Consider the following 57,671-nt stretch of genomic DNA (forward strand, 5'->3'; position numbering starts at 1 on the left):
CTCGGAAGAATACACACGGTCCACGGTACTGTCGACACGCCCGCATTCATGCCGGTAGCGACGCAGGCTGCGGTGAAGGCGCTCGGCCCTGATGAGGTCGAGTCGCTCGGCTTCGGAATGGTCATAGTGAATGCCTACCACCTCTACCTCCGCCCCGGAGTCGGGACGATAGAAAAATTGGGAGGGCTCCACAGGTTTATGTCGTGGCCCCGCCCGATCACGAGCGACAGCGGCGGTTTTCAGGTCCTGAGCCTGTCCAAAACCCGGAAAATTAAGGAAGAGGGCATAGTATTCCAGTCCCATCTCGACGGCAGCCGGCACGTGCTCACGCCTGAAAAATGCATCGGGATACAGGAGTCTCTCGGTGTCGATATAATGATGTGTCTCGACGAATGCCCGCCATTTCCCTCGACGCGCGAGTACATGAAAAAATCGGTCGGACTGACCTCCCGCTGGGCGAGGCTCTGCAAGGACGCGAAAAAAAGACATGATAACGGCCTTTTCGGCATAGTTCAGGGGGGTGTCTACCCGGAGCTCAGGCGCGAATCTGCGGAGGGGCTTACGGAAATAGGGTTCGACGGTTACTCCCTCGGGGGGCTCGGGATAGGCGAGGATTCCGCCGAAACCTATGAAATCGCGGAATCGACCCTGGCGCACCTGCCCGCTGAAAAACCGCGTTACCTTATGGGCCTCGGCAAGCCCGGAGATATAACCGTAGCCGTTTCCATGGGTGTCGATCTCTTCGACTGCGTCATTCCCACGCGCAACGCGCGGAACGGCACTCTCTTTACAAGTAACGGAAAACTGGTTATAAAAAATGCCCGGTATGCGGAGGATGAAGGTCCGATCGACGGTAATTGCGGGTGCTATACGTGCAGGAATTTTTCGAGGGCTTATCTGAGACACCTCTACGTGTCGAAGGAAATACTGGTACTGCGGCTTCTCACACTTCATAACCTCAGTTACTACGGAAAATTGATGAGCGATATCAGAAAGAGCATAGCCCGCGGCGAATACCCTGCCCTGTTGAATCGGGTAAAATCCATTGGAGGTACTGAATAGTGTATAAAAATCTGATAGCGGTAATATCCATAGCCTTCCTGGCTATGGGAGGCTGCCAGGCCCCCGGAGGCGAAGGCGGAGCCGGAAGTTCTCCGCTCGCTTTCCTGCCCTTCGTCCTTATATTCGTTCTCTTTTATTTTCTGATTCTCCGGCCGCAGCAGAAGCAGAGCAAGAAGAAGGAAGAGATGCTCAAGAGCTTGAAGCGCGGGGACAACGTCATCACGGCGGGCGGCATCTACGGCAGGATAATGAACATTTCGGAAGACGACATAGTGACGCTCGAGATATCGAAGGGCGTGAATATACGTATCGCACGCTCAGGTATCGCAGGACTCGAGGGCCAGGGGAAGGAAGAGCCAAAGGATAAGGAGGATAAGTCCAAGAAATGAGAGCTTCCAGAGGATGGATTATCACGATTCTCGTCTTTGCCCTGCTTTCGGCGCTTCTCCTTATCCCTACGGTCGCGGGCGACGCTCTTCCGGGCTGGTGGGGAAAGGTTTTTCCAGACAGGGGTATCAGGCTCGGCCTCGACCTCCGGGGCGGCATATTCCTCTTGATCGGCGTCGATACGGAGAAGGCGGTAGATCATGAGCTTAACGGGATCGACGATTTTATGACCCAGGAATTGAAGAGTGAAAAAATACTCATTAAAGGTTCTGAAATTAAAGGCGATAACCTCACACTGCAATTCTTCACAAAAGAAGACCTCGACAAAGGGCTGAAGGTCGCCGAGGAGAACTTCAGCGACAGGGCCGATATTAATGAATCCGACCTGTCTCTCAGCTTCGCTCTCAAGGGCTCATACCTGGACGACATCCAGGTCAGGGCCATCGATCAGGTAAAGCAGGTAATAGAGAACCGCGTTCAGGAGCTCGGTCTCGTCGAGCCGTCGATACAGAAAGCCGGAGCCGACAGGATTTTGATTCAGGTGCCGGGTGCGTCCGAAAAGGACAGGCAGAGGATAATCGATATTATCAAACGCTCGGCGGTGCTCGAGTTCAAGATTGTCAGGGACACGGGGGCTGACCAGGACGTCCTCATGGCGAAGTACGGCGTCAAATCGCCCGATGAGCTCAAATCCCAGGGCCTGATGCTCGTCCCGGGGGATACGGGCACCGAGAACGAGAAATTTTTTATAGCGACCTCTGATTCGCCTGTTACCGGCGAGTCTCTCTCGGACGCCAGGCTTATATTCGACGAATACGGCAGGCCCGCCGTGGGTTTCAGCTTTAAAGGCGAGGGTGCGAGCAAATTCGGAGCGCTTACGGAAAAGAATATCGGGCAGAGGCTCGCCATTGTGCTCGACGGCACTATTAAATCGGCGCCTACTATTCAGGAAAGAATAACGTCCCAGGGCAGGATCACGGGTACATTTACGACGGAAGAGGCGAAGGACCTTGCGCTCGTGCTGCGTTCGGGCGCCCTTCCCGTACCTGTTACCGTCGAACAGGAACGGACGGTCGGCCCGTCTCTGGGTAAGGATTCTATCGAGAGCGGCATGCTCTCTATGGCTGTGGGCGGCGTGCTCGTCATAATTTTCATGATCTTCTTTTACAGGCTGCAGGGTGTGGTCGCCGACCTCGCCCTTGCGCTGAACATGCTCTTTATCCTGGGATTCCTCTCCGCGTTCGGCATAACGCTGACTCTTCCTGGTATAGCGGGACTCGTCCTCACGATGGGCATGGCGGTCGACGGCAACATTATTATTCTGGAGAGGATCAAAGAGGAGCTGAGGCTGGGGAAATCTCCGGTCGCCGCAATAGACGCGGGTTACGCAAGGTCTCTCTGGACGGTTCTCGACGCGAACATAACTACGCTCATAACGGCCCTCATTCTCTTCTGGTTCGGGACGGGCCCGATAAAGGGTTTCGCAGCGACTGTCTCGATCGGTATCATATCGACCGTATTCAGCAACGTTATCGTCGCACGCGTTATAACCAATTTGATTTATCAGGACAGGAAAGTCCCTGTATTAAGCATCTGAAGGACGACTCGGGAGGATATCGCAACTTGGATTTAATTAAACCTGGCACTCATATAGATTTCGTTGGCAAGATGGGCAAGGCGGTTCTATTGTCGATCGTGCTGATTCTCATTTCAATAGGCTCGCTCATATACCATAAAGGTCCCAACTGGGGCGTGGAGTTCACGGGCGGATCGGAAATTCAGATAAAGCTTGCGAAGGACGTAGGTACCGAACAGATAAAAAGCACGCTCGATAAAGCGGGCTACCCGCCTCAGGAGGTGCAGCGTATAGGGCTTCAGGGGGATAACGAGTATTTGATCAGGTTTTCAGCCGACCTGGTTAAATTTGACCAGATACAGTCTTTCCAGAAAAAACTCGAAGGCATTATGAGCGGAAATGACGATTTCAAGGGCGGCTCGATCCTAAGGGTGGATTATATAGGGCCCAAAGTCGGCGCCGAGCTGATCGAAAAAGCGATAATCTCGATCCTTCTCGGATGCGTGGGGATACTCATCTACGTCATGCTGAGGTTCGAATTCGCTTTCGCCCTTGGTGCGGTGATCGCGCTCGTGCACGATACGGTCATCACACTCGGGGCGATTTCCGTCACGGACAAGGAATTCACGCTGACGATCATCGCCGCGCTCCTGACCATAATCGGTTATTCGGTGAACGATACGATAATCATATTCGACAGGATAAGGGAGAATATGAAAAAGGGCGGCAGGGCTACGTTCGATGAGATAGTGAACGATTCCGTTAACCAGACCCTCTCGAGGACGATCCTGACGAGTTCGACTGTTTTCATCGTTCTGTTAGCCCTTTTCTTTTTGGGAGGGTCGGTTATACACGACTTCGCTTTCGCACTGATCGTAGGAGTTCTGGTGGGAACTTTCTCCTCGGTCTTCGTGGCGAGCGCGATAGTCATCTTCTGGAGAAAGAAAAAGGGGATGACCGTTTAGGAATCGCCTGCGCTCTTTTCGATCTCCGTATAAAGCTCTTCGGCGGCGGGCACTTTACCCTTTCCGACAACTTTCCCGTTCACGATGACGGCGGGCACAGGATACCAGAGAAATAACGTCCTGATTGAGGGAACAAACGGCACTCGGTGCTTCAGTATGTCTTTAATCACCCTTGGCATTACGTATACATAGTCTTTAGGCTCTATCTGTATTATCTCGACTTCGTCTTCCCCGTACCTCTCCCGAATCTCCCTGTGCAGCCTCCCGCATTCCCCCGCCGATTCCCTTATCTCGCGGTATGAGGGTTCCTTTTTGGCATGCTCCCCCATCCCGCCTGAGCAGCAGACGCATCCGCTCCCCGTATCGCTCTCCCTCACTATGATAACGGTCGATTCGCTAATCGTGAGCCGCCTCCTTTTTGGAGACCGGCGCCTCATTCTTCTCTGCGGGAAGCGCCTTGGTCCATAACCTTATCGAATCAATGATTATTATTACCGCGCATATCATCATGACGGCCGTGAATATGATATTCACGTACCCCTGGACGGCGGAGCCTTCTTTCCTCGTGAGGGGCAGGAAATTTTTCGTGATGTTGAGCCACGCGGCGGTGAGAGTAGTCGCCATTACGAAGGCCATCGGCACGAGCGTTACCCACATGTATTTCGCCCTTCCGAGCTTGATGATGAACGTCGTCCCCACGCAGAGCGCTATACCGGCAAGGAGCTGGTTGGCCGTCCCGAACATGGGCCAGATGGTGCTTATGCTCCCCGTGAGCACGAAATACCCCCACGCGGCGGAAATAAGCGCGCTCGATATGACGGCCGACGGCAGGTGGTCGACCCTCTCGAAGGGCTTGTAAAACCTCCCGCCGAATTCCTGTATCATGAACCTCGCCACCCTCGTTCCCGTGTCGATAGTCGTCAGTATGAACAGCGCCTCGAACATTATCGCGAAATGGTACCAGTAGTCCATCAGGTGGCTCATTCCCGGAAGCGCTGTGAATATCTGCGCCATGCCGACGGCTAACGAAACCGCCCCTCCAGTCCTTCCGTTGAGTGTCTCCCCGACTTGAGCCGAGAGGTGGTCGAGGTTGACCGTGCTGAGCCCGAGCGTTTCGAACAGGGGCCCGGGGACGTTTATGGCGAAGTAATCGCCCGGGAAAAGGGCGGTTGCGGCGATGAGGGCCAGGATCGCTATGAAACCCTCTATGAGCATCGCGACGAACCCGATCGTCTTTATGTCCGATTCCTTCGAGACCATCTTCGGCGAGGTGCCTGAGGCGACCAGCGCGTGGAACCCCGATATAGCGCCGCAGGCGATAGTGATAAATGTGAACGGGAACAATGCACCCGGTATTATCGGCCCGCCGCCCTTTATAAACTCCGTCACTGCGGGCATCTTTAGCTCGGGGTTGACTATTATTATCCCCGCGGCGAGGAACACGATTGTCCCTATCTTCATGAACGAGCTCAGGTAATCCCTCGGACACAGAAGCAGCCATACGGGCAGTATCGACGCGACGAAGCCGTAGATGAGTATGAATAACGTGATCTTGGTCTTGGGTAGCGTGAAGTAAGGCGCGAGGGAGGAGTGGGCAATGTCCTTACCAAAATAAACGGCCAGTATCAGGAGAACGACACCGATGGCTGTGGCCTCGACTATCCTCCCTTTCCTGAACCTGTACATGTAGAGGCCCATGAAGAACGCGATAGGGACGGTGCACCCGATCGTGAACACCCCCCACGAGCTCTCGGCGAGCGCGTTCACCACTGCGAGCCCGAGTCCCGCCAGCGCGACTACGAGTATGAACAGCACGGCGATCGAGGCGATGATCCCGGAAAGAGGGCTTATCTCCGTTTTCGCTATCTCCGCGAGGGACTTCCCGCCGTGCCTTACCGAGGCGACAAATATAATGAAATCGTGCACGGCCCCCGCCAGCACCACGCCTATGAGAATCCAGAGATACCCAGGGAGCACGCCGAACTGGGCGGCGAGGACGGGTCCTATGAGCGGCCCCGCTCCCGTGATAGCGGCGAAGTGATGTCCGAAGAGGACCCATTTGTTCGTCGGGAAATAGTTCTGGCCGTCATACATGGTGTAAGCTGGGGTTTTTCTCGAATCGTCGAGCACTGCTACCTTCGCGGCGATGAACCCGTGATAGTATCTGTAGAAGATAACCATGACGCAGAGCGCTCCCACGACTAAAGGCATGGCATGAATGGTCATAGTGTCGACCTCATATCTCTACTGAAATAGTCATATGCTATTATCATAGCTGAATGTTGCCGTGCGACGAGTTTTTTCATGCCGGTGAGCTGCCGTTGCTTGTTAAAAAGCGAGCGGCAGGGTAACAAGATACAGCAAATCAATTATAAACTCAAAATATCTGCCTGATCATGGCCCGCGGGTATCTATTTAACGGCTTCCCCGCATTTTCCTTGACTTTATTGCGCATTCTGATATGTTTTCCGCATCTTTGGGAGGAATGAGGTTATAAATTGCTTCGATTGAGGTACGGAAACATCGGTATGAGTACCTGCCGGGAATCTGTGTCCCGCCCATTTTTATTTTTAAATTCAGGCAGTTCCGGCATGGCTGGAAAAACCCCCGGTTTTCTCTCCCGCTCCAGCAGAAAATGATCTGAAAATTATAAAATGTTATCAATAAAACAAAGGAGATTTTGATATGGAGATAAGCAGCCACACATTAATTTTGCTTGTTTTGGCCATAAGCGTGCTTTCTCTGGCGTTCGCGGGTTACCTTGCGAAGTACGTGCTCGATTCCGATATGGGCACATCCGCGATGCAGGAGATAAGCAACGCGATCAAGGAAGGGGCGGAGGCGTTCCTCAAGAGACAGTACTCGACGATCATCATGATGAGTCTCGCACTCGCTGCCCTGATGTTCCTCGTTTACTGGTTCCTGGCAGGCGATAAGGACACAGCCTGGCGTACTACCGTAGCGTTCCTTTTCGGAGCGGGCTGCTCGGCTCTTGCAGGATATATAGGCATGTGGATATCGATAAGGACGAACATCCGTACCGCGAGCGCCGTGAGGTCGAGCCTCGACCGGGCGCTCAGGATCTCTTTCAGGGGCGGCGCCGTATCGGGCATAACGATCGTCGCAATGAGCCTCCTCGGCGTGGGTATTCTCTTCGTGCTCTACGGCGGATACAGCGCGGATGCCGAAGAGCTGAAGAGGGTCCCATACCTCATAGTCGGTTACGGATTCGGAGCGAGCTTCGTCGCGCTGTTCGCTCAGCTCGGCGGCGGTATTTACACCAAGGCTGCCGACGTGGGAGCGGACCTCGTGGGTAAGGTCGAGGCCGGTATACCCGAAGACGACCCCCGGAACCCCGCCGTTATTGCGGACCTGGTCGGCGACAACGTCGGCGACTGCGCAGGCCGCGGAGCCGACCTCTTCGAGTCGACCGCTGCTGAGAATATAGGCGCTATGATTCTGGGAGTCGCTCTCTTCCCCCACTTCGGGATAAAGGGGATACTCTTCCCGCTCGTGGCCCGCGCGTTCGGGCTCATAGCGAGCATGGTCGGCATAGGCATGGTCAGGCTGAAGAACGATAACGAAGACCCCATGGGGGCGCTCAACCGGGGATACTACATCACATGCCTGCTTGCGGCCGCGGGATTCTTCCTGGCGACGTATCTCCTCCTCAACAACAACCTCTGGCTCTTCCTCGCGGGCGTGATCGGTATCGCGACCAGTATCGCTTTCGTTTACATCACGCAGTACTACACCGAATACAGGTACCGTCCGGTGAAATTCATAGCCGAAGCGTCCCAGACGGGTCCGGCGACGAACATCATAGCCGGTCTCGCGGTGGGCCTCGAGTGTACCGCCCTCCCCGTGCTCGCGATTTCGGCCGCGCTTGTAAGCGCGTATTACTGCGGGATTTACGGGCTCCAGGAATTCACCGACATATCCCGGAACGCCGCGGGTCTCTACGGTACGGCGATCGCCACCATGGGTATGCTCGGCACGGCGGCATACATACTGGCGATGGACACGTTCGGGCCTATCACCGACAACGCGGGCGGCATAGTAGAGATGAGCAAGCAGCCTGAAGAGATAAGGAACAAGACTGACAGGCTCGATGCCGTCGGAAATACTACCAAAGCCCTGACGAAGGGATACGCGATCGGCTCGGCTGCGCTTGCGGCTTTCCTTCTCTTCTCCGCATACATGGACGAAGTGACTCACCTTACGGGTAAGCTCTTCGATACGGTCGACATCGCGCAGGTGCAGGTCTTCGTGGGCGGTCTTTTGGGCGCGATGCTCGTCTTCCTGTTCAGCGCGCTTGCGATCAGGGCGGTCGCGAGAGCGGCTTATTACGTCATTAGCGACGTGCGCGCCCAGTTCAAGGAAAACCCCGGCATCCTCCAGGGCACTTCCAAGCCTAACTACGCAAGGTGCGTCGATATCGTTACGAAGGGCGCACTTAAAGAGATGATACCTCCCGGCCTCCTCGCGGTCTGCATGCCTATAGCCGTAGGGCTCATATTCAAGCAGTTCGGTCTCGGCGCGGAGACGGTGGCCGCGTTCCTTATGGTCGGGACCATAGGCGGCATCCTGCTCGCGACGCTCATGAATAACGGCGGCGGCGCGTGGGACAACGCGAAGAAATTCGTCGAGCTCGGGAATTACGGCGGCAAGAAATCGGAGACGCATAAAGCTACGGTAGTCGGAGACACGGTCGGCGATCCGTTCAAGGACACGGCGGGCCCGTCAATCCACGTGCTCATTAAGCTTCTCTCGACGATTACGCTCGTGCTTGCTCCGTTGTTTATCTAATTTTTAGAGAGTATTATTCAGGAGGCTCCCTCGATGCTGAAGCAGCTCCTGAAACGAAAAAATATAAGCCAGATAACCCTTGAAGCGGACGACGAGCACCACGGTCTCAGACGTGTGCTCGGTCCGCTCGATCTGGTGAGCCTCGGCATCGGGATCATAATCGGCGCCGGCATCTTTGTCGTAACGGGCCAGGCTGCGGCGCAGTACGCAGGGCCCGCGATATCGATCTCGTTCGTTCTTTCGGGATTCGGCTGCGTACTGGCGGGCTTGTGCTACGCCGAAATGGCCTCGATGATCCCCGTCTCCGGAAGCGCATATACCTATGCGTATGCAACGCTTGGGCAGTTTATTGCGTGGGTGATCGGATGGGACCTGGTCCTCGAATACCTCTTCGCCAGCTCGACCGTATCCGTAGGCTGGTCGGGATATGTTGTCAGCTTCCTCAACGACTTCGGCATAATGATTCCCGAGATTCTGTCGAAAGCGCCGCTGGCGCATGACCCTCGCGCCGGATGGGCCCTCACCGGCGCCGTAATCAATCTGCCTGCGATCATCATAGTGCTAGCAATGATGACGCTCCTCATTATAGGCATAAGGGAATCAGCCGCGGCCAACAGTATAATCGTAATAATCAAGCTCACCGTACTCCTTGTGTTTATCGGCATAGGTTTTTTTTATATAAACCGTGAGAACTGGCAGCCCTTCATACCGCCCAACGACGGAGCGTTCGGTCATTTCGGCTGGAGCGGGGTGTTGAGAGGGGCGGGCGTTATTTTCTTCGCGTACATCGGCTTCGACGCCGTTTCGACGGCGGCGCAGGAGACGCGCAACCCCCAGCGAAGCATTCCCATCGGCATACTCGGGTCTCTCATTGTCGCGACGGTTTTATATATACTGGTATCGCTGGTTCTGACAGGCGTCGTGAAGTACACGAACCTGAACGTGCCTGACCCGATTGCGGTTGCGGTCAACATGATGGGCGAAAAGCTCTACTGGCTCCGTCCTTTGATCAAAATAGGCGCGATCGCGGGTCTCACATCCGTGATCCTCGTTCTCCTATTCGGACAGACGAGAATATTCTATTCAATGGCGAGGGACAGGATGCTGCCGGGACGCTTTGCCGCGATACATCCTATATTCAGGACGCCGGTGTTCACGACGGTACTTACGGGCATAGCCGCTTCATTTTTCGCGGGGATATTTCCCCTGAGTGTTTTAGGAGAGCTCGTCTCGATAGGAACGCTGTTCGCCTTTGTTATAGTCTGCACAGGGGTGCTCGTCCTACGGTATGCCGATCCTGAACTGCCGAGGCCGTTCAAGGTGCCTTTCTTTCCCGTTATCCCGGCGCTTGGCGCGGCCGTGAGCTTCCTTCAGATGGCGGCCCTTCCCATGGATACGTGGCTGAGGCTCATTATCTGGATGGCGATCGGTCTACTGATCTATTTCCTGTACTCCCGTAAGCGGGCTCAAGTCTGACATTTCTGTAAATGTTAAATAACTCAGGGCTGGAATTTTTCTGGATAACGTGTAATGAAGGGGGTTTGTATTTCCCGACATTCACAGAATCCGGCGGCGGGTGAGCACCCGCGGGCATACGGTCCTATTCACCGACTCTGCTCAACCATACCCGTTCGCCCTGAGCCTGTCGAAGGGTTGAACGGGTATAACTCCCGTAGGTCTGGGGGGGAATTGATAGATTTTAGCCGTAATAAGATATTTTAGCCAGGATTCTGTGCGCGTGAGCACCCGCAGGCAAATGATCTTAACCACCGCTTCCGCTCAATTTTACGATTGTTAGATTTGCGCCTGCAGCCACATAACAATCGTAAGACACACTACGTGTGTGCTTCTTTTCATCAAGGAAAAGAAGAGAAATATATCGCTTTCTTATGTATTCCGATGGGACTACTTTTGTCCACGAATTACTTGAGATCTACAATTACCCCTGGCGATTAAACTACGGTTGGAAAATAGAGTTTCGCGGGTAAACCTATAAAGTAATGGATTACGTGATTTTCGCATTATACCTTCTCGTCTCTCTCGCCGGTCTCGTATCTCTCATATTCGGTTTCCCCGGCACTTTCATAATACTGGGCGGATCAGTGCTCTACGGGTGGTACGGCGGTTTTCAGGAGGTAACGGTCAGGATAATCGTAATTTTGGTAGTCCTCGCCCTGGCCGGGGAGCTTATCGAGTTCCTCCTGGGCATACTGGGTTCGAAGAAGTACGAATCGAGCAACAGGGCCATCGTGGGATCTATAGTCTTCGGCATCATAGGCGCTATAATGGGCGCCCCTTTCTTTTTCGGCATAGGGGCTGTCATAGGGGCTTTCGCCGGCGCATTTGCCGGGGCTATACTGATGGAGCTCTCGCAGGGAAAAAAGATGGACGAGGCTTTGAAATCAGGGTGGGGGGCGTTCATAGGCAGGGTCGCCGGTACCATATCGAAGGGCGCGGTCGGGATTGCGATGATAGCTATAACCGTTCTGGCCGTTCTCAATAATTAATCCGTTTCTTCCGTTGCTATTGCATCTGATCCGTCCGGGGTTGACGATTTTATGGCAATCCGGTCATGTCTTTCCAATTCATTCGCGGGAGTAGATGTAAATTCTCGTTGTGGTAGATTATTCACCGGATTTCGATGAATCTGCCGGGGTGTATCGATGATAGAAACGCTCGAAGACGTTAAAAAGCAGGCCGAAGCCGAGTTGAGTTCCGTGAACGACGAGGTGTCGCTGCAGAACCTGAAGGCCAAATTCGTCGGCAGGAAGGGCGTGATAACGGAGATACTCAAGGGGATGAAGGACATACCCGACTCCGACCGCCCGCGCATGGGGAAGCTCATCAACGAGACCAAGACGTTTGTCGAGGAGCTCATCGAGCGGAGGCTCGACACGATAAGGGAGGAGAAGAAGAGGCGCTCTCTCGACGAAGAGAGGATAGACGTCACGCTGCCGGGAAGGGGCATGCTCATAGGAGCGAGGCACCCTATAACTCAGGTCATGGAGGAAATTACGACCATATTCGAGAGGATGGGGTTCGAGGTCGCCGAAGGTCCTGAAGTCGAGACGGACTATTACAATTTCGAAGCGCTCAATATCCCAAAGAACCACCCGGCGCGCGACATGCAGGATACGTTCTACATATCGGACGAAATAGTATTGAGGACTCATACCTCACCCGTTCAGATACGCGTCATGGAGAAGCGTAAGCCGCCCGTGAAGGTTATCGCCCCCGGAAAGGTCTACAGGTGCGACAGCGACATATCGCACACCCCGATGTTCCACCAGATAGAGGGCCTGCTCGTCGACGAAGGCGTCACGTTCGGAGACTTGAAGGGGGTGCTCACCGAATTCGTAAGGCTCGTGTTCGGAGAAGGCGTCGGGGTGAGGTTCAGGCCGAGCTTCTTCCCGTTCACGGAGCCGAGCGCCGAGGTTGACATCGCGTGCCTGATATGCGGGGGGAAAGGCTGCAGGGTATGCAAGAATTCGGGCTGGCTCGAGATACTCGGCTGCGGCATGGTCGACCCCGAGGTATTCAAGAGCGTGGGATACGACCCTGAGAAGTATTCGGGCTTCGCCTTCGGCATGGGGATAGAAAGGATAACCATGCTTAAGTACGGCATCAACGACATAAGGCTCTTCTTCGAGAACGACCTCCGCTTCCTGAAACAATTCACCTGATCGTGCTCTCAGCATCTTGGAAACGGTGATATCGAGGCACAGCTGAGAAATCTAATTTTTGTCTTTTCCTTTCCCGACATTACAGAATTTGCGTTAAGAAAATAGATTATTAAGGCGTGAAAATCGTTCAGGGGACGATTCCGAGCTAGTGAGGAATCGGACGCCCTCGCTTATGGGCAACAATGTAAATTAAATCGGCACATATATAAGCTACTACGCTGCTTATGGGAGGAATTGAACGATTTTAGCCTTAATATGATATTTTTAGCAAATTATGTTCAGTCGGATGATTTTTGCTTCTTTTCATCAAGGAAAAGAAGAGAAAATAATTGCCTTTCTTTGTCTATTCGACTAGCGCATAGCCAAGTACGGCAGTTTCCTCCCCCGATTGAGTAACATCCCCGCCTGTGGTAATATGCTTTTCCTCTAAGCATAATAATCCATATAATTTAGGAGCAAGGAAATGGGAGTTAAATCTGACACCTGGATAAGGAAAATGGCAAAGGAGCATAGCATGATAGACCCTTTCGTCGACGGGCAGGTGAGGGAAGGGGCGATCTCATACGGCCTCTCCGCCTACGGCTATGACATCAGGGTAAGCGACGAGTTCAAGGTCTTCACGAACGTCTACAACACCGTGGTCGATCCGAAGCGGTTCAACGATAAATCGTTCGTCGAGATCACTTCGGACGTCTGCATAATTCCGCCCAATTCTTTCGCTCTTGCAAGGACGGTCGAGTACTTTAAAATTCCGAGGAGCACCATTACGCTCTGCGTCGGGAAGTCCACGTACGCCAGGTGCGGGATCATAGTGAACGTCACGCCGTTTGAGCCGGAATGGGAGGGATTCGTCACTCTCGAGATATCGAACACGACCCCGCTGCCGGCGAAAATATACGCAAACGAGGGCATTGCCCAGGTGTTGTTTTTCGAGGCCGACGATATGTGTGAGGTTTCCTACGCCGACAAGAAGGGGAAGTATCAGAAGCAGGTGGGGATCACCCCGCCCAAGGTGTGAGCGGAGCGCACGGAATACCCCGTCCTGACTCGAAAAATTGGAGCTCCCGGTTTGGCACGCCCCGGTTCAGGGATTACTTCGATAAATATACTAAAACCCCTTGATTTTATTTCCATTTTTTGCCCGTCATGGTATACTATTAACTCAATAATTTCCCCCCTGCAGGCATGTTCGGAGGTAGTACATTTTGGAAGTAAAAACAGACCTTAAAAAAGAGTCTCAGACCAAGGTAGACAGCTCGTATACGGCAGAAAAAATCAAAGTCCTTCCCGGCCTCGAAGCCGTCAGGAAGCGCCCGGATATGTACATCGGGGACACGAGCACGCGCGGCTTCCATCACCTAGTGTTCGAGGTTCTCGATAACAGCGTGGATGAAGCCCTGGCCGGCTATTGCGACAGGATAGGCGTCACGATCCACGTGGACGAGAGCGTCACGATAGAGGACAACGGAAGGGGCATACCGGTCGATAAGCACAAGGAAACCGGCAAGTCCGCGGCCGAGGTGGTCATGACGATGCTCCACGCCGGCGGCAAGTTCGAGGGCAAGGTCTACCAGGTCTCGGGAGGCCTCCACGGGGTCGGCGTCACCGTAGTAAACGCCTTATCCGAGTATCTCAATCTGGAGATCAGGAGGGACGGCAAGGTCTGGTTCCAGAAATACGAGCGCGGCAACGCCGTTTCCGAGCTCAAGGAAACGGGGAAGACCGACAGGACGGGCACGAAGATAAGGTTCAAGCCCGACCCCCAGATATTCGAGATCTACGAATTCAGCTACGACACGCTGGCGCACAGGATAAGGGAGCTCGCGTTCCTCAACAGGGGCCTCGTCATTCAGCTCACGGACGAGAGGACGGGAAAGAGCCAGGAATTTTATTATAAGGGCGGGATCGTCGCATTCGTCGACGAGCTGAATAAAAATAAAAAGCCTCTCCACCCGGAGCCTATATACGTGTCGGGCGAAAAGGACGACATAATCGTCGAAGTGGCGCTTCAGTACAACGACGGCTACACGGAAACGATCTTCTGCTACGCGAATAACATCAACAACGTCGAGGGGGGAACGCACCTCACGGGCTTCAGGGGCGCGCTTACAAGGACGATCAACAAGTACGCGGAAGATAAAGGACTTCTGAAAACCGCTAAAATCGCTCTCAGCGGCGACGACACGAGGGAAGGGCTCACGGGCGTGATAAGCGTAAAGCTCCCCGACCCTAAGTTCGAGGGACAGACCAAGACCAAGCTCGGGAATACGGACGTGAAGGGCATAGTCGAGACGCTCCTCAACGACAAGCTAGGCACGTTCTTCGAGGAAAACCCTTCGGTCGCGAGGAAGATAGTCGAGAAAGCTGTCGATGCGGCGCGCGCGAGGGAGGCCGCGAGGAAGGCGAGGGAGCTCACGAGGAGAAAGAGCGCGCTCGAATCGGGCTCTTTACCCGGTAAGCTCGCCGACTGCCAGGAGCGCGACCCAGGCGTATGCGAGCTCTTCATAGTGGAGGGCGAATCCGCCGGAGGCTCGGCCAAGCAGGCGCGTGCCAGGTACAATCAAGCCGTCCTTCCTCTCAGGGGAAAGATACTCAACGTCGAGAAAGCGAGGTTCGACAAGATGCTCGGCAACGAGGAGATAAGGACCCTCATCACTGTCCTCGGCACGGGCATCGGCTCTGACGACTTCGACATCGCAAAGCTCAGATACCATAAGATCATACTCATGACAGACGCGGACGTGGACGGCTCTCATATCAGGACCCTCCTCCTGACCTTCTTCTTCAGGCAGTTCGCGGAGGTAATAGACAAGGGCCATCTCTACGTCGCGCAGCCGCCTCTTTACAGGGTGAAGCGCGGTAAAGAGGAGAAATACCTGAAAGACGACCACGAATACGAAGACTATTTCCTCGAGCACGGTACCGACGGAATAGTATTGAACGTATCGCCTAACGGCAATGGGACGAAGGAGATAAAAGGAGCTCGGCTCTTCGACATAATAAAAAAATCGATTTCCTACGGCAAGGCGCTCGAGAAAATAGGGAAATGGGGTAGGGACATGAGGATCGTGGACGCCTTCGCAAGCAGGGAAGGGTTCAAAAAAGGTCATCTCAAGACGGAGAAGTCGGACGAGCTCGACCTTCACCTCAAAGCAATAAAGGAGTGGATCGAGAAGAGGCATCCTGAAGTCACCGGCCTCGACTGGCAGCTACTCGACGATCCCGAGCATGAGTCGTCCAAAATTTCGTACACCTTCAAGGAGAGCGGCAGGCAGAGGAGCACGCTGATCGATTTCGATTTCCTGAACTCGCCCGAGTTCGGCGAGATAAAAAACCTCCGCGAATCTATAAAAGCAGTCGGCGACCCTCCCTACGGCATTCACGACGACGAGGCCGCGGTAGAGCTCCCGAGTCTTTCCGCCGTGACGGAGCACATACTCACGCGCGGCAAGAAAGGCATGACTATACAGAGGTATAAGGGTTTGGGCGAGATGAACCCCGAGCAGCTCTGGGAGACGACGATGAATCCCGAAACCCGCGTTCTCAAGAAGGTAATGGTCGAGGACGCCGTGGACACGGACGAGATATTCACGATCCTCATGGGGGATGAGGTCGAGCCGAGGAAGGAGTTCATCGAGACTAACGCGCTCAACGTCGTAAACCTCGATGTGTGAGCGGTCGGTCCGCAAGCCAGTAATGAGTAAGATGCCCGAGTCTGTAAAGCACGTAAATCAAATCCCGGTGGAAAAGGTGAGTGCCGGGAGTAATACGTACCGCCAGGTGCTTATAGGTCCTGACGAAGGGCCGAACTTCGCCATGAGGCGCTTCATAATGGAGCCCGGCGGAGGCATCCCCGCTCACACCAACACTGTCGAGCACGAGCAATATGTGCTCCGCGGCCGCGCGAGGATAGGCATAGGCGATAATGTCTACGAGGTCAAGGCCGAGGACATTCTCTACATCCCCGCTGGCGTCCCCCACTGGTACGAGGTGCTGGGCGATGAGAACTTCGAGTTCCTCTGCATGGTCCCCAACCGGGACGACGTGTTAAAATTAGTCGTAAGCGACTGATGTCCTTCCTGTATCCGCACTTCTTCGATTGCATTCAGAAGTGATAAATCAACAGGGACAGGTTATGCCTTGAAGTAGCCGTAGTTCTGGAGCACCAGGATGGCGATGCTGATTATTATCAGGTTCGCGACGGCTATGGGGAATAGCACCTTCCATCCGAGGTTCATCACCTGGTCGTACCTGAATCTCGGAAGTGTGAACCTCACCCAAATGAAGAAGAATAGGAACGTCAGAACCTTACCTATGAAGACGAGCGGGGGGAGGTACCAGTATTTATCTATGTCTATCCCGAACCAGCCGCCGAACGGCAGCGGATACCACCCGCCGAAGAAGAGCGCCACGACGAGGCACGATACGACTATCATGTGCGTATATTCGGCCATGAAGAACATTGCGAACTTCATGCTGCTGTACTCCGTGTGATAGCCGGCGACTATCTCGGGCTCGGCTTCGGGCATGTCGAAGGGGAGCCTGTTCGTCTCGGCAAAAGCCGCCGTCAGAAATACTATGCATCCCAGTATCTGCGGGAAAGCGAACCAGTATTTCGATTGGGCCTCGATAATGTCTTCCAGTCTCAGCGACCCCGTCCACGCGATCACGCCTACTATGGAAAGCCCCATCGCCAGCTCGTAGCTTATCATCTGCGCCGCGCCCCGGAGACCGCCGAGGAAAGAGTACTTGCTGTTGGATGCCCATCCGCCGAGCACCACGCCGTAAACGCTGAGGGACCCTATGGCGAGGACGTACAGTATGCCGACGTTGAGGTCCGCTATCTGGAGCCTTACGAATATCGGCTCGCTCAGGAGTCCGAAGAGGGTCGTATTGAATCCCTTGCCTATGGGTACTACGGCTAGCGCGATGAGCGCAGTGATGAGGGCGAAAGCGGGCGCCACTATAAAAAACGGCTTGTTCGCGTGGCTCGGTATTATGTCTTCCTTGAAAATGAACTTCACCCCGTCCGCGAGCGGCTGGAGGAAGCCGAACGGCCCCACGCGGTTAGGGCCGAGCCTGTCCTGTATGAAGGCGCTCACCCTCCGTTCGGCGAGCGTGAGGTACGCGACGAGCGTAAGGACGACGAAGAATACGAGTGCGATTTTTACGAGCGTTATCCCGAGTTCGACCCAAACCATGTTTATTCCGTTTATTCTGTAAAAGCGGCGTGTCCGGCCCTTTCCGCGCCGAGCATGCCTATGTTCTCGTAGTTAATTCCGCTGTAAGAGGGCACGTGCCCCGCAATTTCGAGCATTATATCGGATGGCTTCCGGAACTCGAGGCTTTCGGCCTCGATAGCCGCGCCTACGAGGGACAGTATCTCCCAATCGGGCTTCGCGGTCCCGGGAGGGGGTATAGTCTGCCTCACCCTCTGCACCCTTCCCCTGTCGTTGGTGAACGTCCCTTCTTTCTCATAAGGGCTCGCGCCCGGAAGTATCACGTGGGCGAGCCTTACCGTCTCGGTGAGCTTGTAGTCCTCCGCTATGAGCAGCGTGAGACCGGCGAGCGCTTCCTTTAGCCTCGCGTGCTGATCCGGCGCTCCGAATCTGAAGAGGTCTTCGCCCACCGCGTAGAGTATTTTTACCTGGCCGTCTGTTATGGCGTTTATTAGTTCTTCTATTCTCTCGGGTCCTGACAGGATCCCCATGTCCTTAACCCCTGCGCTGTTCGGATAGGGGTCGGAGCTTATAAGCCCGTAGAGCTTGGGAGCGCTCGAATCGCCTGTGTTTGAATATACCCTCTCGGTTTTAAGAACAGCTCCCAGCTTCTTCAACAGATACAATTCTTCGTTCGTGAGTAATGGTGAGGCCAGTATCGCAATCGGGTTGGGAGACATCTCCTTCGCTCTCATGAGTCCCGAAGAAGCGAGCTCAATCGCGTCCGCCCAGTCCGTAATCTCGAATCCCTCTCCCTTTCTTACGATCGGGTCTTTGAGACGTACCCCCCCCTCCTGAACCTCCCTGAAGCCGTATCTCCCCCTGTCGCATATCCAGTATTCGTTCACGTCCATGTTTATACGGGGCCTTACCCTCGATACCTTACCCTTCCTCGGGTCTGCGCCGACCGTTATATTGCATCCGTTGCTGCATAGCGCGCATACGCTGTCGGTGAATTTCCAGTACCACACCCTCTCCTCGTGGAGGTTGTCCTTGTTGAGGAGAGCGCCGACTGGGCACAGGTCGGTGACGTTCCCCGAAAGCTCGTTGTCGAGGTTCTTCCCCGGGAATACGACAATCTTTTTTCTGAACCCCCTGCCGTCGAACCCGAGCTCCCCGGTCTTCGTGATTTCGTCCGTGAATCTGACGCACCTCGTGCACATGATGCAGCGGTTGGGGTCGTAGAGTATCCTGTCGCTGAGGTAGTATTTCCTCCTTACCTTCTTTTCTTCGGGCCCTTCGAACCTGCTGTAACCGGGCCCGTGCTTCATAGTCGTGAGCTGGAGCGGGCATTCTCCTCCCTTGTCGCATATGGGACAGTCGAGCGGGTGGTTGATGAGCGTGAACTCTACCGTGGCCTTCCTCGCCTTTACCGCCTTCTCGGTATTGGTTTTGACTATGAGGCCCTCTCTCACGAAGGTGTTGCATGCGGGCATGACCTTCGGCACGCCCTCCACCTCGACGAGGCACTGCCTGCACTGGGCGACCACGCTCAGGGCCGGGTGGTAGCAAAAATGAGGGACGTCTATTCCGAGGCGGGAAGCCGCCTGTATAAGATTGAGGCCCTCTTCGACCTCCACTTCGATTCCGTCTATCGTGAGCTTGGGCATAGGAAATTCGGTTAAGCGAGAGTCGGGAAAATATTATCTGACCGCGGGTGCCTTAGCAAGTTATGCGGGGATAGTCGTGTATTGCCGCCGTACCGGTTTTACAGTGCCTGCAAGGGAGTTTATGCGGTCTCGGTGAGGGGTTACGGCATTCCGGACGTCCGAATCTTGAGCCTGATAAGCGGAGTGCGCGTATCTTCCTTATCCCGGCCGCGGGGGCATGTGTTATAATTCACGGCATAGGCTATGCGTTCGAAAGTCCTAAAACCTATAGTCGTATTCCTTCTGTTACTCCTCTTATTATCAGCAATAGTCATTCTTATAATCCAGACCCATTACTTCAGGCAGTTCGTCAAGATCACAACCAACGCCATAGTAACCACCCTCACGGCGCAGAACTTCACGATCGGAAGAATCGAAGGGAACTTCCTTAAGGGGATCACTCTCAAAAACGTATCGCTCGACATCGGGAAAGAGAACTTCATCGACTGTGACGAGATATACATCGATTACTCCCTTCCGGTTATTCTCGACGGCTCGATGCTCTTCAGCAAGGTGATCCCTCTCCATGTAGTCAGGGTGACGGGGGTCCGGATAAACCTCGTTCATCACAAGGACGATACGTGGAATTTCCAGGAGCTTCAGAAATTGATGGTAAAAGAAAAAAAACCGAATCCCGACTGGAACATCTTCGTTCAGAACGGCTTTATACGGGACGCGAAGATGACGATACTCGACGAGTCGAGGGGGGAAAGCTCGATCTTTGAATTATCTAACGCGGACCTGTCGATGAACCTGTTTAAAATAGCGGACAAAGCCGAGTTCGACGTCAGGGACGCCCGCCTGATCGTGGCCTACGAGAGCATGGACTTCGAAAAGCTGCATTTTGAAAACATAAAAGGGAAGGCGGTTTATTCGAACAAAATACTGCCTGACAGGCTGGAGGTCCTGGACGTCGTATTCAATTATATGGGGGCGACCGTCGCCGGAAAGGGCGCCATAAACGATATGATGAATCCCCGGTTTTATCTCTGGGGGACGATAAGCGGGATCGATCTCGCAGGTGCTGGGGAACTCAGCGTCGAGCTCGACGCGCACGGGAATTCCGCCAAGTGGAAGGACCTGCACGCATCCGGGAAGCTGAAGCTCAGGGACTCGTCGCTCATGGAAATCCCTGTCAGCGGCGGAATCGGTTCGGTAGAGGTCGAGAACAAGCACGTTGTGATTAAGAAAGGGAATCTGAGCGCAGATTTCGGAGAAGCTTCTTTCGAGGGAGCGATCGACCTCAACGAGATACGCAACAGGGGGAAGGATAACACTCTGGATATCGACCTCGGCCTCGGGTCTCTCAAGGTTCCGCGCCTCCTCGAGTTAGTTGAGAAAAAAAACGGGCCCCTTCCTGCGAACATTAACCGTAACATAGACGCCGTGATCGACTCCAAGCTGAAAATAACCGCAGCATGGAGCAGGGGCAGGGAAACGACGACCGGTCTCGACATAAAGGAGATGAGCCTCACGGGAGGCGGCGTGGGAGAGGTCAGGCTCAAGGGTCCCCTCACCATTTCGGGCTCCGGGATAGAATACGACCTCGACGCCGGCTTCCTGAAGACGAATTTTGCGCCCCTGTTTAACGATCAGAGGTACGCGAGCGATTTCAACTCTAACCTAAAAGTAAAGGGGTCGATGAGCGCTGCCGGGGTTTTCCCCAATGGATTCGAGGCGGCGGTCACCGGGGAGGCGGCTCCTTCGAAGGTATTCGATATAAATCTCAGAAGGGGAGTCATAGACGCCGCGTACAACGGGACATCGGTCGCGATCAGATCGCTCGTACTCGAATCAGATCCCTTGAGCGTGAGCGCTTCGGGCGGCCTGGGGGGCGGCGGGAGCGGCATTAAATACGACCTCAACATAAAGAATCTGAATTTTCTCACAAAGCTTGCGCCGGCTTATCACCTCGGAGGGAGTCTCGGGCTTACCGGATACATCAAGGGGGATTTCAAGAACCCGAGGATCGTAGCCAGCGCCAGGGGCTCGGATTTAATATACGAGGAAAAAGGGTTGAGAGTAAAGAAGGTCGAGCTCAGCGCCGACAGCGGTCTCGATATCAACGACCTCGGGCTCACGGCGGGAGGAGAGGCTAAGGGAATAGACCTGCGGGGACGGGAAATCCAGGTCGTAAATTTCAAGGCCGCAAGCAGGGGCAGCCGGATAGACGGTGAGTTCGATATACAGGAAACGACCAAGAGAAAATATTCATTCGATTTTAAGCTCGACGGGCTTGGAGGAAGCGAGGCGAGGCTCGACCTCGGCGGTGTCGAAATGAATTTTGAAAACGCTGTCTTTAAAAACCGGAGGCCTATCTCGATATCTCTCGCGAAGGATAAAGTGAGAGTGAGCTCTTTTAACCTTTATCACAAGGAGAATTTCGTCGTCGGGGATGTTACGTTCGGTTTCGACGGGAGCATAGACGGGTCGGTGAAGCTCGAGAAGCTGAGCCTGCTCGACGCCTCCGAGCTCCTCGACGTCGATTTCCCCGTAAAGGGCCAGATGTCGGGGGAAATAAGAATCGGGTCGTCGCTCAGGCATCCCGACCTCAGGGCCGGTATTACGGCGAAGGACCTCGAATATATGAAGTTCAGAAGCGACCAGCTCACGCTCTCGCTCCTCTACTCCGGCGACAAACTGGGACTCGATCTCAGGATCACCGACAATAAGGAGGAGATACTGTCCGCAGTAGCCGACGCGACAATAAATTTCGACCCCGCGAATATGGAGAAGAGCGTCGGGCAAGCGTCCTATAGAGCGGTAATAAAGTCAAAAGGGGTCGATATAAGCCCCGTCTCCGCATTCAACGAGGAGATTCAGCAGTTAGACGGCAAGCTCCTGGTAGATATGGTTGCCGAGGGGACGGGAGAGGACCCCAACGTTTCCGGCAGGCTCGAGTTGAGGGATCTAACGATGAAGGTGCTCGCTCTCAGGAACAAGATACATATAGACAACGCCGTCATGGACATGTCGGGTAAATACGGCACCCTCCGCCCGGTCAAGATCGATACAGGCGAGGGGGAAGGTGTATTCGAGGGCAGGGTGGATTTCCGCGACCTTTCCTACACCGGAAAGGGGACAATGTCCGGCATGCTGATGAAGAGTTACCCTGCCGACGTCACCGCAAACCTCGACGGAGAACTGGAGATAGAAGGGAAATTCCTCAATGCGTTCATAAAGGGTGATATCACGGCCAGGAACCTGGAAATAATGGTTCCGGAAAAGCCCCTCAAGGAGATCGAGAGCATAAAGTTTATAGACGAGCGCGACTCGGATAAGGATGAGTTCATTTTCACGGGCGAGAAAAAAGAGGATTTTGTCGAAGAGTTCATCGCGCTCGATCTCGGTCTCGACATACCCGGGGACTCCTGGGTCAAGGGGGGAGGGGCGAACATCGAGGTCGAAGGGAAACTCGACATCGATAAGAACTACAAGGAGCCCTACTTCATCACGGGGAATATAGACGTTATCAGGGGCGACTATCAGTTCATGGGCAGGTTCTTCGAGATCGAGAACGGCACCGTGAGTTTCAGGGGCAAGAAGATCATCGACCCGTTCCTAGACCTGCGGGCGACGTACGAGGTGGCGAGCGTGGAGGTGTTCATTAACGTCACCGGAACCGCCGAAAAGCCCAGGATACAGCTATCGAGCGACCCCCCGCTCGACGAGAACGAGATCGTCTCGTACCTCGTGTTCGGCACCTCCTCCGACAAGCTCGGTACGGACGAGAGGGTGGAGTTCCAGGAAAAAGCGGGAGAGGTGCTGGGAACGATGGCTGTCGGCGAGCTGAGGAACGCGATCGGCGACGATCTGGCGATCGACGTGATGACGATCAAGGGCGGCCAGACCGGGTTCAGGGATACGCACCTCGAGATAGGCAAATACCTTACCGACGACCTCTACGTGGGATACGAGCGGCTTTCTTACGAAAGGTATTTCTACGAGCGTTATTTCTTCAGCCCCGGTCTACCTTCTTCGACGGTCACCGCCAACAGGGCCGTAATCGAGTACAGGGTGTTCGATTTCCTTACGCTCGAGAGCGAGATAGGGGAGGAGGCGGGGGCGGACGTCTTTTTCAATTTCGACTACTGACAGTTTTATTCCACGACCTCTCACAATTAAACACTGAGTCAACCGTACGGCGTTTCAGTAGCTGTTGAGGAATTTCCTTATCCCCCTCACCGCCTGCATGATCCGTTTCTCGTTCTCGACGAGCGCGAAACGGAGGTGTCCCTCGCCGTAGTTTCCGAAGCCTATGCCCGGAGAGACGGCCACTTTCGCCTTCTCTATGAGGAGCTTCGAGAACTCGAGAGATCCCATGCTCTTGAATTCGTCCGGTATCTCGGCCCATACGAACATGGTCCCCTTCGGCTTGGGTATCTCCCACCCCGCCTTTGCGAGCCCGTCCACGAGCTTGTCCCTTCTCGACTTGTAGAGTTTTCTTATATCCTCGACGCAGTCCTGGGGGCCGCTCAGCGCCGCGATCGCCGCCACCTGTATGGGAGTGAATATTCCGTAGTCCATATAGCTCTTTATACGCTTGAGTGCGGACACTATCCTCGCGTTCCCCACCATGAACCCCACCCTCCATCCGGGCATGTTATAGCTCTTCGAAAGCGAGTAGAATTCGACGCCTATCTCCTGGGCGCCCGGCACCTGCAGGAAGCTCGGTGCCTTGTAGCCGTCGAAACACAGCTCCGCGTATGCCAGATCATGCACGACGATCAGCCCCGCCTCCCGCGCGAGCTCGTAGATGTCCTTGAAAAAACCGAGATCGACCACAGCCGTGGTCGGGTTATTGGGGAAGGAGATCATCAGCACTTTCGGTTTAGGCCAGGTCTCCTTGACCGCCTTCTCAATGCCGTCGAGTATGTTTGAGTCCCTCGTAAACGGCACGCTGTGCACGTCCCCTCTCGAAATAATGACGGAATAGATGTGTATAGGGTAGGACGGGTTAGGCACAATGACGGTGTCCCCGGGGGAAAGTATGGAGAGCATCAGGTGGCATATCCCTTCCTTCGAGCCTATGGTGGTCACTACTTCCGTGTCGGGGTCGAGCTCGACGTCGTAGTTCTTTTTATACCACGCGGCGACGGCTCTCCGCAGTTTCGGTATTCCTGCCGAAGCCGAGTACCTGTGGGCCCTCGGATCCTTCGCTGCCTCTATAAGTTTTTTCACTATATGATCGGGAGTCGCCTGGTCGGGGTTCCCCATCCCGAGGTCGATTATATCGTCCCCGCGTGCTCTCGCTTTCGATTTAAGCTCGTTTACAATGCTGAATACGTAGGGCGGAAGCCTTCTTATTAAAGAGAATTCTTCTGGTATATGCTGCATTCAAGGTCCTTTTTCATTTTCAGTTAATTTTATTCGAATCCTTGACAATCTCAAGAAAATTAAGCGAAAATAGTAAAAAACCGGAATTATGGGTCATGAATAAAAATATAGGCCTATACTCTATATTGCTGCTGGTTTTGTTTGCCGTGCCTTTAGTTTGCGCCCAGGAAGTCCGTCAGTACGGAAACGCTTCCTGGTACGCCAGTTCTTTCCACGGCAGGAAGACCGCAAGCGGCGAATGTTATGACAAGGACGAATTTACCGGCGCCCACAGGGAGCTCCCCTTCGGGACGCTGGTGAGAGTCAGGAACTTAAATAACGGGAAAGAGGTAATAGTGAGGGTGAATGACAGAGGGCCGTTTATAAAGAGTCGTATAATCGACCTCTCGCGGGCTGCGGCTATTACGCTCGGGATCCTTAACATCGGCACGGCGAGGGTCAGCCTCGAAGTGATCTCGCTGCCGGTGAGCGCCGACCCGGGCTCCGCGTCGTAGGCGGGGTTCTTCCCTGAGCCCGACCCCTGTCGTCAATTGTCGAGAGCATGAATAATAGATTACTTCTATTATTGTTGATCCTCCCCATCGTTTTTTCATGCGCAAAAAAAAGTGTAGAGTCGACCCGCACGCCGCGGGAAGAAGCTCCATCGGGCGGTTATTTCGGTGAGGGCTCGACGCAGACGGGCGTCGCCTCGTGGTACGGGATAGAAGAGCACAATAACCACGCGGCTAATGGCGAGCGTTTCAGCAAGTACGCGTACACGGCAGCCCATAAGAGCCTACCTATGGGTACGGTCGTCAGGGTTACGAACATGGAGAACGGCAGGGACGTTATAGTGAAGATAAACGACAGGGGCCCCTTCGTAGGGGGCCGCATAATAGACCTCTCCTATACGGCGGCGCAGTCGATAGGAATGGTCGAGGAAGGCACGGTACAGGTCAAGGTCGAGGTTATATCGACACCATCCACGAGAGGGGGGAGCTATTTTCAGCCCCTCTACACGGTGCAGGTGGCGTCGTTCGCGGACAAGGGCAATGCGCTTTCCCTCAAGCGCTCGCTCGACGGCGACTATGACGACGTAAGGATAGAGTCGATCGAGGTGAGCGGCGATAGTTACTGGAGGGTGAGGGTCGGGCGGTTCGAAGATAAGCAGGACGCCGACGAGACCGCTTCCAGGCTAAGGACCGACGGGCATTACGGTAGAGTAATAATGGAATAATTTTATACTATCCTACTCAGATCGATTCGGGGTTTTATTAAGGACTGGCTCAACATGAGTAGTTGTGTATTATAATGAGCGCTATTCGGATGTTGGGTATGGAGAAGCTTCGCCTATGAACGAATTCGTAAAATCACACGGCCTCGGTAACGACTATTTCGTCCTCGACGCCTCACGGATCTCTTTCGGGCTCACCCCAGCGGTTATAAGGCTCCTCTGCGACAGGAACTACGGGATAGGGTCTGACGGCATACTTCTCCTCGTCCCGTCGGCCCGGGCCGACTTCGGGTTGAGGATACTCAACCCGGACGGCAGCGAAGCGGAGAAGAGCGGGAACGGGCTCAGGATATTCGCCAAGTATCTTTACGAGCACGGCCACACCGAAAGGAAGGAATTCAGGATCGACACGCCCGGCGGAGTGGTCACGGCCGAGCTCGAGGTAAGCGGCGGGAGGGTCCCGTTCGTCACCGTGGAGATGGGCACCGCGACTTTCGACAGCGGACTTATCCCCGTAAAGGGGGACGAGAGAGAGGTAGTGAACGAGGAGATGAGGATAGAGGGCGAGGTGCTCAGGTTCACTGCAGTCTCCGTCGGGAACCCTCACTGCGTCGTATTCGCGGAGAACCTCGATGAAGGATACACGAAGCTCGTGGGGCCGTTGATCGAGACCGCGGAGCTGTTCCCCAGCCGCACGAACGTCCAGTTCGCGAAGGTCGTCTCGAGGGACAGGGTCGAGATAATGATATGGGAGCGGGGGGCGGGCTGGACTCTCGCCTCAGGGAGCAGCTCGTGCGCAGTCGCCGCGGCGTGCGTGAAGAACGGCCTTACGGACAGGACAGTGACGGTATCCATGCCGGGCGGCGAGCTCGATATAGAAATAAGGGAAGATTGGTCTATAAAAATGAAGGGAGCGGTCGAAGAGGTCGCTTACGGCACGCTGAGCGACGATTTGATCGAAAGGATAAAATCCCTGGGAGCGGAATGATCGACCGAGCTCCGTTATACGTATATTCCGCACGCCTGAGTAATTGATTCCGGTATACTCGAACTCGTCATGGGAAAGCTGATACTGACCGCCGAAACGGTGGTGCCCGTTTCATCAAAACCTCTCAGAAACGCTTCCGTATTTATATCCGGCGGCAAGATCAGGGATGTCGGTAAATCGGGAGCCCTCAGGAAAAAATACAAGGGCGCTCAGGAGATGGACCTCGGGAAGGGGATATTGCTGCCGGGCTTCGTCAATGCCCATACGCATCTCGAGCTCGGATGGATATTCGGGAGGCTCCGCAGCTTCAGCGGCTTCACCGGCTGGCTCGGGCAGATCATAAAGGAAAAAAGGGCGGGCGTCGCAAGCGGCGGGATCGTCAGGTCCGCGGTGGAGGGGATAAGGGCGAACATCCTGTCGGGAGTTACGACAGTAGGGGAGATATCCTCGTACGGCGGCCTGGACAAGCCGCTCCTCAAAGGCTCGGGGCTGAGGACGGTTCTCTTCAGAGAAGTGCTCGACAGCAATGAAGACAAGACGGATTTCTCCTCTCTCGAAAAAGGGACGCTCTTCGAGGAAAGACTCTTCCTTCATTCCCCTTATTCGTGCAGTCCGGGAGTGCTGAAAAAAGCCCTCAGGTATTACAGGAAGAACGGCGTACCGCTCGGCATCCACCTCGCCGAGAGTGCCGATGAGGTGAGGTTCGTGAGGGGCGAGGAAAACAGCATAGAAAAGAAGATATTCCCGCTTATAAAAAAGACTCCGTTTAAAAGGCCGTCGGCGGAAACGCCTGTCTCGTATCTCGGGAAAGCAGGGCTCCTCCACGGCGTGAAGATTACGCTCGTACACATGGTGCAGGTGAGCGGCGAAGAAGCGCGTCAGCTCCGCGATATGGACGCGACCGTAGTACTTTGCCCGAGGAGCAATTTTTTTCTTCAGGTCGGCGCCCCGCCGGTGAAGGAATACGCGGAGTTTAACAGGATCGGCATAGGGACAGACGGACTCTCCAGCAACTACAACCTCGACTTTTTTGAAGAGATGAGGTTCCTTCACCTGCTCATGTCCGCATCTCAGGGCCGGCGCGCCGCCTTTGTCACGGTATATGCCGCGACGCTCGGGGGGGCAAAAGCCCTTTATATCGAGGACAAGACCGGCAGCATCGAGACCGGTAAGGAGGCTGATCTGATATTCCTCGGCAACAGGGCCGGAACGGGCGACCCTTACCTCTCGGTCATATCGTCGTCCGCGCGGGACGTCGGGATGGTCATGGTCCGCGGCGAGATCATCCATACCGGCGATGACAAGCTTTCGAAAAGATAGAAGGAGCCCGGCATGATCGACAAAATCTTCGTTTACGGGACGCTTCTCCGCGGCGAGGAGAGAGGCTGCTACATGCGGGGCTGCAGGCTCTCCCGTATACTCGAAGTCCCGGGCAGGCTTTACGATACCGGACGGGGTTACCCGGCCGCATTATTCGGCGATGAATCGGACTCATCGGTGTCGGGCGAGCTCTATATCATGGAGGACCCGCATTCCAAGATCGAAGAGCTCGACAGGGTCGAGGGTACCGAGTCTGGTCTCTTTAAGAGATCGAACATACAGCGCTCCGGTATCGAATTCTTCTGCTACGAAGCGGGGCCTCAGCTGAATGGTTCTGCGAACGAGTCAAGCAGGATTCCGGGCGGGAGCTGGAGGACGCATTCCTCGCTCGCGTTCACTGATCCTGTTGATTTCGCCATCCGGTTCGAGACGCACATAAAAAACAGCTACAAGGAGTATCCCGGCGGGGACACGGACGGAATGCATTATATCAGGGGAAGCGTCCCAGTCTTCGTCACGGCTCCCCACGCGACCGCGCACGTGCGCCTGGGAAAGCTGAAGAGGCAGGAATTCTATACCGGCGCGCTCGCCGTGCTCCTTCATTCGGTGACGGGGTGCCATGCCCTCTACACTGACAGGCTCTCTCCGGTCGATCCAAATTACTCGGACGAATCCCCGTTTAAAGGAAAGCTCGCTCAGATAGCGGAAAGGAGCGGAATAGAATTCCTGATCGATCTCCACGGGACGGGTTCGGAGAGGTCCGCGGACGTTTTTCCGGGCGTCGGCGGAAATCACGAGTTCCTGAACGGTAAGCTTGGCACACTTAACGAACTTGCCTCCGCGGCTGAATCAAAGGGCATCATTTTAGGCTCTCCGGACGTCTTCCCCGCGTCGAGACAGTTGACGGTAACGAGGTATTCTGCGGTTAAGCTCGGAGTGCCGTCGATGCAGCTCGAAATAAACCAGCGCCTGAGACAGCCCGAGAGCGCGCCTTCTGATTTCGTGAGGCTCGTCGGTTTTCTCAGGGATTTTATCGGACGCCTTTCCTGATCCTGCCCGCCAGCACCTCGGCGATATGTTTGACCTTCCTTCCGGTGAAGTGCTCTATCTGATGCCTGCACGATACGCCCGAGACCGCGATGACAGTCTCCGGGGCGGCATTTCTAACGGCAGGGAACAGGCGGTCTTCGCCTATTGTCTTCGATATATCGTAATGCTCGCTCTCGTATCCGAAGCTCCCGGCCATCCCGCAGCACCCGGCCCCGCTCTCTTGGGCCCTGCATCCGGACGCGGCGAGCATTCCCAACGGAGCCGCCAGCCCGGCGAGCGACCTCTCGTGACAGTGCCCGTGATAGAGGATATTCTGCGCGTCCCCGCTCCATTCAATATTCAGACCCCTCTCCCTCTGCACGCGGTTAAGGAACTCGCTCAGCATGAACGAATTCTCTGCCAGCGACCGTGCGTCATCATTTCCGGGCAGGAGGTCCATGTACTCGTCCCTGAAAGTGAGTATGCAGCTCGGCTCGGTTCCGACGACGGGGATACCTTCCCTGGTGAACGGCGCGAGGGTGGAGACGTTCTTCCGCGCCCTTTCCCTCGCTTCTTCTATCATCCCCTTGCTCAGCATAGGCCTACCGCAGCATACCCTTTCGCGTACTAGAATGACTTCGAAGCCGGCGGCTTCCAGAAGCTCGACAGACGACTTCCCAACCTCGGGGTGATAATACGTGACCCACGTGTCGTGGAAGAAGACGATTTTCCTCCCCGGCGCTCCGGCGCGTTTTGTCCTGCCGTAGAACCATTCCGTAAAGCTTTTTGAGGATAACCTGGGCAGTGTGCGCGCGCGATGAATACCGAGGCGTGATAGCAGCAGTCCCGTCACCGGATTTCCCAGGAGCGCATTCGAGAGCGCGGGTGCTAGCGAGGCTATGCGGCTCGCCCCGTGGATGTCCGAGAAGAAACGGTCCCTCAAGCTCATGCCGTGCCTCTCGTGGTAATGTGAAAGGAACTCGGTCTTCATCTTGGCAGCGTCCACCTTCGAGGGACATTCTGTCTTGCATGCCTTGCACGATATGCAGAGATCGAAGACGCCGTACATGTCCTCCCCGGCGAGCGAATCCCTCCCGAGCGCGCCCGAGAGCACCGCCCTCAGCGCGTTCGCGCGCGCCCTCGTCGTATCCCTCTCGTCCCGCGTCGCCATGTATGAGGGGCACATAATCCCCTCGCCGAGCTTCCTGCAGACTCCCTGGCCGTTGCACATCCCGACCGCCTCCGGAAAGCCGCGGTCCCGGGACCAGTCGAGCTTAGTCCGGATTTCATAGGGTTCTTTCCTGTCCCCGTACCTCAGGTTCTCAAGAGGGCTTCCCGGGTCGACGACCTTGCCCGGATTGAACATGCCCGCGGGATCGAACGCGGCCTTGAGCTCCCTCATTGCGCCGTATAACGCGGGGCCGAAGAGCCTCTCGTTCAAGTAGCTCCTCTGTATGCCGTCCCCGTGCTCGCCGCTCATCACGCCGCCGTATCTCAGCGCAAGCTCGAATGCGCCGTCCATGAGTTCCTTCATCGTGAGCACGCCGCTTTCGGTTTTCAGGTTCACGAGGGGCCTTATGTGAAGACAGCCCGCGCTCGCGTGCCCGTAAAACCCCGCTGTCGTCCCGAGGCTCTTGATCAATTCAGAAACGTCGCTAACATATTCGGGGAGCCTCTCGACCGGCACCGACACGTCCTCTATGCACGGAATCGGCTTGTGCTCGTCCCTCCTGCTCATCATTATCCCTAACCCCGCGCGCCTGACTCCCCATACATTCGCCTGCTCCTCCCTGCCTAGGGCGAAATTAATGCCGCACCCCGTGCCCTTTTCCCTGAGCGAAGCGGCAAGACCTTCCGCTTTCTTTTTAACTTCGTCTTCGCTCGTCCCGTAAAACTCGACGGCGAGAAGCGCCTCGGGCTCGCCTTCGACGAATGAGAGCATCGAGCTATACCCCGCGTGTGCCCTCGTCAGGCTTATGAGCATCGAGTCTATAAGCTCGATCGCCGAAGGGCCGTGTTCGAGAATCCCGGGGACCGTCTCCATTGCCGCAATTATGCTCGCGAACTGGAGTATGACGAGCCCTGTGAAAGCGGGCCCGGGCACCAGCCTGAGTGTGAATTCGGTCGCCACCCCGAGAGTGCCTTCCGAGCCCGCGAGGAGCCTCGCAGGGTTGAAGGGGGATTCCAGGAGATAATTGAGACTGTATCCAGATGCCCTTCTCCAGTGTCTGGGGAAATCGCGCTTTATAGCATCTCTGTATTTCTCACGGAGGGCGGCGAGATTATTGAAGAGCGCCCCCGCGGGCCCGTTCTCCTTCGCGCGCGCCCTGAGCCCGTCTTCGCTCAGCGTGCCGAGCTCGACGGAACTCCCGCCGCTGATAATTCTCGCGCCTTCGACATTGTCCCCCGCCATGCCGTAGAGTATAGAATGCGCCCCTGTGGCGTTATTCCCGACGGCTCCCCCCGCGGTCGCGATCCTCACTGTGGACGGATCGGGTCCGAACATGAGACCTGAGGGTCTGAGCCTCCTGTTCAGCTGCTCCAAATAAATACCCGTCTGGACGCGGGCGGTTCCGGCTTCGGAGTCTATCTCGATGACGCCGTTCATGTATTTCGAGAAATCTATTACGAGCGCGTGGCCCACGGCCTGCCCTGCGAGGCTCGTGCCTCCGCCCCTCGGAAGTATAGCGACGCCTAGTTTGCCGGCCGTTTCTATTGCTGCCGATACGTCCTCCTCCGTCCGGGGTATCACTACTCCCACGGGCTCGATCTCGTAGTTGCTCGCGTCCGTGCTGTAGAGCGTCCTGCTTAATTTATCAAAACGCACTTCGCCCTTTATTCTTCGTTTAAGCAAGACTTCGAGCTCTTCACGTATGATGTACTCGGCGGCGTCATGCATATGCCGGATTAGTATAACCCGGCGGCTGGTGAAATATACAGTTACCTCAGGCGGGTTATGCGCGGGCCGGGGCTCCCGGCATTACAGACTTTAATAAAATACTGGTATCATAAACTGATTTTTTCAGCGCGCGGCTGTAACACGCGCGCCGTCTGTAACCCGGCACACAAAGGCTGATATGCGGTTTGGAATCGTTCCCGTAAAAGACCTATCGAAGGCGAAGGAAAGACTGTCGTCGCTGCTGCCTCAGGACGCAAGGACGGACCTCGCCTATGCTATGCTCGAGGACGTGCTCACGGCGCTTAAGGGATCGAAGCTCCTCGACAGGATTTTTATCGTCACCATGGACAGGAAGGCGATACGGATCGCAGGGGATATGGGGATAGAGGTCATAGAGGAAACGGAGCAGAAAGGCGAGAGCGACTCCGTCGACCGGGCGTCACGTATATGCAAGGAAATGGGAGCCGGCTCCGTGCTCGTTATTCCGGGGGACGCCCCGCTTATAAAATCAGAGGACATAGATTTCATTGCGGAAAAGGAATCGGACCCTCCCTGCGTAATACTCGTCCCTGCCCGGGACAGGATGGGCACGAACGCCATACTCCGGAACCCGCCCGACGCGATCCCATCACGTTTCGGTCACGACAGCTTCAGGAAGCACACGGAGGAGGCCCGGAAGAGGGGCATACGGATCGAATATTACGAGAACGCAAGGGTAGGGCTCGACGTTGATCACCCGGACGATCTGAAGCTGTTCGCTTCCGAAAAGAGCGACACGAAAACCTACGAGCTTCTCTTGAGTAAAAAAATCCTCGGCAAGGTCAGGGGATGATCGACCGCGGCTTTATACGGTCTCATTAGTAATTCAGGTTGACTACGAGCAGCTTTAATTCGGTCATCTCCTCGATCGCGTAACGCACTCCCTCACGTCCCGTGCCCGAGTCCTTGACCCCCCCGTAAGGCATGTTCTCGACCCTGAAGCTCGGGTAGTCATTCACCACGACCCCTCCGACGTCGAGCGCGCCGTATGCCTTGAACGCTTTCTTCATGTCCTTCGTGAAGACCCCCGCCTGTAGCCCGTAACGCGAGTCGTTCACGGCTTTAAGCGCCTCGTCGAAGTCCCTATACCTCTCCACGTGCACCACAGGCCCGAACACCTCGCTCTTGCTGACGTCGCATCCGGGGGGCACGCCGGTCAGAACCGTGGGCTCGATGAGAGAGCCGTCCCTGTTCCCGCCCGTGAGCAGCTTCGCCCCTTTGCCTATCGCGTCATCTATCCATTCCATTATCCTGTCAGCCGATCCGGTATCGATAACGGGGCCCACGTCCGTGTCTTCGAGCATGGGGTCGCCGAGCCTGAGCTTTTTCGTCTCATCTATGAATTTGCTCATGAATTTATCGAACGTCTTCTCGTGCACGTACATCCTCTGGACGGATATGCAGCTCTGCCCGGCCTGGTAAAACGCTCCCCATGCGTTCCTGCCCGCGGCGAAATCGAGGTCGGGCGGGTCTTCGTCAATGATAGTCGCCGCGTTCCCGCCCAGCTCGAGTGTGACCTTCTTCTTCGGGTATTTCTTCTTGAGCTCCCACCCTATGGCGTCGCTCCCCGTGAACGAGACCTTCTTCACCCTCTCGTCGTCTATTACTGCCTCTATCTCCGCGCCCGGCACGGGCAGTATATTGAGAAGCCCTTCTGGTAGCTCTGCTTCCAGGACGATCTCTCCGAGCATGAGCGCCGAAAGCGGGGTCTGGGATGCGGGCTTCAGTATCATCGCGTTCCCCGAGGCTATGGACGGCGCGACCTTGTGGGCGACGAGGTTGAGTGGAAAGTTGAAAGGGGATATCCCGACGACTGCGCCTAAAGGAAACCTTCTCGCGATCCCGAACATTTTTTCGTTCCCGGGCGCGATGTCTATGGGGACGAGCTCGCCTTCGTTGAACCTGTTCGCCTCCTCTGCGGCTACGGAGAACGTTACTACGGCGCGGCCCACCTCGACCCTCGCGGTCTTGAGAGGTTTCCCTCCTTCAAGTACTAGGATCCTCGCGAATTCCTCCTCTCTTGCGGCGATCCCGTCCGCGATCTTCCTCAGTATGCGGCTCCGCTCATGGCTCGGGCTCTCTCTCCATTTCTCGTACGCGCTCTCCGCGAATCCTATGGACTCAAGAGCCTTAGCACGCTCGGGAACGTTTATCACTCCCGCGACCTCACCGTTGTAGGGGCTTTTTATTTCCTTTTTCTTCCCGCTCTTTACCCATTTCCCGTTAAGGAGGTAACCGAATTCCTTAGACATTACACCTCTCCTGTGTCGAATGTTATCGATTATTATAAGGCTTATTTAAAGCTTACTCTATTTCGGCCGGGAATATTTACGGTGGCTGGTATCAGGAGGAGATGACGTGCCCGGATTCTAGATTTCGAGTATATCGAGCTTCGGCTCTTCCTTGATTATCCCTTTATCGTACGCCTTATTGAAAAGAAATTCGAGCGCGGCCTTTCCTTTCCCGCCGAGGTCCCGGGTGTACTCGTTGACGTACATGAGCACGAACTTCTCGCCAACGTCCTCGCCTATTCCCCTTCCGTATTTCATCGCGTATCCGAGGGCTTCTTTCTTGTGGGCGAGCCCGTACTCTATGCTTTCCCTGTGCACCCTGAGGACCTCTCTCTCGAGCTCCTCTCCCATGTCCCGCCTTACGACGTTGAGACCGAGAGGGAGAGGAAGCGTGGTGTCTACTTGCCACAGCTCGCCCAGATCGAGCACGAGCTCGAGGCCGTAGTCCCTGTATGTAAGCTGTCCCTCGTGGATGATGAGCCCTGTCTCTATATCGCCCTTTGCCACCGCGGGCATGATCTCGTCGAATGGCATTTCGACCGGGACAAATCCGTCCGCATAGATGCTCAGGAGAAGGAACGCGGTCGTGAGCTTACCGGGAACCCCGATCTCCTTGCCGTGGAGGTCGTCAACCGGCACGCTCGATACCACGATAGGGCCGTACCCTTCCCCCATGCTCGCGCCGCAGGACATGATCCTGTAATCGTCCTGTACTTTCAGGTATCCGTGCGCCGAGATCGCGGTCGTTTCGAGCTCTTTATTGAGCGCGCGCTTGTTAAGCGATTGAATGTCCTCTATCACGTGCTCGAAATCGATTTTGTCCGATGTCACTTTCCCCGAGGCAATGCCGTAGAACATGAAAGCGTCGTCGGGGTCGGGGCTGTGTCCGAGTCTCATCTTTATCTTGCTCAATCTCTCTACCTCCGATTTCATCTACTCTGAATGGATTTTTATCCGGGAAATTTTTTCAGCCCCGCCCAGGCGGGAGAGGTATTCGCTGTATCGGCGTATACCCTCAAGCTCCTTTTCTCCGAGGTCGTACTTTATCCTCTCGGTCAGGTATCGATAGCATACTGATTCGTCGAGTCCCGTCCTCGCCGCTTCATTTTTTGCAATTTCTCTCACAATGCCGATCCCGTAGTCCTTGGATTCGTGAAGCGCCCCCAGGTTCCTCCCCAGCTCAACCCCCTCGTTCACGGCGAAGACGGCGTACACGAACGGGAGACCCGTTTCTTCAGTCCATATCTCTCCGAGGTCGTAGACATTGAAACCCTCGGGAGGGTGACAGGTGGTTTCGAGGCCCGTGTCGCCGATTATCATTCCCGCATCGACGTCATTCAGGAAACCCTCCTCCGCGGCTCTGGGCAGGTAGACGGGCGACAGGTTGTGGAACGTCTCCAGTATAATCTTCAGAAGCGCGGTCGAGCTCTGGGACCTCCTGTCGACGGCGACGCTTTTAATATCCGTGATCGCGCCCCTGGATAAGAGCACCACGCTGTCCACCTTCCCGTACGACGAGATCGAGATTCCCGGTACGGCGGAGTATGTGTTCTTCCTGAGGAATTCTGCGACGGGGATGAGACCCAGGTCTATCTCCTTTCTCGAAAGCAGGAGCGACAGCTCGGAAGGGGGCGTGAGCGTTATTTGGAAGTCGTGCTCTACGCTGCCGTTCTCTAAAGCGAACGTGAGCGGTTTCGCATTCATGAAACATACAGAGCCCAGTTTAATCACATTGCACCTTTACAGTTTCATTCTTATTCCATATAAGGGAATGATCTTGAGGGGTAAAGCTGTTTTATTAGGACAATAAGATTACCCGAACCTATCAGGATTAAAATGTGCTCAAATCCCCCTGCCATCTCCGGGGGAGGAATATCCTTTCATACATGCTGATCGCGTAGGAATCCGTCATGCCCGCAATAAAATCGCAGACCGTGCGCTCTATGGTTTCCCCTTCCCTCACGCCCTTCGTGTAATACCTCCTCAGCTCGCCCTCGTTTTCGCAGAAATACCGGTAAAGCTCCCGTATTACCTTATGGGCCTTGAGGAAGTTGTTCTTTATCTTTTCGTTCATATAGACGGTATTAAAAAGATAGCCCCGGAGCTCGACCATCGCCTGCTCTACCTCCGCGCTCGCCGCCACCTTCTCGCCTTTGTATTTGAGGGTTTCCGTGATTATGTCGGTGACCATCCTGTTTATCCTTTCGGAATTCGTCCTGCCGAGCGTATCGACGCACTGCCGGGGCACGTCGTCGATGGTTATGATCCCTGCCCTTATCGCGTCGTCGAGGTCGTGGTTCGCGTAAGCGACGAGGTCTGACAGCCTCACGACCTGTCCTTCGAGCGTCTCCGGGCGGTATTTCGGATTATCGACCGCACCCATGCCCTTCGAATGCTTGGCTATGCCGTCCCTCACCTCGTACGTCAGGTTGAGGCCCTTCCCGCCCTTCTCGAGAACGTCCACTACCCTCAGGCTGTGAATAACGTGCTTGAACCCGCCCGGATAAATCTCGTTTAGCGCCGCCTCCCCCGCGTGTCCGAAGGGCGTATGGCCGAGGTCGTGCCCGAGCGCTATAGCCTCCGTGAGGTCTTCGTTCAGCCTCAGTGCCTTCGATATCGTCCTCGCTATCTGGGACACCTCTATCACGTGCGTGAGCCTTGTCCTGTAGTGGTCGTCAGTCGGGGAAAGAAACACCTGCGTCTTGTGCTTCATCCTCCGGAACGCTTTTGAGTGGATTATCCTGTCCCTGTCCCTCTGGTAGTCGGTCCTTATGGAGCACGGCTCCTCGGCCACCATCCTCCCCTTCGACTGAGCGCTGAGGGCGGCGTAAGGAGAAAGGATTTGCCTCTCTATCTCTTCCGACTGTTCTCTTATGTTCATTCGGTTACCCAGCCTCAGAGCCTCACAGATATGCCCTTCGAGCCCATATGCTCCTTCGCCTCTCTTATGGAATGCTCGCCGTAGTGGAATATGGATGCGACGAGCACGGCGTCCGCCTCCCCGTCCCTGACGCCGTCCGACAGGTGGTCGAGGCTTCCCGCGCCTCCCGAAGCGATAACCGGTATCGAGACTGCCCTCGATACGGCCCTCGTGAGCTCTATGTCGTAGCCCGATTTAGTCCCGTCCTTGTCCATGCTCGTGAGGAGTATCTCACCCGCGCCGTTTTCCTCCATCTTCTTCGCCCACTCGATAGCGTCTATTCCCGTAGGGTTCCTCCCGCCGTGCGTATAGACCTCCCATTTTCCTTCCGAGACGCGCCTCGCGTCTATCGCAACGACGATGCACTGGCTCCCGAACCTCTCTGAAGCCCTCTTCACGAAATCTGGGTCTTTTACTGCGGCTGTGTTTATAGATACCTTGTCGGCCCCGGCGAGCAGGAGCTGCCTCACGTCCTCTATAGTCCTCACACCCCCTCCCACAGTAAGCGGTACGAAAACCTCCGCCGCTGTCCTCTCGACGACGTCTACCATCGTTTTCCTCTCCTCGTGCGAAGCCGTTATGTCAAGGAAGCAGATTTCGTCCGCCCCCTCGTCGCTGTATTTCTTCGCGATCTCGACCGGGTCGCCCGCGTCCCTGAGGTTTACGAAATTAACGCCTTTCACGACCCTCCCGTCCTTGACGTCGAGGCACGGAATTATTCTCTTCGACAGCATTAGGAGTACCTTTCTATGGCGTCCGTAAGATTAATAGTGCCTGTGTAGATCGACTTCCCCAGTATCACGCCGTAGAGCCCGATACTTTCGAGCGGCTTCAGCTTTTCGAGGTCATCTGTCGTGGCGATGCCGCCCGAAGCGATGACCGGGAGAGGAGAAGATTCTATGAATTTCTTAGCCGCTTCGATATTGATTCCCTCCATCGTCCCGTCCCTGTCGATGTTCGTGTTGAGTATCATCGAGACCCCTGCATCCTCGAGCCTGCGGAGCACATCTCCGGTATCCGCCTCTATGACCTCTTTCCAGCCCTTTACGGCAATCTTGCCGTTTTTGGTGTCTATTCCCACGGCGATACACCCTGGGAACTCTCCGCACGCCTGTCTAAGGAATAGGTCGTCCGAAAAAGCGGCTGTCCCCAGTATCACTCTTTTTACACCGAGGCCGAAATATTTCCTGACTGTCTCTATGTTCCTTATGCCTCCCCCCGCCTGAACCGGGCACGAGACCTGAGAGGCGATCTCCCTGACGACGTCCATGTTCTGCGGCTCTCCGGTAAACGCCCCGTCGAGGTCGACTACGTGTATCCATTCCGCCCCGCTTTCTTCCCACCTCCGTGCTATCTCCCCGGGGTTTTCCGAAAACACCGTTTCAGTCCCTTCCTCTCCCTTAAAGAGCCTAACGCATCTCCCGTCCTTGAGGTCTATCGCCGGTATGATGTGCATTCAATTCTCCAGGAGGTACTGGCTGAACTCAAGAGCTGTCTCGCGGGCCCCCTCTTTCGCAAGCTCGTCGGAGGTGATCCACTTCGCGCCCCTTTTGAAGAACTTCCCGATCTCGTAGACGTTTTCGAGGAGCGGCTTCTGAGTCTCCTTGAAGTACGATTCCCATAATACTCGTCCGTCCCGCGTATCGAGCACCTCGACGCTGAACGTGACGGCGGCGGGAGATTCCACCCCTATGGCGGACCCCTCCCTCTCCGTGTATTCGGAAATCGCTCCCGTCATCACGGCGTCGACGCCCAGGCTCTTGCCCGCAGCGACGGCCTGCTCCCTGTAAGACAATTTAGGATTGTCAGCCTTTGTGCTCAGGAATTCCGACTCGGATTTTTGTAGCGGGATTATTTCTATTCTCATTAGCTCGGCCGTGAGGGCTTCATACAAGTTGATAGTAAGATACCGCTCCTTCTCCTCAACGGTCTCTTCGGGCATCGATTCCGATAGAGAGGCTTTCGACGTGAACGGTATCAGGGCGAGGGATTTGATCCTGTCCCGCAGGCGCGCGTGGGGCGCTTCTGTCTCCTCGTTCTGCGCGAATGCGGAGGATAACAGGCCGGAATCAAAGAAGATTGCAGATAATATTATAAGCGCGGAGAGAAGGAGGAAATTTCTTGTCGGTTTCATCTGTTAATAAATATACAGGAATATAGGATTAGTGGAAGCGGTGCGGGCGGCCTGTTCCTGCAATTTGAATTATCCGCTGCTTTAAACATAATTAACCCCATGAGCTACTGGCTCGTTAAATCGGAGCCTTCTACCTATTCGTGGGACGACCTCGTCAAGGACGGCGGGACGCGATGGGACGGGGTCAGGAACTATCAGGCGAGGAATAACCTCGGAGCCATGAAGAAGGGCGACCTCGTGCTCTACTATCACAGCGGTGCTGCGCCCGGGATTGTCGGAATCGCCAGGGTCGTCAGGGAGTCCTATCGGGACCCGACCGCGGACGACGAGAGATGGGTCGCCGTCGACATAGAACCGGTCAAGCCTTTAAAGAGACCCGTATCGCTCGACGGTATCAAAAAGGAAAAGCGGCTCGGGAACATTTCGCTCATCAGACAGGGCCGTCTATCCGTCATGCCCGTTACGAAGGATGAATACGACGTCATTCTCGGCATGGGGTCGGTAAAGAAATAGCCGTTTTGACAATCCGCCACCTCCCCATTAATGTATCTCCCGATGACTCTCTCCGATTACGAATCCGGTCTCATAGACAAGATGCTGAGCGGGGACCGCGCCTCTCTCGCCCGTCTCATATCGATCGCCGAGAGCAGGCATAAATCCCTACCCGAGATACTTATGCGCCTGGCTCCCGCCATGCGCGAACCCTACATAATAGGCATAACCGGCCCGCCCGGGGCGGGCAAAAGCACGATCACGAACAGGCTCATCCGCTCCTACAGGGATATGGATAAAAAGGTCGGGGTGCTCGCGGTCGACCCGTCGAGCCCCTTCACCGGTGGGGCCATTCTCGGGGACAGGATACGGATGCACGACCACGCGATGGACGACGGCGTGTTCATAAGGAGCATAAGCACGAGGGGGACGCACGGCGGGTTGTCCAGGGCCACGGTCGAGATAACGAAGCTCTACGGGGCGTACGGCATGGATTACGTCATCATAGAGACAGTCGGCGTGGGGCAGACCGAGCTCGACATCGTGGGCGTTGCGGATACCGTACTCGTGGTGCTCGTCCCTGAAGCGGGTGACTCGGTCCAGACGATGAAGGCCGGCCTCATGGAGATAGCCGACGTCTTCATCGTAAACAAGGCGGACAGGGAAGGGGCTGCGCTTATCGCGGCCGAGATCAAGCAGGTCGTGTCCCTCAGGAGGGCAGGCGGCTGGACCCCGTCCGTGCTACTCACGAGCGCGCTCAGCGGCGAAGGGATAGAAGGTATAATCGAGGCGGTCGAAAAACACAGGGATTATCTCTCCGGGAGCGGTAAGCTGATAACGAAGAAAGAGAAAAGGATCGAGGAGGAGTTTTCCGAGATAGTAAGGGGGCTCGTCGACGAGGAGATCGCCCGCAAGCTCGGAGACCCTGAGATAAAGAAGATTTACGACCGCGTAAAAAGCGGGGAAATAGACCCCTACGAAGGCGCCGTGCTCGTCGTCTCGAAAATCATCTGTAGTGCAACCCTATAATTTACATCAGCCTGTCAAAGCTCCGGGCTCGATAAACGCCCGTCCCGTCTGCCCATGTCTTATAACGGCTCTCACGGAATGGTATCATAATCACTATGCTTGAGTCCTTTATCCCCCTGTCCCTTTTCTTCGTCTTCCTTCTCGCCTCAGGCGCTTCGGGTAACGGCCGTTATGCCGGGAAGCGCTGGGACATGGTCGAGAGCCAGATAATTGCCCGGGGCATAAGGAACACCGCTGTCATTCAGGCGATGCTCAATGTACCGCGCCATGAGTTCGTGCCCGAGGAGATGAGGGACGAGGCGTATAACGACAACCCCATACCCGTGGGCATGGGGCAGACTATATCTCAGCCATACATCGTCGCGCTCATGACCGAGCTCCTGAACCCCGCGCGGGGCATGAAGATACTGGAAGTGGGCACGGGCTCCGGCTATCAGTCCGCGGTGCTCGCCGAAACCGGGTGCGACCTCTACACGATAGAGATCGTCGAGAGCCTGGCGCAGAAGGCGCGCCTCGTTCTGGAAAAAATAGGATATTCCAACATCGCTTACAAAATTGGTGACGGATACCAGGGGTGGGAGGAGCACGCCCCGTTCGACGGCATTATAGTGACGGCTGCCCCCGGGCACGTGCCCGCTAAGCTACTCGATCAGCTCAAGGTAAACGGAAGAATGGTCATTCCTGTAGGCGGCGACAGCCAGGAGCTTCAGCTTATCGAAAAGACCGATACCGGGATTACGAAGAAGAGAATAACCGCTGTCCGCTTCGTCCCCATGACGGGCAGGTCGGAATCCTGAGAGTGCTATGCCCGGCCTTTCTGCTTAGTAAAACAACCTTATATGTCCAGGCTCACGTAATCCCCGAGCTCTATCTGCCTTGAGCTCTCCGTGATTATGCCTGTCGAGCAGCCCTCCTTGACCTCGAGCACGACGATCTTCCCTATCAGCGAGCCGGGGATTATTACGTCCTTGTGTGCGTCGGGGTCGTGGGCCTTACGGGGCTGCGTATAGATCGAGAATACGTTTCCGGGCACGACGTTGTTCACTTCGCCCGCGTCTATGTAAACGATGTCTCCCTTGCCGCTAAGCTCCGTATTGTTCTTCGTCTCTACTATGAACCCGTCCACCCTACGGGTGCCCTTCCTCAGAATCACCTCTTTTACGAACGGCTCCTGGGGCCTTACCTTGGCTCCGCGCGTTATCTCGAGGTATGACGAGGTTATTACCGCAGTCGATTTCCTCTTGCCGAGTATCTCCAGGAGCTCGAGCTCGCCTTCTATCTGCACCTTATACCCGATCCTCTGTCCCGTTATCGGATGCAGCACGGGCTTGGATGACCGGAATATAGTGAACTTGTCGCCTACGCCCGCTCCGTTCTTGGAGCCTACGTTCGTAAACACTATGTCCCCCGTGCCGAGGAGTATCTTGGGCGGCTCCGATGTCAGTATGGTGCCCATGTGCTCCCATTCGCCGGGCGTTATGAACCCTTCCGTTCCGCCCCGCGAGTAATAGTAGACAGGCGGCGGCGGCTCGATGTCCTCGAACGATACCTTGTGCGCCTTGGGCTCGACCTTTACAACCGGGATGTCGGGCTGCTGGGCTTTTAGCGCGATTACGTCCCCGGGGTATATGAGGTTCGGGTTGTCTATGTAGGGGTTTATCTCCCACAGCCTCGGCCAGAAGAGAGGGTTGCCGAAGAACCGCCCGGAGATCTTCCAGAGGGAATCCCCCGGCTCCACTACATAAATCGTCGTCCCGTCCTTGGGGGGCGGCAGGCTGCCCTGCGCCAAGGCGATGCCGGTCAGTAGAAAAATTGCCAATAGTGTTCTTAAATACATCCCGTCAATCCTCCGTTAAGATAAGGAATCCGGCCGGGCCGGCTCCGTTCTTAATGCACTATTCAGATTTTACACCCATTTGGGATAAATTGAAAGTATTATTATATTCTTTTAGGCTTTCATATAGAGAACTTATAGACTATACTTAAGAACGCTTGTAAAGTTTGGACAATGTCGGCCCGCGTTTGGCCCTATGGACAACAGGATACTGATAAATATCACGTTCAATGAAACGAGGGTCGCCGTCATGGAAAACGGCGTCGTCGCGGAGCTTTACATCGAGCGAAAGTCCGCGCCGCGTATAGTGGGGAACATATACAAGGGCATCGTCGGGAAGGTCGTGCCGGGTATGCAGGCGGCTTTCATAGATATCGGCCTCGGGAAATCGGGCTTCATATCCGTCGAGGACGTGCACGAGGATTCTCTCTACGAATACTTCCTCGACGGCGGAAGCGAATCCCAGCAGTCGAGAAAACACGACAGGGGGCTCATCCAGGACATACTCCGCGAAGGACAGCACGTCCTCGTCCAGGTGCTTAAGGAGTCGGTCGGAGGGAAAGGGGCGAAGCTGTCGTCCAATATCGGGATACCCGGCAAGTACTCCGTCCTTCTGGGCACGACCGATATAGTCGGGATATCCAGAAAGATAGAGGACCCGGCCGAAAGGGAAAGACTCGCGGAGATCATAAGGAGGATTAAGCCCGAAGGGAAAGGTATTATCGCGAGGACGGCCAGCGTAGGCGTCAGCGCGGATGAGATAGAGCAGGATATACAGGATCTGCTCCGTCTCTGGGAGGACATAAGGAAGAGAAGCGAAGAACAGAAAGCGCCGAGTCTCCTTTACGAAGAGCCCAGGCTCTATATTAAAGCGGTGCGGGATTTCGTCTCGACCGAATACAACAGGATCGTCGTCGACTCCGAGCCCGTGTATCAGGAGGTCACGGCTTACCTCAGGCGCAATTTCCCCGACGCCTCCGTAAGCGTCGAGCTGTATCAGGACCCGGAGCCCCTGTTCTCGAGGTACGGCGTCGAGAGCGAGATAAGAAAGATATTCAATAAAAAGGTCTGGCTTAAATCAGGGGGCCATATAATAATCGAGGAGGCCGAGGGACTCACCGTCGTCGACGTGAATACCGGCAGGTATCAGAGCGGAAAGAGCCAGGAGGAGACCATATATACGCTTAACCTCGAGGCGGCCGCGGAGATAGTGAGACAGATAAGGCTCAGGAACCTTGTGGGCATAGTGGTGGTCGATTTCATAGACATAAAAAACCGGCAGCTCCGCGACCAGATATACGAGGCTTTCGTCGAGGCGCTGAAGCAGGACAGGGCGCGGTCCGCTGTTCTCGAGATGTCCCCCTTCGGGGTTATACAGATGACGCGCCAGCGCGTTAGGGAGAGCTTGCTCACCGAGCTTGCGGAGCCGTGTCCCTACTGCGAGGGCTCGGGCTATCTCAAATCCAAGGACACGATCAGTTACGAAATAATAAGGGAAATAAAGAGCAGGATCGTAAAGCCTTTCGTAAAGAGGATAGAAGTCCAGGCGAGCGCGAAAGTCATACACAGGCTTAAAGAGTTCGAGCACGAAAACCTGAAGCGCCTCGAGAAGGAGCACGGCGTCGCGATCGCGTATAAACCCGTCGAGGGGCGCATAGGCAGGTTCGAGGTCATAGCAGACTGAAGGGCTGGCTATTACCTGGAACACGGCTGTCACAATTCTCAAATTCGGCGCTATTATTAGTTAATAGTTGGATTCGAGCGCAGGGTAGGTTCGCTTATGACTCGTGCACTAAAATACCCGCTTATAATAGCCCTGATATTCCTCCTTGGCTGCGGGGGAGAGGACGGGGGCGAATCCGTAACAACGGATGAGTCCGCTCCTGAAGTTGCGGATGAGCCCGTTACGGAGACGGAGGACGTCCCTGAGGAAGAACCCGCCGACGCCGGGTACTCCCAACCTTCTCTGCCTTCCCTGGGGGAGATAAAATCCGTGAAAATTAACACTCTGTCCGCTAACCCGAGGGACGGGTTTCTGGCCGTAATAGAGTATGACGGTGAGGACATAGGGGGGACGGGTTTTATTTATGACTGGAAGCTCAACGGGAACGATATAACGGGCGCGAGCGAAGAGAAGCTCGAATGGAGGGACGGCTTCAAAAAAGGCGATACGATAACTTTGAGCGTCACGCCCTACAACGACCTCGGCGCCGGCGCGTTGTCTGCCGAGGGGAGCATCACGATACCCAACTCGCCCCCTGTCATTACGTCCGAGCCTGATGCGTCCTTTGAGGAAGGGAGGTTCAGTTACATCGTGGAAGCCCGGGACCCGGACGGCGATCCCATCGATTTCAGCCTCAGGAGCGCACCACGCGGTATGACGATAGAGCCCGCGGCGGGCCTCATTCTCTGGGAGTACGGTGAAAAGGACGCGGGCGATTATAAAGTGACCGTAATAGTCACGGACTCGGAAGGGGCTGAGTCCCGGCAGGAGCTGACTTTATCCATACACCCGCAGCAGGATTCCGGAGCCGTCGAATAGCATGTCAATCGGACCCGGCGCGCCCGCTATTGTTAGCAATCCATGAAATTGTTACACAGCTCTATAAAACACAGGTATATTTTATTTTGTTACGGGTCGTAATTTGTCCCGGTCAAATAATTCAGGTCGGATACGTAGTTATAGCGGGTGACGTCATGAGAAGGTCGTTTCAGGCGGGAATGTTCATAGAAAAGAAGATAGAGACGAAAGCGGAAATGGCTGCTTCCCGGTTCCACGAAAATTCCCCGCGCGTGCTCTCGAGCCCTTCTCTCATTACCTTCATGCAGACGACTTGCGCCGACCTCATGGCCCCGTTCCTCGACCCGACCGAGATGGTCGTGAGCGTGAGGATGGAGATGAACCATCTGGCCTCGACCCCGATCGGATCGACTATAACCGTAAGGGCCGAGATCGACAGGATAGAGGCCAACAAGGTATATTTCAAGATCGATGCATACGACGAGGTCGAGAAGATCGCTACGGGTTACAACGATATGTTCATCATCAACGAAGAGAGGTTCGAAAGGGGTATCAGAAGGAAGCTCGGAGCGGATTCGCAGAAGGCGCAGTCCATGTAACGGCTCACTTCGCTTATATTCGTTGTGAGCTGTTTACTTTCAAATTTTCCCGGCATAAGTAAAATCCCCCCTGTATTTCAATAACACGGACGGAGCGTAAATCATGGCTAAGGGCGTATTGGAAAATTTGTATCACGTGGCGATCGCGGTCAGGGACATCGGCGAGGCGGAGAAGCTGTACGAGAAGGCGCTCGGTCTCAGGGTCGGGCACAGGGAGGTGGTGGAGGACCAGAAGGTGAAGACGACCATGCTCGTACCCGAAAAGGGCGGCGCCGCGGTGGAGCTCCTGGAGCCCCTGAGCGAAGACTCCCCGATCTCGAAGTTCCTCGACAAGAGGGGCGAGGGCATTCATCACATCTGCTTCCTCGTGGACGATATAGAGGCCGCACTCGAAAGGCTGAAGCGCGAGGGCGTGAAGCTCATAGACGAATCTCCCCGTCCCGGCGCATACAATTCGAGGGTCGCGTTCATACACCCGAAGGCGATGAACGGAGTGCTGATAGAGCTCGCCGAGATCGAGAAATAACACTTAACCAAGATGTGATCAATCAACGTCGTTGTGAAGTTTAATCAAATTCTATTAGTGAGAAATCTATTTTTCTTTTAATTTCCTGCTAAGAAAAAGGGGAGCAATTCCAACAAATCGGAGGGATTGTTCGGAGATGATTAAATAGAGAGGGCTGTCTTAATCGAAGCTACAACTTTGACGAACCAGATGAGGGGGGGGTTAGTTTCAATCCATTTGTCCTACATATTATATCCCTCCCCCTGGAGGGGGGAGGGCTAGGGTGGGGGTGTCACCTTTCATTCATTCAATCAAACCGGTACGTGCAGCTTGTCCGGCGCAGTCTCGACGAAGCCGGAAGTCTGTCGAAGGGTGTAGCTTTTACATGACATTACCAAATCGGCGACAGCTGAGCACCCGTGGGTATGCGATTCTCAGCGCCGATTCCGCTAGAAGAAAAAGTAACTGACGAGCGTAATTATGATCCCGCACGCTATGTCGATATAGAGTCCCGCTTTTATCATGCTACTCTGGCGGATCTTCTCGGTCCCGTATACGAGAGCGTTAGGAGGCGTGCCCACCGGCAGCATGAAGCCGCACGATGCGGCTATCCCCACGCTGAGCGCGATCGCCTCGGGCGAATGCTGCATCGTCTCCTGTCCGAGAACGAGGAATATGGGGACCATTATGGCTGCGGTCGCCGTGTTGCTCGCGAACTCCGAGAGCAGGATAACGAACAGCACCGAACCGAGTGTTAGCGGGAACGCGCCGTGTATCGAAAGGCGGTCCCTCACGAGATCGGCGAGGTATTTGCTCGCACCCGTCTCTGAAAGCACTGCGCTCAACACGATTCCCCCTCCGAACAGAAGCAGCACCCCCCAGTCGGTGAACCTTTCTATCTCTTTCCACTTTATAGTGCCCGATACTACGAGCATGAAGATCGCCATTATGGCCACGATGGAATCGAATTCCTTCTCAATTCCAAGCCGTGAGGATACAGGGCCGCTGAATATCCAGAGCGCGACCGTTACGCCGAAAATTGCTGCGAGCTTGTACGTGTTTTTATCTATAGTGATCTGAGTGAGCGCCCCTCCCCGGGAAACTCCTTCCTCAGGCAGCTTTGGCTTTAGCGTGAGATAAAGGACGAATACCATTACAGGCAGAAGGATAACCACGAATGGTACGCCCACCTGGAGCCAGTCCCTGAAATCCATCCCCAGGTTGGCTGCCGTGATCGCGTTGGGCGGGCTTCCCACTATCGTCCCGATGCCCCCGATGCTCGCGGCGTACGCGACTCCCAGAAGTATGAATTCCTCGGTCGATGCCGTGCTCTCTTTCAGGTTGGCTATGAGACCGAGCGCTACGGGAAGCATGATGGCTGTCGTAGCGGTGTTGCTTATCCACATGCTTATGAGAGCGGTGGAAGCGAATAGTCCCAGCACCGAGAGTAGAGAATTCGCCCCCGCGGCCCTCATGATATATCCGGCGATGAGCCGGTCGAGGCTGTGTTTATGGAGGGCGGCTGCCAGGGCAAAGCCTCCCAAAAAGAGAAATATGACAGGGTTTGCGAAATGGCTGAGCGCTTCCTTTACGTCGAATATGCCCGTGAGTACGGCCAGAATAGGCACGAGCAGGGCGGTTACCGTTATCGGCAGGGCCTCTGTGAACCATAGCGCCGCTATGAAAACCAGGATCGAAAGGCCCTTCAGTATGCCCTTGTCGACGGGCAAGAAAAAATATACGGCAAGCGATACAATACCGCTTGTCAGGATTATCAGGTTTTTATTCATCGGAGTGTCGGTGTCAAATGCGGGAGAATCCTGCCTCGGTTGCCTGATAATTTTTCGCTCGATGAGACATGATTAAATCTACTTCAATCTTTGCATTAACGATAGACCTTTCCACATTCTTTTAATCCCTTCCCCCTTGAGGGACGATTGCGATGGACAAGAGCAATCGGTCGCTCTCTCAATACAGCCAGCAATATAAATTAATAAAGCTCGTCATCAGCTGAGTTAAATTAAGGTTAAGGTGGGGTTGTCATTTCGACCACTGCTTCGAGCAAGCGAGAAGTAGGATGCCCTCGGCTGATTGCACATTTACTTCTCAAACTGCATCCGGGTAGTAGAACATAAAACGGGAGAAATCTATCTCTTGCTTTTATTTAATTCCCTCCTTAGAAAAAGGAAGGTTAGGGAGGATTTTTCTTTAATCTGTCATGCTGAACCCTGAATCAAGTTCAGGGCAGGCTCGTTTCAGCATCTCGTAGCTTAAATCGGTAAGAGCTGCTTCCCTTCGACTTTGCACAGGATGGACTAGGCTCAATCTTGCCATTCGGGAAAAACCTATACCTCCCTAATTTTCTCAAGCACCCAGAGTTTCTTCCCCGTCCATCTCCCCCAGCCGGGGACCAGGAGCAGATACCTGCCTTTGAATCTCTCGCCCGACGCTTTTATTACGAGTTTTATACTGTTAACCGCTTCCGTCTCGTATACACCCTCGTCCCATATCTCGAGCGGTCCGCTGCCCCAGCTGTCCCCGGCCGTATGTTGATTGCCCGCGTCCTGCCGGAAACCGGCAGGACCCCTCTCTTCTATGACGATCCTCTTTTCCCTGTATTTGCCGGGGATTTTTTTAGGGACGATCCAATGCCTTGCCTCACCTTTATTTTCGAGGATGAGGTCATAGTGTTTATTCGGGCTCTTGTGCCTGAAGACGACGAACCTAGACATTCCTTTCATGGATAAGTTTCAGCCCGCGGAGAGTGAGGAATTCGTCTACCTCCTCTATAGTCCTGCTTTCTGGCGCTATCAGGCCGGCCACTCCTCCGGTCGCTATGACGCGGGGCTCTGTTTTCATTTCCGATTTTATCTTCGTAACGACTCCGTCGACGAGTCCCGCGTATCCGTGTATGAGCCCCGACTGAATGCTCTCAACTGTTGTCTTCCCGATTATGTTCTCGGGCTTTGCGATCTCCACCCTCGGCAGCTTGGACGCTTCCCGGTAAAGGGCCTCCGCCGAGATCATGAGCCCGGGCGTGATGACTCCCCCCATGTATTCCCCCTTGTCCGACACGCAGTCGAAAGTCGTAGCCGTTCCGAAGTCGACCACTATCACCGCGCTCCTGTATTTATCGTAAGCCGCCACCCCGTTCACTATCCTGTCTGCGCCTACTTCCTTGGGGTTATGATAGAGTATGGGCATTCCCGTCTTTACGCCGGGGCTCACGACGACGGGGTTCACGTCGAAATACGTCTTGACTGCGCTCGATACCGTCGACTGTATCGTCGGCACCACGCAGGAGATTACAGCCCCGTCTATCGAATCCGGGTCGATGTCCCTTATCTTCATCAGCTCCCTGAACAATATGCCGTATTCGTCCGATGTCTTGGATTTGTCGGTGCCTATCCTCCAGTGGCACATTATCCTGCCGCCGTCGAAGACGCCGAAGACAATATTCGTATTCCCTATATCGACCGCGAGGACCATTCTTCTTCTCCGGATCCTACAAGTAAAACCGCATTATTTTTTATTTCAAGCGGGAGGGCGAGCCTGACCGCGTACTCTTCTACTTTAGACCCCACTTTCTCCTGAGCGACCACTCGGAGAATAATAACCCCATTATCAGCATAAAGAATAAAGGGTTGTCCCAGAGGAGGACGGTTTTATATCCGGTTATCGTTTTCTTGCGGGAGTTTTCGATGTCGAGTCCCTCCGGGTCGTCGCGGGTCGTTATATACTTTCCGCCGGTCGCCCCGGCTATGGATTTAAGGAGCTTCAGGTTTGTGGTTACTCCCCTTAATTCGTCCCCGGGCGGCTCTACTATAAAAGACGCTTCCGAGGTCTGCGAGTCGGAAAAATCAGCGCCGTCATCGGGACTGGCGGCGATACCGTATATGCCAGGTTCGGTAAGCATGATTTTTGCCGCGAGCCTCTGCCGCGAGTCCCTTTCGGGCTCGATCTCGGCTGAGGTTCCGTCGGGCAGGGTCAGCCGGGTCTTTACGCGCCCTTCCCCGGATCCGTCCCCGCTCAGGTCCCATATGCCGACTTCGGCATTTTCTCCCGGGCTGTATACGGCTTTGTCCGTCTCGACCCTTATGTCCTTCAATTCCGGGTCGTTGACGAACCAGAGGAAGAGCCTGTTCCAGAATTTTTCATAGAGAGGCGAAACGTCCCCCTCGCTTCCGTAAACGAAATTCCATCTCCAGGACGAGTCGGATAGGAAAGTGGCGGCCTTGCCTGTCCCGACATTGGCTACGGCGAGTATCGGCTCCCCTTCCGGCGAGACCAGGAGCGGGACTGCGTCGGGGCTCATTCCCTCGACCATGTTGAAGCCTTCGAGCTCGGGCATGGCGTTCCACAGCTTCTCGTTCGCCTCCCTGTCGGGCACTATCCTCATTATCGGGTGGTTCTTACCCGCGGAAGTCAGCTTGGGCCGGAACACCTCGCCGCTGATCGTGTCGGTAAGCGTGCGCGCCATGTAACCGAGCTCAACGGGCAGTATTTCCGAGATGGGCGTCCTTCCGTAATTGCCGCTGTCGAAGCTCTTGTTGCCGCCTATCATCAGGAACGCCCCGCCGTCGTTCATCACGTAGTCCCTGATGCTCCTCAGGTGGAAACCGAAGATTCCGTAAGGCTGGAAGTTGAAGTTCTGAAATATCACTACGTCGAATGTCGGGAGCTCGTTTCCGAATATCTCGTTCACGGGGAAAGGAATGAGGCTGAGCTCGTTCTCAGTCGCGAAAACGAGGTCCGAAGGGTCGCGCAAAATGAAAAACGAAACGAGGTCTATGTTCGGGTTCCTCTTGAGCGCCTTCCTCAGGAACCTCACGTCCCATGAAGGGCTGCCCGCTACGTGGAGGACCCGTATCTTGTTTATTATTACGTCGGTGTAGAAGGACTTCCGGTTGTTCTCGGGCACGAGCTCGTCTGTCAAGACAGGTATGGATACGGTATATATCTTTCTCCCGAGCGTTATGGGATTGATTTCGAACTCGGCTTCGCCTTGCTTCGTGTTGGGATCGATGTAGACCTCTTTAATGGAGACGAGCTTGTCTCCTTCGTAAAGCGACACGGGGATTCTCATCCCGGCGGGCCCGCCCGACTTCACTGCGGCGCTTATCGAATAGGGGTATCTCAGGAACGAGACTTCGTTCGAACTGATCTTGTCTATCCAGATGTCGTCGGTCGCGTCTTCGGTGAGGGCGCCGGCCGTGTTGATCCTGAAATCCGCTTTTCCGAGTGCTTCATCGAAGGCGGCATCCGGGGACTGCCGGCTCCCCCCGCCGTCCGATATGATGAGCGCTTCGTCGAGCTCTCCGCGACTCTGCTTTTCGGCGAGCTCGTCGAGGAGCTTGCCCAGGTTCGTGTGCTTGCCCGTGGGTTTCTGCTTCAGTATGGATTCCTGCGAGGAAGGCTTCAGGGTCTCGTCGAAGGTGTAGTAATCGAGCAAAAAATTCTGCCCGAGCCGTGTAAAGAAATCGGCGTTATTGCCGAAAAATCCCCTCACCGATTCGATTCTGCTCCCGCCGTCGTGCCCGCCCGCAAGGTTCATGCTCCAGGACCCGTCCACGACCACAGCGAGGGTCTTCTTTTCTTCCTTGTAGCTCTCTTCCTTGAGAGCCGGGTTCGTCAGTATGAATATAACGGTAATGAAAGCAATCGCGTGGAGCGAGGCCAGGACGATCCTTCTTTTCGAGCTCTTCAGATGCCTCGAGCTCCTGAGCGAGCCATAGACCACTATCGTGAATAAAATCAGTATCAGGGCGATTTCCGCAAGCCCCGGCGGGTTGAGTAGAGCGAATTTGCTTACCGCTGAATCCATCACATTAAATTTACCACACGACTACCCCGTTTTCAGAGCGGACTAGAATACAAGGAGCTTCCCCTCCTTCATTATGAGCTCGCCGTCGACCGCGACCGTGGGCTTCATGACTACACCGTCGAGGTGGCTCGCCACCCTCACCGTGCCGCCCATGCTCTTGTTGTCTCCGAATGCGATGTGTATAGTTCCTATGGCCTTTTCGTCCTCGAGCACACTCCCCGTGATGAGCGCCATGTCGTGCGTCCCTATGCCGAGTTCGGCAAGGTTGAACGCGGGCTTGCCGAACGGGGTCATGATAGAAAGCAGCTTCTCCGCCCCGCGCCCGCCCGTGATCTCTGTCGCGAACCCGTCCTCCACCTTCACCCTTATCACCTCGCCGACGAGCTTGCCTACCCCTGCCATAGAGCCGTCGAATACGACTACCCCGCTCGACCTCCCTTCGAGGGGCGCTACGTAAGCCTCCCCCGCGGGGAGGTTGCTGAAGTCCCCCGGATTGTGGTTGAGCCCCGTATCCGCGTGCCCCTCCCTCCCTTCGACGACGAGATTTATGTCTGTGCCTTTCTCGGTCGTGATCCTCACGTTTGAGCCGCTGCTTATTATATCGGCGAGCTTGTTACTCCTCTCCGCGATGAGCCCGTAGTCGGCGTTCAACGTCCTCACCATCGAGTCTTCCGTTATCCCCGGGAGCGTCGCTATCCTCGCCCCTGCCTTGCTGGCGCTCCTCCTCGATTCCGTGTGACTGAGAGATTTCTCTGTTGGTATGAGCACCGCGTCAAAGAGCTTCATAAATTCACCCACCGGCCCGGGCGGCTCTTCCCCGTTCGACTTCCTGGGTATTATCTCCGTGATGACCGCCTCCGCCCCCAGGCTCTTCGCCGCCTCCCAGAGCGCGTACCCGATTTTTCTTAACGGCTCGTCCGTGATGATGAGCACGTTCTCGCCGCGCTTTACCGCCATACAGTCTCTCACCGCGATCATCGCCGCGCTCTTGAGTTTATCCATCTCTCTTTTCTCCTCCGTCGTTTGTCGTGCGTGAAAAATCCGATATTATAATATGCCCATCCTGCATAGCCCTGCAAATCCTGGCGCTGTATGGAGAGGAGTGAGAATGCCTGATCTCGGCCTCGTGGCCCCTTACTGGAGCGACCTCAAAACGGAAGAGCTCGTCGAAACGGCGAGGCTCGCGGAAGAGCTCGGCTATCATTCCATATGGGTGCCCGAGATGTGGGGTAGGGACGCCTTCTCGATCCTCGGCCTCATAGCGGTTAATACGAAGAGGATAAAGCTCGCGACAGGGATAATCCCTGTCTACAGCAGAAGCCCCGCCGTCATCGCCCAGACGGCTGCAACGCTCGACGAGCTCTCGGGCGGACGCATGATGCTCGGCCTCGGGACGAGCGGCCCTGCCGTGATAGAGAACTGGCACGGCGTCCGTTTCGAGAAGCCGCTTCAGAGGACGAAGGAGTACGTCGAAATAATTAAAATGATCCTTAGCGGAGGCCGCGTCGACTACGAAGGCGAGATATTCTCTCTCAAGGGATTCAGGCTCCAGTTCAAGCCTTTGAGGAGCGATATCCCGGTTCTGGTCGCTGCGATCGGCCCCAGGAACATTCGCCTCGCGGGCGAGTGCGCAGACGGATGGATACCGTTCCTCATACCCAAAGAGGGTTTGAGGGATACCGGGGAGAACCTCCGGGAAGGGGCTCTCTCTTCCGGCAGGGAGGGGGATAGAATCATCGTCTGTCCCTACGTTACCGCTTCGGTTTCGGAGAATGCCGATACCGCAAAAAGCGCCGTGAGAGAGCACATCGCCTATTACATCGGGGGCATGGGGACTTTCTACTTCAATACCGTGTGCAGGTACGGGTTCGGGGACGAAGCCGCTGCGATCAAGAGCGCGTGGGACGGAGGAAAGAAGAGCGCGGCGGTGGAGGCGGTGAGCGAAAGGATGCTCGATTCGCTTTCCGTCTCGGGCTCGCCCGCGCACGGGAGGGCTATGATTGCCGATTATTACAAAGAAGGCGCCGACGTTCCGGTTCTCGTCTTCCCGCCCAAAGCCTCGCGTGAAATTGTGAGAGAGTCCATCATAAGCCTCGCCCCGGGGGCTTAGTATTCGAGGGGTGAATTTAGCATTTTGTCATTCCCGAAATTTTTTATCGGGAATCTTATCTTTTTCTGTCTTTGCGAGGGAGCGTATTATGCGACCGCGGCAATCCCGTTTTTTTCTCATCTGTCATTTCGAGCCGCAGGTGAGAAATCTATCGTTGTCTTGCTGAACTACGGCTCTGAACAAGTGCAAGAACCGGACGCCATAGGAAGAATGCAACGTGTAAATTGTTCCTCGGATATTTTTTGGTTAACCCAAAATATTCAGCATCTCGTTTTTGCCATTTCTCCGACATTCACAGTATCGGCGGCACACAATGTGTGCGCATATACGATTCTTCCGAATCTCCTCTGCCTAACCTGCAAGTGAACCCACCCGTTCGTCCTGCTTGTCCGGCGAAGCTTTCTTGTCGGTTGAATCTCGGCACGTCGCCCGGAGGCTATGAGCCGTAGGGGGAATAGCTGAGTCCGAGGCGAAGACGGAAGCTTGTCGAAGGACGCCGGTCTTCGATCCGCATGAGGCACCCCTCAGCAGCTTATAAAATCTTTCAGGACTCCGCCGTTGCTGAGCTGTCTCAGCTTCTTGAGAGCGCGTCTCTCGATCTGCCTTATGCGCTCCCGGGTCAGGCTGTACCTGTTCCCGATCTCGTCGAGCGTGTAGGACTCGTCGTATCCTATGCCGAACCTCATCCTGAGTATGTCCTCCTCCCTGTCTGTGAGGTTCGAGAGCGCTTCCTCGATCTTTTCTGTCATGGAGACTTTTGCGAGGAGCGTGTCGGTCGCGGGCCTGGTATCGGGAATAAAGTCTATGAAGCTGTTCTTGGCCTCTCCGTTGTTCGGGTTCACGGCGTCGAGATAGACTATATTTGTGGAAGTGGCTTTGATCACCTTGTTGACTTTCTTTACGCTGAGTCCGGCTTCCTGCGCTATGTTCTCTATGTCCGGGTTCTCGCCGTTCTCGTGCCTGAGCATGTTGGCCGTCCTCGTAATTTTATTCGCCTGCTCGAGCACGCGCACGGGGATCCTTATCACCCTCGTCTGGTCGAATAGCGAGCGCGTTATGCTCTGGATTATCCACCACGAGGCGTAAGTCGAAAACCTGTAGCCCTTCGACGGGTCGAATTTCTCGACAGCTTTAATAAGCCCGATATTGCCTTCCTGTATTATGTCCGCGAGCGGGAGTCCTCTTCCCATATAGTTCTTCGCTATGCTTATCACGAGCCTGAGGTTCGATTTAATGAACTTGTCCTTGTTGTATATCTCTTTGTTCCTGTACGCCCTCAGGAGCGCGGACATCCTGTTAAGGGTCATCTTTAAAGAAACGTGAGTCCCGCCGGTTTTGCCGCGCCGCTTCGGGCTCTTGCCGTTCTGTCGGCAATCGCAGACCTTCTGCACTTTAACTTTGCCGCTCAGTTTCTCCGTAAGCTCGTTTATGTAGGCTTCGAGCTTGCGGGCCCTCGCGTTATATTTTTTTATCTTGGTCGCTATTCGGAGTTCATCTGTTGCGGTTAGAAGCGATTCCGTCCCCACTTCTCTGAAATACGATTGGAGGAGCTTGTAGTCCTCGTCTGGGATCACCCTTTGTTTCCCGTTGCTTTTCCCAGTGGTTGTTACGCTCATGATATTCTGCTCGTAAGCGTAATCACCCGGCATCGATTTCTGACTGCCGAAATCATGGTTGCCCATCAAACCGCCCGTCATTAAAGCATGAGATGATTCTTTGATGTTCCGACCCATTTGAATATCCTCCGATTTTTTAATCCTCGGACTGTTTCAGATGCAATGTTCATGCCATAAAATAAATATTTAATACAATAGCCCGTGATCATTAATTAATCTCATCCACGGCCGGGTGCCGGCTTCCCCGGCTGCGTCTCCGGCTAATGACAAAAAATGTCATTGTGCGGATATTCGGCCGGAAATTGAACGCAAAAAGTGTTGGCGGCGGTTACCAAAAATATTACGCCTTCCGCCTCGATTCGGTCTGCCGGCGGACATAAGGCGATCGTCCGCGTGCTCCGCCGTGAGCGGAATAAGAGATCTCTACAGGGCGGTCCGTACTGCATAACGGGTATATAAGGTTTATTGACAACACCTTCGATTAAAGTAAATATTAGCGGGGTCGGTAGGAAAACCACCGGGAATTTTTCTATCGAAAAAATTATTTCGCGGGGGCGTATCGGATGAAAATTCTTCTAACGGGCGGCGCCGGCTTTATCGGCTCCTGGGTTGCCGAAGCATATATTAAGGAAGGACACGAAGTACATATACTCGATGACCTCTCGACCGGGAGGATGGAGAACATTCCCGAGGGAGCGTCTTTCACGAAGTGCGACATAAGGGATGAAGACGCCGTGCGCGCGGCTTTTACCCAATTCCGCCCGGATGCGGTAAACCACCACGCGGCCCAGATCGACGTGAGGAAATCGGTCGAGGACCCCGCGTACGACGCATCGGTTAACATAATCGGGACGATCCGCCTCCTCGAATCCTCCATCAGGAACGGCGTAAAGAAGTTCATATTCGCATCGACCGGGGGGGCGATTTACGGCGAGCCCGCCAACATTCCTGCCGATGAAAAGACACCGCCGATGCCGATCTCCCCGTACGGCACGTCGAAATACGCTGTCGAGAAATACCTCGAGTATTACAGGTACATATATTCACTTGATTACGTCGCGCTCAGATACGCGAACGTCTACGGACCGAGACAGAACCCGCACGGAGAGGCGGGGGTGATCGCCATATTCTGCAGCCGCATTCTTTCGGGACAGCCCTGCGTCGTGTTCGGGGACGGCAATCAGACGAGAGACTACGTCTATGCGGGAGACGTCGCAGGCGCAAACCTCTGCGCCCTTTCGTCTCCCTCCGGGAGCTACAACATAGGCACGCAGATCGAGACTTCGGTGAACGGTCTCATAACCGAGCTCGAAGCCGCCTCGGGAATAAATTTCCCGGTTAACTATGCGGACGCGCGGCCTGGAGAGGTCGGCAGGATAAGCCTCGACGTGAGGCTCGCGGGCAGGGTCCTCGGCTGGGCGCCGAGCGTCTTTCTTGCCAAGGGCATAAAAAATACCTGGGAGTGGTTCAAGGCCGGCCGCTCCGGAACGGATAAAAATTAAGAGACGTCCGGGTGTCCCGGTTGCAGGCGTACGAGGAAGTCACCGGAGCCCCCGCGGCCGATTGCGAAACCGGGCTCTTAGTGTATCCTTAAACACCTCGGAGGTTAAATTAATGAAGA

Annotated in this window: 48 protein-coding genes (2 of these 48 running past the window's edge); 28 read left to right on the forward strand and 20 right to left on the reverse strand. The window is 55.0% G+C overall.

Going from position 1 to position 57,671, the window contains the following annotated elements; all coding sequences use genetic code 11:
* The 4 genes in view from tgt to secF are tightly spaced (at most 26 nt apart) and all read left to right on the forward strand, a layout consistent with a single transcriptional unit that may run on beyond the window.
* Positions 1 to 1,062: the 3' portion of a tRNA guanosine(34) transglycosylase Tgt gene (gene tgt, locus AB1598_09495; GenBank protein MEW6145238.1), read on the forward strand. The gene continues 48 nt to the left of window position 1, outside the view; 1,062 of the gene's 1,110 nt are visible here — the last part of the coding sequence; the start codon falls outside the window, past its left edge; its stop codon occupies positions 1,060 to 1,062.
* On the forward strand, positions 1,062 to 1,451 hold the full coding sequence (yajC, locus tag AB1598_09500) for a preprotein translocase subunit YajC (GenBank protein ID MEW6145239.1): 390 nt from the start codon (positions 1,062 to 1,064) through the stop codon (positions 1,449 to 1,451). The genes tgt and yajC overlap by 1 nt, the downstream gene beginning before the upstream one ends.
* On the forward strand, positions 1,448 to 3,046 hold the full coding sequence (gene secD / locus AB1598_09505; protein ID MEW6145240.1) for a protein translocase subunit SecD: 1,599 nt from the start codon (positions 1,448 to 1,450) through the stop codon (positions 3,044 to 3,046). The genes yajC and secD overlap by 4 nt, the downstream gene beginning before the upstream one ends.
* A 26-nt stretch (positions 3,047 to 3,072) precedes the next feature.
* On the forward strand, positions 3,073 to 3,990 hold the full coding sequence (gene secF, locus AB1598_09510) for a protein translocase subunit SecF (protein ID MEW6145241.1): 918 nt from the start codon (positions 3,073 to 3,075) through the stop codon (positions 3,988 to 3,990).
* Here the strand turns inward: secF and AB1598_09515 are convergent.
* On the reverse strand, positions 3,987 to 4,427 hold the full coding sequence (locus tag AB1598_09515; GenBank protein MEW6145242.1) for a hypothetical protein: 441 nt from the start codon (positions 4,425 to 4,427) through the stop codon (positions 3,987 to 3,989). The two genes, secF and AB1598_09515, sit on opposite strands and share 4 nt — an antisense overlap.
* Positions 4,387 to 6,216 carry a carbon starvation protein A gene (locus tag AB1598_09520; GenBank protein MEW6145243.1) on the reverse strand — a complete coding sequence of 610 codons (1,830 nt, stop codon included), beginning with the start codon at positions 6,214 to 6,216 and terminating at the stop codon, positions 4,387 to 4,389. Before AB1598_09520 ends, AB1598_09515 begins: the two co-directional genes overlap by 41 nt.
* A 459-nt stretch (positions 6,217 to 6,675) precedes the next feature.
* On the opposite strand from AB1598_09520, the gene AB1598_09525 reads away from it, so the two are divergent.
* The 7 genes from AB1598_09525 to AB1598_09555 all read left to right on the forward strand — a co-directional run bounded on the left by AB1598_09525 (position 6,676) and on the right by AB1598_09555 (position 16,553).
* A complete protein-coding gene (locus tag AB1598_09525; protein ID MEW6145244.1) occupies positions 6,676 to 8,799 on the forward strand; it encodes a sodium-translocating pyrophosphatase in 2,124 nt (707 codons plus the stop codon).
* Between the two features lie 33 nt (positions 8,800 to 8,832).
* The gene (locus AB1598_09530) at positions 8,833 to 10,275 is read left to right on the forward strand and encodes an amino acid permease (GenBank protein MEW6145245.1); all 1,443 of its coding nucleotides are present in this window, start codon (positions 8,833 to 8,835) and stop codon (positions 10,273 to 10,275) included.
* Between the two features lie 524 nt (positions 10,276 to 10,799).
* Complete coding sequence (locus AB1598_09535) at positions 10,800 to 11,306, forward strand: DUF456 domain-containing protein (protein ID MEW6145246.1); 507 nt, start codon at positions 10,800 to 10,802, stop codon at positions 11,304 to 11,306.
* Positions 11,307 to 11,462: 156 nt separating this feature from the next.
* Complete coding sequence (gene pheS, locus AB1598_09540) at positions 11,463 to 12,482, forward strand: phenylalanine--tRNA ligase subunit alpha (protein MEW6145247.1); 1,020 nt, start codon at positions 11,463 to 11,465, stop codon at positions 12,480 to 12,482.
* A gap of 463 nt (positions 12,483 to 12,945) precedes the next feature.
* Positions 12,946 to 13,500, forward strand: a complete 555-nt coding sequence (dcd, locus tag AB1598_09545; GenBank protein MEW6145248.1) for a dCTP deaminase — start codon at positions 12,946 to 12,948, stop codon at positions 13,498 to 13,500.
* Positions 13,501 to 13,687: 187 nt separating this feature from the next.
* Entirely contained in the window at positions 13,688 to 16,156 is a 2,469-nt protein-coding gene (gene gyrB, locus AB1598_09550) for a DNA topoisomerase (ATP-hydrolyzing) subunit B (protein ID MEW6145249.1), read from the forward strand.
* 22 nt (positions 16,157 to 16,178) lie between these two features.
* Positions 16,179 to 16,553, forward strand: coding sequence for a cupin domain-containing protein (locus tag AB1598_09555; protein ID MEW6145250.1), 375 nt, complete (start codon positions 16,179 to 16,181; stop codon positions 16,551 to 16,553).
* Positions 16,554 to 16,615: 62 nt separating this feature from the next.
* On the opposite strand, the gene nuoH is transcribed toward AB1598_09555, so the two are convergent.
* Together nuoH and AB1598_09565 are read right to left on the reverse strand one after the other, a co-directional pair.
* On the reverse strand, positions 16,616 to 17,689 hold the full coding sequence (nuoH, locus tag AB1598_09560) for an NADH-quinone oxidoreductase subunit NuoH (GenBank protein ID MEW6145251.1): 1,074 nt from the start codon (positions 17,687 to 17,689) through the stop codon (positions 16,616 to 16,618).
* A 5-nt stretch (positions 17,690 to 17,694) separates the two neighbouring features.
* Positions 17,695 to 19,311 (reverse strand): molybdopterin-dependent oxidoreductase, encoded by a 1,617-nt coding sequence (locus tag AB1598_09565; GenBank protein MEW6145252.1) that lies wholly within the window; start codon positions 19,309 to 19,311, stop codon positions 17,695 to 17,697.
* A gap of 243 nt (positions 19,312 to 19,554) precedes the next feature.
* On the opposite strand from AB1598_09565, the gene AB1598_09570 reads away from it, so the two are divergent.
* Positions 19,555 to 23,445, forward strand: coding sequence for a translocation/assembly module TamB domain-containing protein (locus tag AB1598_09570; GenBank protein MEW6145253.1), 3,891 nt, complete (start codon positions 19,555 to 19,557; stop codon positions 23,443 to 23,445).
* A 54-nt stretch (positions 23,446 to 23,499) separates the two neighbouring features.
* Here AB1598_09570 and AB1598_09575 read toward each other — a convergent pair whose 3' ends face one another.
* Positions 23,500 to 24,687, reverse strand: coding sequence for an aminotransferase class I/II-fold pyridoxal phosphate-dependent enzyme (locus tag AB1598_09575; protein ID MEW6145254.1), 1,188 nt, complete (start codon positions 24,685 to 24,687; stop codon positions 23,500 to 23,502).
* A 95-nt stretch (positions 24,688 to 24,782) separates the two neighbouring features.
* Between AB1598_09575 and AB1598_09580 the strand changes: the two genes are divergently transcribed.
* The 5 genes from AB1598_09580 (at position 24,783) to AB1598_09600 (ending at position 29,258) form a co-directional block, all read left to right on the forward strand.
* Entirely contained in the window at positions 24,783 to 25,181 is a 399-nt protein-coding gene (locus AB1598_09580) for a septal ring lytic transglycosylase RlpA family protein (GenBank protein MEW6145255.1), read from the forward strand.
* 47 nt (positions 25,182 to 25,228) lie between these two features.
* Positions 25,229 to 25,903, forward strand: coding sequence for a septal ring lytic transglycosylase RlpA family protein (locus AB1598_09585; GenBank protein ID MEW6145256.1), 675 nt, complete (start codon positions 25,229 to 25,231; stop codon positions 25,901 to 25,903).
* Positions 25,904 to 26,018: 115 nt separating this feature from the next.
* Positions 26,019 to 26,888, forward strand: a complete 870-nt coding sequence (gene dapF / locus AB1598_09590) for a diaminopimelate epimerase (GenBank protein MEW6145257.1) — start codon at positions 26,019 to 26,021, stop codon at positions 26,886 to 26,888.
* Between the two features lie 69 nt (positions 26,889 to 26,957).
* Positions 26,958 to 28,208: an amidohydrolase family protein gene (locus tag AB1598_09595; protein MEW6145258.1), complete on the forward strand. Its 1,251-nt coding sequence runs from the start codon at positions 26,958 to 26,960 to the stop codon at positions 28,206 to 28,208.
* A gap of 12 nt (positions 28,209 to 28,220) precedes the next feature.
* On the forward strand, positions 28,221 to 29,258 hold the full coding sequence (locus AB1598_09600) for a gamma-glutamylcyclotransferase family protein (protein MEW6145259.1): 1,038 nt from the start codon (positions 28,221 to 28,223) through the stop codon (positions 29,256 to 29,258).
* Here the strand turns inward: AB1598_09600 and AB1598_09605 are convergent.
* A complete protein-coding gene (locus tag AB1598_09605) occupies positions 29,239 to 32,136 on the reverse strand; it encodes an FAD-linked oxidase C-terminal domain-containing protein (GenBank protein ID MEW6145260.1) in 2,898 nt (965 codons plus the stop codon). The genes AB1598_09600 and AB1598_09605 overlap by 20 nt on opposite strands.
* Positions 32,137 to 32,314: 178 nt before the next feature.
* On the opposite strand from AB1598_09605, the gene cofC reads away from it, so the two are divergent.
* Entirely contained in the window at positions 32,315 to 32,968 is a 654-nt protein-coding gene (cofC, locus tag AB1598_09610; protein ID MEW6145261.1) for a 2-phospho-L-lactate guanylyltransferase, read from the forward strand.
* A gap of 25 nt (positions 32,969 to 32,993) precedes the next feature.
* On the opposite strand, the gene AB1598_09615 is transcribed toward cofC, so the two are convergent.
* From AB1598_09615 to AB1598_09645, 7 genes are all read right to left on the reverse strand, one after another.
* On the reverse strand, positions 32,994 to 34,427 hold the full coding sequence (locus tag AB1598_09615) for an aldehyde dehydrogenase family protein (GenBank protein MEW6145262.1): 1,434 nt from the start codon (positions 34,425 to 34,427) through the stop codon (positions 32,994 to 32,996).
* 117 nt (positions 34,428 to 34,544) lie between these two features.
* Complete coding sequence (locus AB1598_09620) at positions 34,545 to 35,378, reverse strand: MqnA/MqnD/SBP family protein (GenBank protein MEW6145263.1); 834 nt, start codon at positions 35,376 to 35,378, stop codon at positions 34,545 to 34,547.
* Positions 35,379 to 35,399: 21 nt separating this feature from the next.
* Positions 35,400 to 36,197: a menaquinone biosynthesis protein gene (locus AB1598_09625; protein ID MEW6145264.1), complete on the reverse strand. Its 798-nt coding sequence runs from the start codon at positions 36,195 to 36,197 to the stop codon at positions 35,400 to 35,402.
* 100 nt (positions 36,198 to 36,297) lie between these two features.
* Positions 36,298 to 37,347 carry a deoxyguanosinetriphosphate triphosphohydrolase gene (locus AB1598_09630; protein ID MEW6145265.1) on the reverse strand — a complete coding sequence of 350 codons (1,050 nt, stop codon included), beginning with the start codon at positions 37,345 to 37,347 and terminating at the stop codon, positions 36,298 to 36,300.
* 14 nt (positions 37,348 to 37,361) lie between these two features.
* Positions 37,362 to 38,120, reverse strand: coding sequence for an imidazole glycerol phosphate synthase subunit HisF (gene hisF / locus AB1598_09635; GenBank protein ID MEW6145266.1), 759 nt, complete (start codon positions 38,118 to 38,120; stop codon positions 37,362 to 37,364).
* Positions 38,120 to 38,842 (reverse strand): 1-(5-phosphoribosyl)-5-[(5-phosphoribosylamino)methylideneamino]imidazole-4-carboxamide isomerase, encoded by a 723-nt coding sequence (hisA, locus tag AB1598_09640; GenBank protein ID MEW6145267.1) that lies wholly within the window; start codon positions 38,840 to 38,842, stop codon positions 38,120 to 38,122. Before hisA ends, hisF begins: the two co-directional genes overlap by 1 nt.
* Positions 38,843 to 39,520 carry a hypothetical protein gene (locus tag AB1598_09645; GenBank protein ID MEW6145268.1) on the reverse strand — a complete coding sequence of 226 codons (678 nt, stop codon included), beginning with the start codon at positions 39,518 to 39,520 and terminating at the stop codon, positions 38,843 to 38,845.
* A 99-nt stretch (positions 39,521 to 39,619) separates the two neighbouring features.
* On the opposite strand from AB1598_09645, the gene AB1598_09650 reads away from it, so the two are divergent.
* The 3 genes from AB1598_09650 to AB1598_09660 all read left to right on the forward strand — a co-directional run bounded on the left by AB1598_09650 (position 39,620) and on the right by AB1598_09660 (position 41,838).
* Positions 39,620 to 40,033 (forward strand): EVE domain-containing protein, encoded by a 414-nt coding sequence (locus AB1598_09650; GenBank protein ID MEW6145269.1) that lies wholly within the window; start codon positions 39,620 to 39,622, stop codon positions 40,031 to 40,033.
* A gap of 42 nt (positions 40,034 to 40,075) precedes the next feature.
* Entirely contained in the window at positions 40,076 to 41,041 is a 966-nt protein-coding gene (gene meaB / locus AB1598_09655) for a methylmalonyl Co-A mutase-associated GTPase MeaB (GenBank protein MEW6145270.1), read from the forward strand.
* Between the two features lie 95 nt (positions 41,042 to 41,136).
* Complete coding sequence (locus AB1598_09660) at positions 41,137 to 41,838, forward strand: protein-L-isoaspartate(D-aspartate) O-methyltransferase (GenBank protein MEW6145271.1); 702 nt, start codon at positions 41,137 to 41,139, stop codon at positions 41,836 to 41,838.
* Positions 41,839 to 41,876: 38 nt separating this feature from the next.
* On the opposite strand, the gene AB1598_09665 is transcribed toward AB1598_09660, so the two are convergent.
* Positions 41,877 to 42,878 carry a LysM peptidoglycan-binding domain-containing protein gene (locus AB1598_09665; protein ID MEW6145272.1) on the reverse strand — a complete coding sequence of 334 codons (1,002 nt, stop codon included), beginning with the start codon at positions 42,876 to 42,878 and terminating at the stop codon, positions 41,877 to 41,879.
* Between the two features lie 193 nt (positions 42,879 to 43,071).
* Between AB1598_09665 and AB1598_09670 the strand changes: the two genes are divergently transcribed.
* The 4 genes from AB1598_09670 (at position 43,072) to mce (ending at position 46,521) form a co-directional block, all read left to right on the forward strand.
* Entirely contained in the window at positions 43,072 to 44,559 is a 1,488-nt protein-coding gene (locus AB1598_09670; protein ID MEW6145273.1) for an Rne/Rng family ribonuclease, read from the forward strand.
* A gap of 96 nt (positions 44,560 to 44,655) precedes the next feature.
* Positions 44,656 to 45,417, forward strand: a complete 762-nt coding sequence (locus AB1598_09675) for an Ig domain-containing protein (GenBank protein MEW6145274.1) — start codon at positions 44,656 to 44,658, stop codon at positions 45,415 to 45,417.
* Positions 45,418 to 45,572: 155 nt separating this feature from the next.
* The gene (locus tag AB1598_09680) at positions 45,573 to 45,995 is read left to right on the forward strand and encodes a hotdog domain-containing protein (protein MEW6145275.1); all 423 of its coding nucleotides are present in this window, start codon (positions 45,573 to 45,575) and stop codon (positions 45,993 to 45,995) included.
* 103 nt (positions 45,996 to 46,098) lie between these two features.
* A complete protein-coding gene (mce, locus tag AB1598_09685; protein MEW6145276.1) occupies positions 46,099 to 46,521 on the forward strand; it encodes a methylmalonyl-CoA epimerase in 423 nt (140 codons plus the stop codon).
* A 428-nt stretch (positions 46,522 to 46,949) separates the two neighbouring features.
* Here mce and AB1598_09690 read toward each other — a convergent pair whose 3' ends face one another.
* From AB1598_09690 to AB1598_09710, 5 genes are all read right to left on the reverse strand, one after another.
* Positions 46,950 to 48,290 carry a DASS family sodium-coupled anion symporter gene (locus AB1598_09690; GenBank protein MEW6145277.1) on the reverse strand — a complete coding sequence of 447 codons (1,341 nt, stop codon included), beginning with the start codon at positions 48,288 to 48,290 and terminating at the stop codon, positions 46,950 to 46,952.
* A 555-nt stretch (positions 48,291 to 48,845) separates the two neighbouring features.
* A complete protein-coding gene (locus AB1598_09695; GenBank protein ID MEW6145278.1) occupies positions 48,846 to 49,241 on the reverse strand; it encodes a DNA polymerase ligase N-terminal domain-containing protein in 396 nt (131 codons plus the stop codon).
* Entirely contained in the window at positions 49,225 to 49,989 is a 765-nt protein-coding gene (locus AB1598_09700; protein MEW6145279.1) for a type III pantothenate kinase, read from the reverse strand. The genes AB1598_09695 and AB1598_09700 overlap by 17 nt, the downstream gene beginning before the upstream one ends.
* Before the next feature lie 79 nt (positions 49,990 to 50,068).
* Positions 50,069 to 52,324 (reverse strand): glutamine amidotransferase, encoded by a 2,256-nt coding sequence (locus tag AB1598_09705; GenBank protein MEW6145280.1) that lies wholly within the window; start codon positions 52,322 to 52,324, stop codon positions 50,069 to 50,071.
* 42 nt (positions 52,325 to 52,366) lie between these two features.
* Complete coding sequence (locus AB1598_09710) at positions 52,367 to 53,326, reverse strand: aminopeptidase (GenBank protein ID MEW6145281.1); 960 nt, start codon at positions 53,324 to 53,326, stop codon at positions 52,367 to 52,369.
* Positions 53,327 to 53,432: 106 nt separating this feature from the next.
* Between AB1598_09710 and AB1598_09715 the strand changes: the two genes are divergently transcribed.
* On the forward strand, positions 53,433 to 54,434 hold the full coding sequence (locus AB1598_09715; GenBank protein MEW6145282.1) for an LLM class flavin-dependent oxidoreductase: 1,002 nt from the start codon (positions 53,433 to 53,435) through the stop codon (positions 54,432 to 54,434).
* 524 nt (positions 54,435 to 54,958) lie between these two features.
* Here the strand turns inward: AB1598_09715 and AB1598_09720 are convergent.
* Positions 54,959 to 56,167 carry an RNA polymerase sigma factor RpoD/SigA gene (locus AB1598_09720; GenBank protein MEW6145283.1) on the reverse strand — a complete coding sequence of 403 codons (1,209 nt, stop codon included), beginning with the start codon at positions 56,165 to 56,167 and terminating at the stop codon, positions 54,959 to 54,961.
* 446 nt (positions 56,168 to 56,613) lie between these two features.
* Between AB1598_09720 and AB1598_09725 the strand changes: the two genes are divergently transcribed.
* The gene (locus tag AB1598_09725; protein ID MEW6145284.1) at positions 56,614 to 57,552 is read left to right on the forward strand and encodes an NAD-dependent epimerase/dehydratase family protein; all 939 of its coding nucleotides are present in this window, start codon (positions 56,614 to 56,616) and stop codon (positions 57,550 to 57,552) included.
* A 112-nt stretch (positions 57,553 to 57,664) separates the two neighbouring features.
* Positions 57,665 to 57,671 carry the start of a hypothetical protein gene (locus tag AB1598_09730; GenBank protein ID MEW6145285.1) on the forward strand. It continues 185 nt past the right edge of the window, so 7 of the gene's 192 nt are visible here — the first part of the coding sequence; its start codon is at positions 57,665 to 57,667; its stop codon lies beyond the right edge, outside the window.

This window comes from Thermodesulfobacteriota bacterium (assembly GCA_040754335.1).
Classification (GTDB): domain Bacteria; phylum Desulfobacterota_D; class UBA1144; order Nemesobacterales; family UBA2774; genus 2-12-FULL-53-21.

Excerpts from the sequence above, each read along its gene's own strand:
- secD (MEW6145240.1), top strand. The coding sequence starts at position 1,448 with ATGAGAGCTTCCAGAGGATGGATTATCACGATTCTCGTCTTTGCCCTG.
- AB1598_09515 (MEW6145242.1), bottom strand. The coding sequence starts at position 4,427 with ATGAGGCGCCGGTCTCCAAAAAGGAGGCGGCTCACGATTAGCGAATCG.
- AB1598_09520 (MEW6145243.1), bottom strand. The coding sequence starts at position 6,216 with ATGACCATTCATGCCATGCCTTTAGTCGTGGGAGCGCTCTGCGTCATG.
- AB1598_09525 (MEW6145244.1), top strand. The coding sequence starts at position 6,676 with ATGGAGATAAGCAGCCACACATTAATTTTGCTTGTTTTGGCCATAAGC.
- AB1598_09530 (MEW6145245.1), top strand. The coding sequence starts at position 8,833 with ATGCTGAAGCAGCTCCTGAAACGAAAAAATATAAGCCAGATAACCCTT.
- AB1598_09535 (MEW6145246.1), top strand. The coding sequence starts at position 10,800 with ATGGATTACGTGATTTTCGCATTATACCTTCTCGTCTCTCTCGCCGGT.
- pheS (MEW6145247.1), top strand. The coding sequence starts at position 11,463 with ATGATAGAAACGCTCGAAGACGTTAAAAAGCAGGCCGAAGCCGAGTTG.
- dcd (MEW6145248.1), top strand. The coding sequence starts at position 12,946 with ATGGGAGTTAAATCTGACACCTGGATAAGGAAAATGGCAAAGGAGCAT.
- AB1598_09555 (MEW6145250.1), top strand. The coding sequence starts at position 16,179 with ATGAGTAAGATGCCCGAGTCTGTAAAGCACGTAAATCAAATCCCGGTG.
- AB1598_09565 (MEW6145252.1), bottom strand. The coding sequence starts at position 19,311 with ATGCCCAAGCTCACGATAGACGGAATCGAAGTGGAGGTCGAAGAGGGC.
- AB1598_09570 (MEW6145253.1), top strand. The coding sequence starts at position 19,555 with ATGCGTTCGAAAGTCCTAAAACCTATAGTCGTATTCCTTCTGTTACTC.
- AB1598_09575 (MEW6145254.1), bottom strand. The coding sequence starts at position 24,687 with ATGCAGCATATACCAGAAGAATTCTCTTTAATAAGAAGGCTTCCGCCC.
- AB1598_09580 (MEW6145255.1), top strand. The coding sequence starts at position 24,783 with ATGAATAAAAATATAGGCCTATACTCTATATTGCTGCTGGTTTTGTTT.
- AB1598_09585 (MEW6145256.1), top strand. The coding sequence starts at position 25,229 with ATGAATAATAGATTACTTCTATTATTGTTGATCCTCCCCATCGTTTTT.
- dapF (MEW6145257.1), top strand. The coding sequence starts at position 26,019 with ATGAACGAATTCGTAAAATCACACGGCCTCGGTAACGACTATTTCGTC.
- AB1598_09595 (MEW6145258.1), top strand. The coding sequence starts at position 26,958 with ATGGGAAAGCTGATACTGACCGCCGAAACGGTGGTGCCCGTTTCATCA.
- AB1598_09600 (MEW6145259.1), top strand. The coding sequence starts at position 28,221 with ATGATCGACAAAATCTTCGTTTACGGGACGCTTCTCCGCGGCGAGGAG.
- AB1598_09605 (MEW6145260.1), bottom strand. The coding sequence starts at position 32,136 with ATGCATGACGCCGCCGAGTACATCATACGTGAAGAGCTCGAAGTCTTG.
- cofC (MEW6145261.1), top strand. The coding sequence starts at position 32,315 with ATGCGGTTTGGAATCGTTCCCGTAAAAGACCTATCGAAGGCGAAGGAA.
- AB1598_09615 (MEW6145262.1), bottom strand. The coding sequence starts at position 34,427 with ATGTCTAAGGAATTCGGTTACCTCCTTAACGGGAAATGGGTAAAGAGC.
- AB1598_09630 (MEW6145265.1), bottom strand. The coding sequence starts at position 37,347 with ATGAACATAAGAGAACAGTCGGAAGAGATAGAGAGGCAAATCCTTTCT.
- hisF (MEW6145266.1), bottom strand. The coding sequence starts at position 38,120 with ATGCTGTCGAAGAGAATAATTCCGTGCCTCGACGTCAAGGACGGGAGG.
- hisA (MEW6145267.1), bottom strand. The coding sequence starts at position 38,842 with ATGCACATCATACCGGCGATAGACCTCAAGGACGGGAGATGCGTTAGG.
- AB1598_09645 (MEW6145268.1), bottom strand. The coding sequence starts at position 39,520 with ATGAAACCGACAAGAAATTTCCTCCTTCTCTCCGCGCTTATAATATTA.
- AB1598_09650 (MEW6145269.1), top strand. The coding sequence starts at position 39,620 with ATGAGCTACTGGCTCGTTAAATCGGAGCCTTCTACCTATTCGTGGGAC.
- meaB (MEW6145270.1), top strand. The coding sequence starts at position 40,076 with ATGACTCTCTCCGATTACGAATCCGGTCTCATAGACAAGATGCTGAGC.
- AB1598_09660 (MEW6145271.1), top strand. The coding sequence starts at position 41,137 with ATGCTTGAGTCCTTTATCCCCCTGTCCCTTTTCTTCGTCTTCCTTCTC.
- AB1598_09665 (MEW6145272.1), bottom strand. The coding sequence starts at position 42,878 with ATGTATTTAAGAACACTATTGGCAATTTTTCTACTGACCGGCATCGCC.
- AB1598_09670 (MEW6145273.1), top strand. The coding sequence starts at position 43,072 with ATGGACAACAGGATACTGATAAATATCACGTTCAATGAAACGAGGGTC.
- AB1598_09675 (MEW6145274.1), top strand. The coding sequence starts at position 44,656 with ATGACTCGTGCACTAAAATACCCGCTTATAATAGCCCTGATATTCCTC.
- AB1598_09680 (MEW6145275.1), top strand. The coding sequence starts at position 45,573 with ATGAGAAGGTCGTTTCAGGCGGGAATGTTCATAGAAAAGAAGATAGAG.
- mce (MEW6145276.1), top strand. The coding sequence starts at position 46,099 with ATGGCTAAGGGCGTATTGGAAAATTTGTATCACGTGGCGATCGCGGTC.
- AB1598_09690 (MEW6145277.1), bottom strand. The coding sequence starts at position 48,290 with ATGAATAAAAACCTGATAATCCTGACAAGCGGTATTGTATCGCTTGCC.
- AB1598_09695 (MEW6145278.1), bottom strand. The coding sequence starts at position 49,241 with ATGAAAGGAATGTCTAGGTTCGTCGTCTTCAGGCACAAGAGCCCGAAT.
- AB1598_09700 (MEW6145279.1), bottom strand. The coding sequence starts at position 49,989 with ATGGTCCTCGCGGTCGATATAGGGAATACGAATATTGTCTTCGGCGTC.
- AB1598_09705 (MEW6145280.1), bottom strand. The coding sequence starts at position 52,324 with ATGGATTCAGCGGTAAGCAAATTCGCTCTACTCAACCCGCCGGGGCTT.
- AB1598_09710 (MEW6145281.1), bottom strand. The coding sequence starts at position 53,326 with ATGGATAAACTCAAGAGCGCGGCGATGATCGCGGTGAGAGACTGTATG.
- AB1598_09715 (MEW6145282.1), top strand. The coding sequence starts at position 53,433 with ATGCCTGATCTCGGCCTCGTGGCCCCTTACTGGAGCGACCTCAAAACG.
- AB1598_09720 (MEW6145283.1), bottom strand. The coding sequence starts at position 56,167 with ATGGGTCGGAACATCAAAGAATCATCTCATGCTTTAATGACGGGCGGT.
- AB1598_09725 (MEW6145284.1), top strand. The coding sequence starts at position 56,614 with ATGAAAATTCTTCTAACGGGCGGCGCCGGCTTTATCGGCTCCTGGGTT.